Annotated in this window: 35 protein-coding genes and 8 pseudogenes; 30 read left to right on the top strand and 13 right to left on the bottom strand. The window is 58.8% G+C overall.

The genetic code is table 11. The annotated features are described in order from the left end of the window. Positions 1-148: 148 nt before the first annotated feature. Positions 149-647 (bottom strand): annotated as a pseudogene (locus IVA78_RS29240) (transposase); the annotation flags it as partial. Positions 648-1,511: 864 nt separating this feature from the next. On the opposite strand from IVA78_RS29240, the gene IVA78_RS29245 reads away from it, so the two are divergent. From IVA78_RS29245 to IVA78_RS29255, 4 genes are all read left to right on the top strand, one after another. Beyond that, positions 1,512-2,345 (top strand): aminotransferase class IV, encoded by an 834-nt coding sequence (locus tag IVA78_RS29245; RefSeq protein WP_346275325.1) that lies wholly within the window; start codon positions 1,512-1,514, stop codon positions 2,343-2,345. Between the two features lie 714 nt (positions 2,346-3,059). Then, positions 3,060-3,989 carry an MATE family efflux transporter gene (locus IVA78_RS34670; RefSeq protein ID WP_346275323.1) on the top strand — a complete coding sequence of 310 codons (930 nt, stop codon included), beginning with the start codon at positions 3,060-3,062 and terminating at the stop codon, positions 3,987-3,989. Next, positions 3,901-4,440, top strand: a complete 540-nt coding sequence (locus tag IVA78_RS34675) for an MATE family efflux transporter (RefSeq protein WP_346275324.1) — start codon at positions 3,901-3,903, stop codon at positions 4,438-4,440. Before IVA78_RS34670 ends, IVA78_RS34675 begins: the two co-directional genes overlap by 89 nt. 816 nt (positions 4,441-5,256) lie before the next feature. Beyond that, on the top strand, positions 5,257-5,469 hold the full coding sequence (locus IVA78_RS29255; RefSeq protein WP_247469016.1) for a hypothetical protein: 213 nt from the start codon (positions 5,257-5,259) through the stop codon (positions 5,467-5,469). 265 nt (positions 5,470-5,734) lie between these two features. Here the strand turns inward: IVA78_RS29255 and IVA78_RS29260 are convergent, their stop codons facing one another. Together IVA78_RS29260 and IVA78_RS29265 are read right to left on the bottom strand one after the other, a co-directional pair. Next, positions 5,735-7,405, bottom strand: coding sequence for an MFS transporter (locus IVA78_RS29260; RefSeq protein ID WP_247469017.1), 1,671 nt, complete (start codon positions 7,403-7,405; stop codon positions 5,735-5,737). Between the two features lie 471 nt (positions 7,406-7,876). After that, the gene (locus tag IVA78_RS29265; RefSeq protein WP_247469018.1) at positions 7,877-8,353 is read right to left on the bottom strand and encodes an Lrp/AsnC family transcriptional regulator; all 477 of its coding nucleotides are present in this window, start codon (positions 8,351-8,353) and stop codon (positions 7,877-7,879) included. A gap of 149 nt (positions 8,354-8,502) precedes the next feature. On the opposite strand from IVA78_RS29265, the gene IVA78_RS29270 reads away from it, so the two are divergent. The 9 genes and pseudogenes from IVA78_RS29270 (at position 8,503) to IVA78_RS29310 (ending at position 21,089) form a co-directional block, all read left to right on the top strand. Next, positions 8,503-10,017, top strand: coding sequence for an NAD-dependent succinate-semialdehyde dehydrogenase (locus IVA78_RS29270; protein WP_247469019.1), 1,515 nt, complete (start codon positions 8,503-8,505; stop codon positions 10,015-10,017). 10 nt (positions 10,018-10,027) lie between these two features. Then, complete coding sequence (locus IVA78_RS29275) at positions 10,028-11,425, top strand: aminotransferase (RefSeq protein WP_247469020.1); 1,398 nt, start codon at positions 10,028-10,030, stop codon at positions 11,423-11,425. Between the two features lie 439 nt (positions 11,426-11,864). Further along, positions 11,865-12,998, top strand: a complete 1,134-nt coding sequence (locus IVA78_RS29280) for an ABC transporter substrate-binding protein (protein ID WP_247469021.1) — start codon at positions 11,865-11,867, stop codon at positions 12,996-12,998. After that, the gene (locus tag IVA78_RS29285; protein WP_247469022.1) at positions 12,995-14,737 is read left to right on the top strand and encodes an ABC transporter permease subunit; all 1,743 of its coding nucleotides are present in this window, start codon (positions 12,995-12,997) and stop codon (positions 14,735-14,737) included. The genes IVA78_RS29280 and IVA78_RS29285 overlap by 4 nt, the downstream gene beginning before the upstream one ends. A gap of 64 nt (positions 14,738-14,801) precedes the next feature. After that, positions 14,802-15,890, top strand: a complete 1,089-nt coding sequence (locus tag IVA78_RS29290) for an ABC transporter ATP-binding protein (protein ID WP_247469023.1) — start codon at positions 14,802-14,804, stop codon at positions 15,888-15,890. 579 nt (positions 15,891-16,469) lie between these two features. Continuing rightward, a pseudogene (locus IVA78_RS29295) lies at positions 16,470-17,549 on the top strand (IS5 family transposase); the annotation flags it as partial. A gap of 11 nt (positions 17,550-17,560) precedes the next feature. Further along, positions 17,561-17,905 (top strand): hypothetical protein, encoded by a 345-nt coding sequence (locus IVA78_RS29300; RefSeq protein ID WP_247469025.1) that lies wholly within the window; start codon positions 17,561-17,563, stop codon positions 17,903-17,905. Positions 17,906-18,098: 193 nt separating this feature from the next. After that, positions 18,099-18,578, top strand: a complete 480-nt coding sequence (locus IVA78_RS29305; protein ID WP_247469027.1) for a hypothetical protein — start codon at positions 18,099-18,101, stop codon at positions 18,576-18,578. 963 nt (positions 18,579-19,541) lie between these two features. Next, positions 19,542-21,089 carry an acetolactate synthase large subunit gene (locus IVA78_RS29310; RefSeq protein WP_247469029.1) on the top strand — a complete coding sequence of 516 codons (1,548 nt, stop codon included), beginning with the start codon at positions 19,542-19,544 and terminating at the stop codon, positions 21,087-21,089. Between the two features lie 39 nt (positions 21,090-21,128). On the opposite strand, the pseudogene IVA78_RS29315 reads toward IVA78_RS29310, so the two are convergent. Next, positions 21,129-21,509, bottom strand: a pseudogene (locus IVA78_RS29315) (DDE-type integrase/transposase/recombinase); the annotation flags it as partial. A 363-nt stretch (positions 21,510-21,872) separates the two neighbouring features. Between IVA78_RS29315 and IVA78_RS34680 the strand changes: the two are divergent. Beyond that, positions 21,873-22,481 carry a hypothetical protein gene (locus IVA78_RS34680; protein WP_346275327.1) on the top strand — a complete coding sequence of 203 codons (609 nt, stop codon included), beginning with the start codon at positions 21,873-21,875 and terminating at the stop codon, positions 22,479-22,481. Here the strand turns inward: IVA78_RS34680 and IVA78_RS29325 are convergent. From IVA78_RS29325 to IVA78_RS29350, 6 genes and pseudogenes are all read right to left on the bottom strand, one after another. Beyond that, positions 22,450-22,672, bottom strand: a pseudogene (locus IVA78_RS29325) (DUF2235 domain-containing protein); the annotation flags it as partial. The gene IVA78_RS34680 and the pseudogene IVA78_RS29325 overlap by 32 nt on opposite strands. Beyond that, positions 22,669-23,238, bottom strand: coding sequence for a Mov34/MPN/PAD-1 family protein (locus tag IVA78_RS29330; RefSeq protein ID WP_247469031.1), 570 nt, complete (start codon positions 23,236-23,238; stop codon positions 22,669-22,671). The gene IVA78_RS29330 and the pseudogene IVA78_RS29325, both read right to left, overlap by 4 nt. Then, positions 23,235-25,019, bottom strand: coding sequence for a ThiF family adenylyltransferase (locus IVA78_RS29335; RefSeq protein ID WP_247469033.1), 1,785 nt, complete (start codon positions 25,017-25,019; stop codon positions 23,235-23,237). Before IVA78_RS29335 ends, IVA78_RS29330 begins: the two co-directional genes overlap by 4 nt. Beyond that, positions 25,012-26,229: a nucleotidyltransferase gene (locus tag IVA78_RS29340; RefSeq protein WP_247469035.1), complete on the bottom strand. Its 1,218-nt coding sequence runs from the start codon at positions 26,227-26,229 to the stop codon at positions 25,012-25,014. The genes IVA78_RS29335 and IVA78_RS29340 overlap by 8 nt, the downstream gene beginning before the upstream one ends. Then, positions 26,226-27,131: an SAVED domain-containing protein gene (locus IVA78_RS29345; protein ID WP_247469038.1), complete on the bottom strand. Its 906-nt coding sequence runs from the start codon at positions 27,129-27,131 to the stop codon at positions 26,226-26,228. Before IVA78_RS29345 ends, IVA78_RS29340 begins: the two co-directional genes overlap by 4 nt. Positions 27,132-27,862: 731 nt before the next feature. Next, complete coding sequence (locus tag IVA78_RS29350) at positions 27,863-29,293, bottom strand: aldehyde dehydrogenase family protein (protein WP_247469040.1); 1,431 nt, start codon at positions 29,291-29,293, stop codon at positions 27,863-27,865. A 755-nt stretch (positions 29,294-30,048) separates the two neighbouring features. Between IVA78_RS29350 and IVA78_RS29355 the strand changes: the two are divergent. Further along, positions 30,049-31,235: pseudogene (locus IVA78_RS29355) on the top strand (aminotransferase class V-fold PLP-dependent enzyme). A 111-nt stretch (positions 31,236-31,346) separates the two neighbouring features. Here the strand turns inward: IVA78_RS29355 and IVA78_RS29360 are convergent. Further along, positions 31,347-31,568 (bottom strand): annotated as a pseudogene (locus IVA78_RS29360) (IS5/IS1182 family transposase); the annotation flags it as partial. Positions 31,569-32,228: 660 nt separating this feature from the next. After that, entirely contained in the window at positions 32,229-33,362 is a 1,134-nt protein-coding gene (locus tag IVA78_RS29365) for a DUF2817 domain-containing protein (RefSeq protein ID WP_247469042.1), read from the bottom strand. A gap of 585 nt (positions 33,363-33,947) precedes the next feature. Between IVA78_RS29365 and IVA78_RS29370 the strand changes: the two genes are divergently transcribed. The 15 genes and pseudogenes from IVA78_RS29370 to IVA78_RS29440 all read left to right on the top strand — a co-directional run bounded on the left by IVA78_RS29370 (position 33,948) and on the right by IVA78_RS29440 (position 51,769). Then, complete coding sequence (locus tag IVA78_RS29370) at positions 33,948-34,721, top strand: hypothetical protein (protein ID WP_247469044.1); 774 nt, start codon at positions 33,948-33,950, stop codon at positions 34,719-34,721. A gap of 165 nt (positions 34,722-34,886) precedes the next feature. Further along, on the top strand, positions 34,887-35,711 hold the full coding sequence (locus tag IVA78_RS29375; RefSeq protein WP_247469046.1) for an enoyl-CoA hydratase-related protein: 825 nt from the start codon (positions 34,887-34,889) through the stop codon (positions 35,709-35,711). Positions 35,712-36,615: 904 nt separating this feature from the next. Next, positions 36,616-37,632, top strand: coding sequence for an extracellular solute-binding protein (locus tag IVA78_RS29380; protein ID WP_247469047.1), 1,017 nt, complete (start codon positions 36,616-36,618; stop codon positions 37,630-37,632). A 565-nt stretch (positions 37,633-38,197) separates the two neighbouring features. Next, positions 38,198-38,737, top strand: a complete 540-nt coding sequence (locus IVA78_RS29385) for a hypothetical protein (protein WP_247469049.1) — start codon at positions 38,198-38,200, stop codon at positions 38,735-38,737. 753 nt (positions 38,738-39,490) lie between these two features. After that, positions 39,491-40,765, top strand: coding sequence for a pyridoxal-phosphate dependent enzyme (locus IVA78_RS29390; protein WP_249809117.1), 1,275 nt, complete (start codon positions 39,491-39,493; stop codon positions 40,763-40,765). 91 nt (positions 40,766-40,856) lie between these two features. Beyond that, entirely contained in the window at positions 40,857-41,165 is a 309-nt protein-coding gene (locus IVA78_RS29395; protein ID WP_247469053.1) for a hypothetical protein, read from the top strand. Positions 41,166-41,688: 523 nt separating this feature from the next. Then, entirely contained in the window at positions 41,689-42,024 is a 336-nt protein-coding gene (locus IVA78_RS34335) for a M24 family metallopeptidase (RefSeq protein WP_346275326.1), read from the top strand. A 154-nt stretch (positions 42,025-42,178) separates the two neighbouring features. Further along, a pseudogene (locus IVA78_RS29405) lies at positions 42,179-42,348 on the top strand (IS630 family transposase); the annotation flags it as partial. Positions 42,349-43,016: 668 nt separating this feature from the next. After that, positions 43,017-44,216, top strand: a complete 1,200-nt coding sequence (gene pimC, locus IVA78_RS29410; RefSeq protein ID WP_247469054.1) for a pimeloyl-CoA dehydrogenase large subunit — start codon at positions 43,017-43,019, stop codon at positions 44,214-44,216. Positions 44,217-44,306: 90 nt separating this feature from the next. Further along, the gene (locus IVA78_RS29415; protein ID WP_247469056.1) at positions 44,307-45,470 is read left to right on the top strand and encodes an acyl-CoA dehydrogenase family protein; all 1,164 of its coding nucleotides are present in this window, start codon (positions 44,307-44,309) and stop codon (positions 45,468-45,470) included. A 59-nt stretch (positions 45,471-45,529) separates the two neighbouring features. Further along, positions 45,530-47,740, top strand: a complete 2,211-nt coding sequence (locus tag IVA78_RS29420; RefSeq protein ID WP_247469066.1) for an acetate--CoA ligase family protein — start codon at positions 45,530-45,532, stop codon at positions 47,738-47,740. A gap of 218 nt (positions 47,741-47,958) precedes the next feature. Then, positions 47,959-48,206: pseudogene (locus tag IVA78_RS29425) on the top strand (3-alpha,7-alpha,12-alpha-trihydroxy-5-beta-cholest-24-enoyl-CoA hydratase); the annotation flags it as partial. Between the two features lie 507 nt (positions 48,207-48,713). Further along, entirely contained in the window at positions 48,714-49,622 is a 909-nt protein-coding gene (locus tag IVA78_RS29430; protein ID WP_247469058.1) for a CoA ester lyase, read from the top strand. A 90-nt stretch (positions 49,623-49,712) separates the two neighbouring features. Then, positions 49,713-50,882 carry a CoA transferase gene (locus IVA78_RS29435; RefSeq protein ID WP_247469059.1) on the top strand — a complete coding sequence of 390 codons (1,170 nt, stop codon included), beginning with the start codon at positions 49,713-49,715 and terminating at the stop codon, positions 50,880-50,882. Further along, positions 50,879-51,769: an MBL fold metallo-hydrolase gene (locus IVA78_RS29440; RefSeq protein WP_247469061.1), complete on the top strand. Its 891-nt coding sequence runs from the start codon at positions 50,879-50,881 to the stop codon at positions 51,767-51,769. The genes IVA78_RS29435 and IVA78_RS29440 overlap by 4 nt, the downstream gene beginning before the upstream one ends. A 775-nt stretch (positions 51,770-52,544) precedes the next feature. Here the strand turns inward: IVA78_RS29440 and IVA78_RS29445 are convergent. Beyond that, the coding region (locus tag IVA78_RS29445; protein ID WP_247469063.1) for an ATP-binding protein at positions 52,545-52,914 on the bottom strand (370 nt) is incomplete at its 5' end.

Genomic DNA, 52,914 nt, shown 5'->3' on the forward strand with positions numbered 1-52,914 from the left:
CGCCAAGTGCGCCGACCGTCGCCGTCGATCACACAAATTTCCGTCTCCTTTTGCGATACGTCCAAACCAACATAAAGGGTCATCACATGCTCCTCGTTTGCACTGAGGAGAACATTCTGCCTCAGCTTCGCGCGTGCGATTAGGCCATGTGGTTGATCAGATACCCCTCCCGCTTGAGCAGAACATGCAGCCGCCGGTAACCGAAGCGGCGGCGTTCCTGGGCAATCGCCCTCATGCGCTGACGAAGGCTGGCATCGTCAGCCAAGGTCGTCCGATATCTCATGGTCATGCGGCAGCAGCCGATGGCTTTACACGCCCGCCGTTCGCTCATTCCGTGGGCATCCACCAGATGAGCGACAGCTTTCCGTTTCCCAGCGGGCGTCACCACTTCTTTCCCAAGAGGTCCTTCAGCGCCGCATTGTCCAGCATGGCGTCGGCCAGGAGCCGCTTCAGCTTCGTGTTCTCGTCCTCCAGCATTCTCAGCCGCTTGGCCTCGGAGACGTCCATCCCGCCGAACTTGGCCTTCCATTGTAGATGCTGGCGTCGCTGACACCGTGCTTGCGGCACAGATCGGCCACCGAAACCCCGGCCTCGTCCTCCTTCAAGATCCCGATGATCTGCTCTTCCGTAAAACGATTGCGCTTCATGCTCTGGTCCTCATATGGGCCAGAGCGAACTCCAATCTGGATTAAGCCTGTGGGGCAAGGTCACCGGACAATCGAGCCCGACGTTCGGACACCGGATGAGGCTTGCAATTTCTCGGAAGGAAAGACCAAAATGGATTTGATAGAAAATCCGACGAATTTGGCGATCGCGCGTAGGAGCAAGCTGTTTGCTCTGCTTAGTGATGACAGAGCGACCGGCCAGTTCGATCGATCTCCATGACGATAAGACGCGGTTGATCGCAGGCAAAGTCAAGGCACCGATCGAGTGAAAAAGATCTTACCACGCGGGCCATTCCACATATGAGGACAAGATCAGGGCCGATGACGGTTGCACGTGTCATTTGATCTCCGGCGCCATTTCTCCGGTGGGATGTAAAGGCGCGTCAACTACCAAAGCTGGCAATTGATGAAGATCATAGAAGCATGCCAACCGTCGGTCGATGTACTAGTCGGGCTGCTCAAAGCAGCCCGGAGATGAAGTTCGCCATGCAATGTCAACTACGGTCTCTTCTCGCAAACCGGTCCTTACAGACGCACTGCCACCGTCACCTCCTTGAAGCTCCCAGCGCGCGCTCGAGTTTTTCTGATCCGCTCCTCAACTCACAGAGCTCAGACAGATTTGTGGACTTTTTTAATTGTGTGAACGAGGCTCGAGCATAGCGGCTATTCGCATACGGAGTGAACTTAAATGTCGGCGGCAAAATTTGTATATCTCAACGGCCAAATTGTCCGTGGAACGATGCCAAGTTGCATGTATTCGCACCGGTGGCAAAGTATGGTGTAGGTGTCTTTGAGGGAATAGGCCGTTATTAGAACGAAGAGGCACAGCAACTGTACCTCTTTCGCATTGCAGAGCACCTTGACCGTTATGCCTTCTCGCAAAAGGCAATGCGATTCGATCAGGGGCCACCTAGAGGGGAATTGGCCAAAGCACTCGTTGGCCTGTGCAGAGCAAATGCACTTCGCACAGACGTGCATATCCGAATGATGGCGTTTATTGACGGATCTGGCGAGTTGGAGGCGACTGGACCCATAGGAACAGCGATCACTGCGCGACCCCGCCGCACTAGAAGCCAAACCATCGAAGGCGTTTCGGCTCAGATTAGTTCTTGGATGCGCATGCCTGACAACGTTATGCCTGCACGCATGAAGTGCAACGCAAATTATCATAATTCGCGATTGGCTATTATGCAGAGCCAACGCGATGGTTACGATATACCTTTCCTTCTCAATTCAAGGGGAAAGCTAGCCGAGGCCGCCGCGATGTGCGTGTTCATCGCTCGTGATGGCCAGCTGATCACGCCGAGCGGCTCCAACGATATATTGGAGGAGTCGATCACGCGCCAAACCGTTATCGAGCTCGCACGTGAATACCTTGGGCTAGAAACTGTCGAGCGAGATGTCGATCGGACCGAACTGATCCTCGCCGAAGAAGTATTCTATTGTGGCACCGCGGCCGAAATTACCCCGGTGACATCTGTAGACCGAATGGTTATTGGGGGCGGTCGACCTGGGACAATCACACAACGGTTGATCGAAATCTATCAGCAAATCGTTAGGGGCAAGGATAACGCTTACGTAGCGAACTGCTGTCTTTTGATGACATTAGCGCTGATGGTCCCGCCCCACCATTCGCTCAATATTCGCTCCCCCGTTCGCTGTCCTCATCAAGTTATATAACTTTGTCTGAGGCGGAGCGCTAATCATCGCCAATTCACCGCTTAATGGCCCGAAGCGCCAGTGTTCCTCGCGAGCGCAGTCGAGCCGATCGGAGCATCAGCACGCTTTCGCGCTGGAGCTAAACAGGACTACCGATCGTGGATAACGCCGACGTTTCGCTTTGCGGATCTGCAACATGCTGTCGGGGCTGAGACGCGCCCGCATGAGCAAATCGCCGTCAAAGCCAAGCATTCGGTAGTTGGCACGAACCTTGATAAGGAGATTTGGGGCATTGCTCGTTTAAGAGGTTGCAGTGGTGACCCACGAAACTGTCTCTCCAAGTTACGTATGCGTGCCGCATGAGTTTGCCTACCGCACCACAATCCGTCTTCCGCAGGGTTTTGCGCCAGTGGCCGGCGGCCGGTTCGCGGCGACGGCTATCCCGGCAATGCCGATGATCGACCGATCCCGCTTGCGGGCCCGTATATCGCTTCCTTTTTTTTTGCTCAACACGCCCGAAACGGTCGAAGCGGCGGTGAGGCCCTAGTGAAGCCGATGCGGCTGTTCGCATCCGTGGACGAGCTGGCCCCTACGATCAGGAACAACAGCAGATCATATTTGATGGGAGGCTTCACTTCTGGGCAACGTAGCTGCGCAAAGCCGGGCGCGAGTCCGCGAAGTTCCTTTTAGTATAGCAACGAACAGGAGTTGGATCAAAATGGAAAGCATGAATCCGTGGACAAGGAAGTCGAAACAAAGACAGTGTGGCCTTCAAGATATGGAGTGGTAAGGCGGGCGGTTACTCATGAGTTCGTTTTCGAGCTCATCGAAACTGCCAAACTTGCGTTGCCGATGGTGCTGACGCAGCTTGGCCAGGTCGCAATGATGACGGCCGACCTTGCCTTCTTCGGTCGCCTTGGCGCCGACGCGGTCGCCGCGGCAGCGCTGGCCGGCAAGGTCTATTTTGTTGGCTTGACCTTCTGCGTGGGCCTGCTGGCGGCAAGCGCAACCTTTGCTGCGCAGGCGTTTGGTGCGAATAATCTAAGGGTGGTGCGGCGCTCGCTACGCATGGGTCTGTGGATCGCGCTCTCACTATCGCGTCCTATCATGACGTTTCAGCTGTGCAGTGAGCAAATACTGTTGGCTCTTAGCCAGGCGCCGGATGCGACCCTGCTCGCGCAGCAATATCTATCTGGAGTGGCTTGGGGCGTGGCGCTGGTGCTGTGTTTTCTGACCATCCGTAATTTTATGGCTGCGGTCAATCGGCCGGAGCCGGTTTTATGGATCACGCTTGCGGCCATACCCGTGAACGCCTTGTTAGTTTATGTATGGCGAGTTCGGCCTGCCGCGGCTCGAACTGTTCGGCGCGGGTCTTGCGACGACACTGGTGAACTCTGCGATGTTTCTCGCCAGTTTGTGGTTCGCCACAATGCGTCACCCATTCCGGGAGTACCGCGTTCTTGCGCATTTCTGGCGCTTCGACTGGCCGTTGATGCGGCAGTTGGTTACGATCGGAACGCCAATTTCGATGATTTTGCTAATGGAGTACGGAATTTCCTTTGCCGCCGCCCTCCTGATGGGCGTGATCAGCACCAAGGCTCTTGCGGCCCACCAAGTCGCATCTCAGGTCGCGGCAATCCTATTCATGATCCCTTTCGGCATTAGCACGGCGGCGACTGTGCGCGTTGCCCATGCGGTCGGCGGCAACGACCGCCCTGGCATCAAGCGGGCGAGCCTGGCCGCGATGCTGTTTGGTATCGTTATAGTGGCAATCCTTACGGTTGCGGTAACTGCCGGGCGTTTTGAGATCGCCAAGTTCTTCTTGGGCGTGTCGGTCAAGGACGCCGACGCGACGATCGAGCTCGCTGCGCACCTAATTCTAGTCGGCGCAAGCTTGTTTATCACTAACGCAATATACACTGTCGCGTGGGGCAGCCTGCGCGGACTGAAGGATACGCGCATGCCGCTTCTGTTTGCGGGCATCGCATATTGGCTGATTGGATTTTCACTTAGCTATGTACTTGGCTTGGAGATGGACCTCGGTGCCATTGGTATCTGGATCGGCTTGTCAATCGGGGCAGCCGTCCACGCGGCGCTTCTCGTGATGCGATTCTAACTCTTAGCAAGCAGCATGACTCTTCAGAGCCGATAACCGCCCGCAGAACGATGGCGGCACGACTATCAGCCGGCGTCGATCACGATCGCCGAACTCAGAAGTTGCTCGTGGAGCATGGCCTCATGGCCGAGGCCGACGAGTTCAACGTCCGCTCGGCAACTCGAACTCGCCGCCTTCGCGAAAATGAGGATGTCAACTAGTTGCCCCTGTTGGCATAATCGGTGACGCAGCTAAGCGAAGGAGTAGAGGCTATGCTGGCCGACTCCGATTATGCGAACGCCCGCGACCTGCGAGGAGAGAGGATGGCCCTTACGTATACCCTACTTCGCCAAATGATGCGGGTGTCCAAGTGTCTTCTGCGACCCGCAAAGCCCATGGCAGCGCGGCAGCAACGAGAACACCAATGGGCTCGCGCGTGCTTTATGAAAAAATGACCAACAGCGCCGAAGTTTTTGCGCGAACCGTCTTGGGCCAGCAGCAAGGAGTGGAGATACGAGTTTTTGCCCGTCGAGGGGGCGAGAGATCGCTAATTGGGCTGTTCGCGGAACAAGATACCTTAGGGACCCAGAAAGCGGGGCGATAGGGCCCGCGAGAGCTACGGACGAGCAGCCTTGCAGCATCCACTGCGCGCTGCCATGTTCGCAGCAACGACGGATCGTTGGCCTGTGCGAACAGCTGAAGACGGCTTGCCCGGCGACGGAATGGCCGGGCCTGGCTCATAGGCCGCCGGCTTCGCCGCCCCCCGGAGAGGCTGCTGGGCCGCGAGCTTGCGGCGCGCGAACAGCGCAAGCGCGCGACACTGGTGAGGTGGCGGCAATGCCGGTGGTCAAAGACGCCGACAGCGGTGAGCCCAAGGCGCAGACCCTCGAACTACACATCTGGGCGTTCGAGGAGCGTGCCGAGAACGTCGTGCTTCTGGGGCGCAGTACCGTGAAAAACCGGCGGTCAAGGCCGGCCACAAGATTCGCCGCTGGCCGGCAGCTACGCGCTCCGCTGTCCACGGCCAGCCAGCGCGATCCCGCGCGCTAAAAGCCGCGGGAACGACAGTCTGGTCACGAGGTCCCCTGCGGGACGTCTCCTCCGAGACTTGGGTATCATAAGTGTGGGCTCCTATTGTGTGCGGAGTAGGGACGTCAAACAGGACACACGGGTTATTCACCTAGCTCGGCAACGCGGTACTGTTAACGAATCGCAGCCGCGTCATAGATGGCTGTGGGTTCGTGAATGCTGGTGCGATGAAAGGAGGCAGGTCATTCCGACGGAGGGGGCTGCGGCAAGCGGTTGGGTCACGCGGCTATTGGCGACTCTGATGCTGGAGCTCGCTCTCGATGCGGTCGGGCACATCATCCTTCCAGCGCACCGATCCAAACGGGCGTTCCAGCATACGACGGATGCGCACGGGCTCAGGCCCAATATGGAACGCCATGGCCTTATCATCCAACTCGCGCTCCAACTGGGTCCAGCGGTTGCGTTGGCGCAAATAATCGAGCCATGTCGGGCAGTGATAGCGCTCCGTCCATAGCTTGGGATCGGCGATATCACGTGCAATTGACCATCCATAGGCGCCGTTGCGTTGCCGATAGAGCTGCACATCCTGCATGACGTTGTGGAAGGCTCGCGCATTTTCTGGCGCCACGCGATATTCGAGCTCAACCACCAGTGGACCGCTCCGGTACGTAAGCGGGAGCCGCACCTTGGGATCGGCTAGCATCTCGGCGTCCTGCCCGCGCTCGGCGATAACTGGCATGCGCAGCCAACGCCGAAGCAAGGGCAGGAGTAGCATGAGTGCGGCAGAGACGAGCAATGAGTTGTCGACACCGACGGCATCGGTGAGGCTACCCCAGCCCCAACTGCCAACTGCAAGGCCGCCAGAGAACGCAGCCTGCCAAGCCGCAACGGAGCGACCCGCGACCCAGCGCGGGGCTGAGAGCTGCACGCCAATGTTGAAAAGAGTCCAGACGATGGTCCATACGGCGCCGGCCAAAACCAGAGCGGCGGCTGTCAAGACCGAATTGTGGCTTAGCGCGATCGCCACGATCGCGCCGCTCATCGAGAGTGTACAGGCGCTAACCGCAGCCTCGCCACTCATACGCCTGCGCATTTCGTTGATGTTGAGCGCTCCGACGACCGCGCCTAACCCGAAGGCACCTAGCATGACGCCGTATGTCTGAGCGCCCCCGTGCAGCAGGTCGCGAGCGACCAGCGGCATAAGCGCTTGGACCGCGCTGCCGACGACACCGGTTATCATGGTGCGGGCTACTACAACCTTGATCGACGGCGAATTGGCGATGTAACGCACGCCCGAGACAATGGCACGGCTCAGATTCTCGCGCGGCAGCCGCGACGGCTCGGGGACTCGTTTCCAAAGAAACAGCGCCAATATCAAGGGTAAATAGAGGAATGCATTGAGCCCGAAAGCCGCCCCTGCGCCCACAGTCGCAACAACAATTCCTCCCACCGCGGGTCCGAAGCTACGCGCGATGTTGTAGCTCATGCTATTGAGCGCAATCGCAGCCGGCAGCGATGGCGCCGGAACCTGCTCGCTCACCGAGGAGCTCCAGGCCGGCCCCATCAATGCCATGCCGCCGCCGACCACAAAGCAAAGCAACAGCAGCAGATCCGGCGTGGTAAGCCCCGCCCGATCAAATGCAGTTAACGCTGTCGCGCCGCAGAGGGCGATCGAGAGCGCAACTAGCATCACAATTCGGCGATCGTACATGTCGGCAATGGCGCCAGCCGGCACAGCGATCAACATGACGGGCAGTAACAAGGCCGTCTGCACCATCGCGACCTTATCGGCTGAGGACGTCATCTCTGTCATGGCCCAAGCCGCGCCGACGCCTTGGATCAGTATACCGAGATTGGACAGCAGGCTCGCTAGCCAAATCCGCCGGAAGATGGAGTAGCGCAGCGGAGCAGTAATAGCATCGACGCTGGAAGTCCGCAGATCGGAAGGCTTCGTCATTTGGACACACGTATCGTGCGCGGTGACCTGCCCGAGGTCAGAGCTTGTCGCGAAACGCTCAAGCCAAATCGAACGGAAGAGTTTGGCCTGCGCTCGAACCTCTGAAATTCACGTTGCGTGCCCGGTTGGTTTGCGAGTCCGCTTTCTGTATCACGAGCCGTAGGCATAATGTCCAAGTCTACAAATTGTCTGTCGCGCCTTGATCGGAGATCCCTGACAGCGCTTAGTCTTGCTCCCGCAACGCAGCCATATCGAATCGGCCGTTCAATGCTTAACGGCTGGGTGCTCTCCCACTTGTGAAACCGAGTTACTTGGCTGACATACGGGCTGTTTAGCAACCATGCTCCTCGACCTTCGAGTGAGTTAGCATCACTAGATGGTACAAGAGCGCCGGTGCTCGTTTCTCGCGTTCTGTTTGGCTAAGCGATGAAAAAAAGCGCGAACCCTCGGAATATTGGCCAAGATACAAGATCAATCTTGGTCGGGAACCTCCACCGGAATCGCAAAACCCGCCTTTACGCGATCCATGACCACCATCGTCTTGAAGCCCTTGATGTCCGGGTTCTCATAGAAAAAACGCCGCGTGAACTGCTCATAATCTTCCATGGTCCGGGACGTGATATACAGAACGAAGTCCGCATCGCCCGTGACGTAGAATCCGTTGACGACCTCAGCTGACGACTTAATCGCCTTTTTGAACCTGTCGATGATATCTGCGCGCTCGCGCTCGAGGCTTACAAGGACAAGCATCTGAATAGGCCTTCCCACCGCCTTTGCCGAAACAATCGAGACATCCGCCTCGATGATGCCGTCGGAGCGGAGCCTCTTCAATCGTCGTTGGCACGCGGTTGCAGAAAGTCCAGCAAGCTCGCCGATGATCTCAGATGTCAGGCGATTGTTCTTCTGGACGATCTCGAGGATGCGGGCGTCTGTTCGGTCGTATTGCATAAGTCGGGCTCCAAGTGAATTCCGCTGCAAAGAGACAAAGTCCTGCAGGAAACCGTCCAGACGACGGTAAAAAGCGACGCAAATCTGTTTGTAACATTAGTATCCTGATTGGCAGCAGAATTTCAACAAATGACCGCTAGGATTTCGAAATGGCGTTCGAAGCTGCCCGACCCACAAGTCCACCTCTGGTCGGGCTAGCTAAGAGACATCTCGGGAATCTGCGTCGACGTGATTTTGTCGCGGGTGCTGCTCTGATCGATGGGCGTTGGGTCGATGCCGACAAAAGGGACGTCGTCCTCGATCCGGCAACTGGGGACGTGATCGCTGAAGTTGCTCGTTGCAGTGCCGCAGATATGAATCATGCCATCGACGCAGCTGACCGATCGTTTGCTGAATGGCGAGGGCTGCTGCCAGAGAGGCGGGGGGCAATTCTCAGGTCCTGGGCCTCCTTAATGCTCGCGCATTCTGAGGAGCTCGCTGTCCTCGTAACGAGCGAGCAGGGCAAGCCGCTAGCGGAGGCGCGGTCCGAAATCGCATATGGTGCCGGCTTTCTCCAGTGGTTTGCCGCGGAGGGAGAGCGCGCCTATGGCGAGACGATCCCAAGCCACAAGCCTGGAAGTGTACTTCAGGTTAGGATGCAGCCAGTTGGGGTCGCGGCGGCCCTCACGCCGTGGAATTTTCCTGTCGCTATGATTACGCGGAAGGCCGGCGCCGCTTTGGCGGCCGGCTGCCCCGTCGTCGTGAAGCCGGCGCCCGAGACCCCGCTCTGTGCTCTGGCTCTGGCGAGATTGGCTCAAGAGGCTGGAGTTCCGCGAGGCGTGTTTCAAGTGCTCGTGGGCAATCCAGTCGAGCTTTCGGCGCCTCTGTTGCGGGATGCGAGGGTGCGAGCCCTCTCGTTCACGGGGTCGACGGAAGTTGGCCGTCTGCTACTTGAGGGCGCGGCGCGGACCGTGAAGAAGGTGTCTCTCGAGCTCGGAGGGCATGCCCCCTTTATGGTTTTTGACGATGTCGAGCTCGATAAGGCCGTCAAGGGCGCAATGGCTGCCAAGTTTGCCACGTCGGGGCAGGACTGCTTGGCGGCAAATCGGATCTACGTACAAACCGGCATCTATAACGCCTTTGTCGAAAAGTTTGCTGCGGCAATCACTCGGCTGAAGGTTGGTCACGGCTTGGATGCTGCGACTGATATTGGACCGATGACGAAGTCCTCCGTAGCCGATAAGTGCAGGGCCCAAGTCAATGAGGCGGCGGCAAAAGGGGCGCGAGTGACTTCTGCCAGCGGCGACGAATCGCTCGGGCGGAATTTTGTCCTTCCAACGTTGCTGAGCGATGTCACTGACGACATGCTTATTGCGAGCGAGGAGACGTTTGGGCCGGTCGCGGCAGTGCTTCCGTTTAATTCCGAAGAAGAGGTTCTGGCTCGAGCCAATGCCAGCGAGATGGGTCTGGCCGCCTACGTCTACACCGACAGCTTGCGACGAGCGCTCCGAGTTTCTGAGAACATCGAGTACGGCATGGTCGGCATCAACACGGCCTCATTCACTGGGCCTCCAATCCCATTTGGGGGTTGGAAGCAATCCGGACTCGGACGCGAGGGTTCGCGACACGGCATTCAGGAATACATGCAATTGAAATACGTCTGCTTCGGCGACCTGGTGGATTAGGAGAAGTGGTATGAACAATATTAAGACGATCGCTGAAAAAGATCGCGCGACAGTTCTGCATCCTTTCACCCAACTCAAGGATTTCGCGACTGGCAAGATTGGTGATCCCACAATAGTCAGCGGTGGCAAGGGTATCCGCATCGAAGACGCGCAAGGCCGTAGCTACATCGACGGCTTTGCGGGCCTCTATTGTGTCAATATCGGGTACGGCCGGACCGAAGTGGCTGAGGCGATTGCGCGACAAGCTTACAAATTGGCCTACTATCATACATATGCCGCTCACACGACTGAAGAGCTGGCGAACCTGTCTGATCGCCTTGTCAGAATGGCGCCGGGCAAGCCGAGTAAAGTCTTCTACGGGCTATCTGGATCAGACGCCAACGAAACCCAAGCCAAGCTTGTTTGGTACTATAATAATCTACGAGGGCAGCCCAGGAAGAAGAAGATCATCTCGCGCGAGCGCGGTTATCATGGCTGCTCAGTCATTTCTGGTTCGATGACCGGTATGTCATTCTACCATGATCACATGGACCTGCCCTTTCCGGGCATCTTGCACACAGGCACGCCGCATCATTATTGGGGAGCGGAGTCGGGTGAAACCGAAGAATCCTTTTCTCATCGCCGCGCAGCCGAACTCGAAGAGTTGATCCTACGTGAGGGGCCAGAAACCGTTGGTGCTTTTATTGCCGAGCCAGTCTTAGGTACGGGCGGCATTACGCCACCACCTGAGGGCTACTGGCGCGAAATCCAAGCCGTACTGAGGCGCTACGACGTTCTTTTGATCGCGGATGAGGTGATTTGCGGATTCGGCCGAACCGGAGCTGACTTTGGCAGCACGCTCTATGGCATGGAACCAGACTTGGTGACCGTCGCGAAGGGGCTGACATCCGGCTATGTGCCGCTCTCAGCTTCTATCGTTGGAGAGCGGGTCTATGCGGTTATGGAAGAGGCTGCCGATCGAATCGGAGCTTTCTCGCATGGATATACCTATTCTGGCCATCCGATTGCCGCTGCAGCTGCTAATGCAGTCCTCGACATCGTGGAGAAGGAGCGACTAAGCGATCGGGCGAGAACGGTGGGAGCCCATTTCTTAAAGCGGCTGAAGCAGCGGTTTGCCCAACTTGAGATCGTCGGCGAAGTAAGGGGGGTCGGCTTGCTTGGTGCGCTGGAGTTCGTGGCCGATCGCCAGACAAAACGGCGCTTTGATCCGCAGCTCAAGGTGGGCGCCCGCATCTCCAAGGCCGCGCGGGACCGAGGGCTTATTGCACGAGCAATGCCGCACGGAGACATCCTAGGTTTTGCTCCACCTCTTGTTGTATCGGAGTCCGAAATAGACGAGATTATTGAACTCGCCTACCGCGCGACGAAGCAGGTGATGGACGAGCTCGCGCTAGGATCAGCAATCTGAAACATGGGTTCTTGTATTCCGATCGGAGGGGTTGCTCCGATCGCCTGAAGGAACGTCTGTCGCAGCTGGCACGCACGCGCAGGGGCGCCATGGTGGTCGAGCCTAGTAGACGTTCCACGCTGGCCGTTGATCGTCGCGTCGACTGTGCACTGTTGCAGCAATGCTTGGTGTCGCCGGATAGGCGCTCGCAGCCGGCCAGTTCTATCCCTAATATATCTGTTCTAGAGCAGGTGTGACGTGAGGTACGGGCACGTGGTTGCCAAACCGCGATGGTCCCAGAGCTACTGATGAAATCGTGGACAGGAGAACGTGCCACTTGCAGTTTTCCTTCGGGGTAACGCCTTTTTTTGCTGCGTTTGCGCGCAGATGACCCGGTAGACGGTGAAATTGGTAGTAGAAAGCGATTTAGTGCTGCGTCAGTCTAGGGGAGGAGTGTGCCATGTTCAAAAAGGCTCGCATTGGCAGTTTAGATCGTGCCCTGAGCCGGCGCTCAATTCTTGAGTCGGCGGCTGCTTTCCTCAGTGTCCCTTTTATTGCCAAGGCTACGGCAGCCTGGGCGCAGGAAAAGCTTGCCGGCAGCGGGGAGGTGGTCGTCTTCAGCTACGGCGGATCGTATACCCAGGGGGTAAGAAAAAACGTTTATGAACCCTTCACGAAGGCAACAGGCATTGCTGTCGTCGATGTCACCGCTGACATCGCCGAGCCCCAAGTGAGGGCGATGAATCGTGCCGGCCGCGTCGATTGGGATGTCGCCTTGATTGACGGGCAGAACTACCCGACTATGCATGAGGCTGGTTTGTTTCAGCCCGTCGACTACAGTTTGTGGGACGATGAGGCGCTCAAGGGGGCGCCGCAGAGTGCTCGGCTCAGTGACGCAGTCGTTGCATTTCGTTCGACGACGTTGCTTGCTTATGATGAGCGTTCCTTCCCGAAGGGAGGCCCACAAAATTGGACCGATTTCTGGAACGTCAAGGCCTTCCCGGGGCCGCGTGGCCTCAGTGCGGTCGCCAGGCATATGGTCTTGGCACTTGCGGCTGACGGCGTGCCAAACTCGGATCGCTGGCCTCTGACTGACGACAAGGTCGACAGGGCCCTCAGGAAACTCGCGGAGATCAAGCCGAGTATCGCGAAATGGTGGACGGCTGGAGGCGAGCCTGTTCAGGCGCTGATTAATCGAGAGTTCGTAATGACGAGCTGTTACGACGGACGTGCGCTGTCGGCCATTCGTCAGGGAGCGCCCATCCGCATGGTGTGGAGCGGTGGCAATTTGGTCTACGTTTACTGGACAGTGCTCAAGGGCGGTCCTAACAACGGGAACGCTCAGAAATTCGTTGCATACCTGAACCGGGCCCAGAGCGCAGCTGGATTCACGCTCGGCACAAACCTTACAGGTCCGAACGTGAACCAGCTGCTGCACTTGCCGGCCAATATCGTTCCGCTGCTCAGCATCACCGAGGAGAATGCATCCCAAGTGGTGCCTCAGGATGACGCTTGGCTCGCCGCCAAGCGTCCTGATGGCAAGACCAACGTAGATCATCTCCAGGAGCGCTGGCTGGCATGGCGGGCACAATGAGTTCCATCGCAATCGCAGGTCGCGCGGCATCCTCACGTCCTCGGCCCACCCCATGGGCCTGGCTGTTGCTGCCTGGAAGCATCTTCCTTGCGGTCCTCTTCGTTGTGCCGCTCACTGGTCTTCTGTTGCTTTCGTTCGGGATGCCAAATTGGACGCTGGCCAATTTTCTGCGCATTGGCGAGACCCCTGTCTACCTGACCGTGTTGCGCAATACGCTGGAGATCAGCGTTACGGTCACTGCCCTCGCGTTCGTGTTGAGCTACCCTATCGCCTACGCCCTTACGACGGGCGGAGTGGTGCTGCGCACCTTCTTGCTCATCGCCGTCGTGCTTCCATATTTCACCAGTACTCTGGCGAGGACCTTCGCCTGGATCGTCCTTCTCGGGCGCAATGGCGTCCTTAACCAGCTCCTGCTCGAGCTCGGCTGGGCGTCACAACCGGTCCCAATGCTCTACAACCGGTTCGGTGTGATCCTCGGCATGACCCATATTGTCATGCCGATGATGATCTTGCCGATGTTCACGGTCATGTCGAGCATTGACCAGAAGCTCATGCGTGCTGCGAGGGCGAACGGAGCGAGCCCGCTCGCCGCCTTCCTCACTGTCTTTCTGCCGCTCAGCCTGCCGGGCCTTATTGCAGGCGTTCTGCTGGTCTTCATTTATTGTCTCGGCTTCTACATCACGCCTGCACTGATGGGTGGGCTGTCGGACGTCATGATCACCATGGCGATCAGCTCACAGATCCTGGAGCAGCTCAATTGGAATTTTGGCGCTGCGCTTTCCGTGGTCCTTCTGGTCGCTGTCCTCAGTGTACTGTGGATCGGCTCACGCTTCTTCCCGATTGAGCAGCTCCTGGGATTCTCCGACGGCAAGGCTGGCTCTACCCAGGCCCGCCGGCAAATGGGTGCCCAGTTGTTGATGCGCATCGGCTCGGCGGCAAATGCGCTCGACCGCTGGATTCCCTCGGTGGGAGGTCGAGGAGTTCCGATCCTGGCAAGCTGTCTGGCCGTGCTTCTCCTGCTGCCCGTTGTGATCGTGGCGTACTTATCGTTTAGCGCTTCGTCTTACTTCGTTTTTCCACTGCCAGGCTACTCGCTACGCAACTACGAAGCCTTTCTTTTCGATACGCTTTGGGTGCGCGCAACCTTCACCAGCATCCGCATTGCGCTGATGGCGGCTGCCATGGCAACTGCGCTGGGCGGCATGCTTGCCTTCGGCCTGTCGCGTGGTAGGATGCCCGGTCGCGGTGCCATGGTCGCCCTCGTGCTCTCGCCGATTATCATGCCGACAGTCATCGTGGCGGTCGCGACCTATTTCCTGTTGGCGCGGATGGGGCTGCAGGGCACCGAGTTCGGTCTGGCACTTGGTCACGCGGTTCACGCGGTCCCTTACGTGGTGGTGATTGTCGTTGCCAATCTGCGTGACTTTAATCCAAGTTACGAGCGTGCGGCCCGCAGCCTTGGCGCTGGGTCTTGGGCGACCTTCCGCACCATCGTCGCGCCGCTGGTCATGCCGGCACTCATCGTCGCGAGCTTCTTTGCCTTCCTGACCTCTTTCGACGATGTGGTCTACGTGCTCTTCCTCGGTATCGGAAAGATCACGACCTTGCCGATGCGCATGTGGGAAGGAATCCGGCAGGATATCAGTCCCACTATTGCTGCTGTAGCTACACTGCAGATGCTGTTTGCGACGATAGTAATCGTCGTCGCTACGTTGCTGAGGCGACAAAAACAGACCTGACGGCCTGCTTGGCCACGTAGGCCGAGCGACAATCAAGGGACGTATTTTTCCTTAGGGAGCTGAAATGTTGATGAAAGCGACCGTGAGCGGCACTGATGTGAGAACCGGAGGAATTGCGCTGCACAACCTGCAGAAGCGTTACGGTAGCGCGATGGCCGTCGACGATGTCAGTCTCTCCGTCTCGCCCGGCGAGTTCATCTCGCTGCTCGGACCGAGCGGATCAGGAAAGACAACAACTCTAATGATGATCGCTGGTTTCGAGCTTCCCGACAGCGGCCAGGTTCTGCTCGACAATAAGGACATCACGCGCCTGCCACCTCATCGCCGCGAACTCGGGGTGATATTCCAGAACTATGCACTGTTCCCGCACATGACAGTCGCTGAGAATGTTGCGTATCCGCTTCGCATGCGGCGTGTCGCAAGGGTGGATATTGAAGCTCGGGTGCGTCGCATCCTCGAACAAGTACATCTCAGCGCTTTCGCCGCGCGTTACCCCCACCAGATGTCTGGCGGCCAGCAGCAGCGCGTGGCCATAGCGCGCGCACTGGTTTTCGATCCGCCCGTTCTACTCCTTGATGAGCCCTTGGGTGCGCTGGACAAGAAGTTGCGCGAGCATCTGAGGAACGAGATCAAGACCCTGCACAAGGAAGTAGGAAAGACAATGATCTACGTCACGCACGACCAGGACGAGGCGCTCGCCATGTCCGACCGTGTCGCAGTGATGCACGAGGGGCGGATCCGCCAAGTATCGGCACCGAAAGACATCTATCGTAAGCCTGCCGACTTGTTCGTGGCGGGTTTCGTTGGCGAGGTCAATTTCATACCTGTTAAGCTCAAATCCGGCTTTGTGCATGGTCCTGCAGGCGAAACCCTGCCTGCTCCGCCGCATCATAATGCGGACAGGGATGCGACACTGTGCGTGAGGCCCGAGCATTTGCATCTCGACAAGAACCCAGAAAAATCCGGTGGGATTCAGGGGCGCATCACGGGCATGACCTTCGTTGGCGATGCGACTACATTCGAATTCTGTAGCGAATCCGGATTGCAGCTGACGTCGAAGGTGCTGAACGTATCGTCTAAGGCAATGCCCGACGTCGGTGATCGATGCGTCGCCTCGTGGACGGCGGACGATGCAACCATTTTGGCGGAATAGCTTGCGGCATACCTGCACGCCAAAGCGTCCTGGCCGTCGTTGTTATCTGGCTGCATCCTAGTGCCCTATGTTAGCTGTTACCGTCTCTCGGAGGAGGCCTCTGCTCAACCTCCCATCCATTATACGAGCCGCTCGCCATCCGCGATGATGAGCAAGGCCCGCTGGACGTGAGATGCGGCGGCCAAGGGGCAAGCGGCCGCTCGATTGTCGTTCGGCCAGTTGCGGCTGGCGCGCGTGATCGCGTCAGGATGGATTCCTGATTATCCTCTCGAATGGTACAGAGGTTCGCCGTCTTTAGGCGTCGACACACCTAGAGTAGTTCGGCAGGTCGAACCACGGCCCTCACACAGTAGAGAGCTCGCTTCCTCAGCCTTCAATGAGCGGCAGGTATCGTTAACCTCGGGCACCGGCGCCCGAGGCATCATCTACACGACCTCGCCCCTTGGAGGGCCCTGCAACAGGTGGTGATCTTAGGGCGCTCGTTTTCTGCCAAGCTGTCTAGCAGGCTGTTGAAAAAGGCGCTCGCCGCCGACCGGCGACCATGATTCATTGGCCTCCGATGCGATTCGGAGATGGTGCGTGCGCGGCGGCGACAATCGAACAGGCGAGCTGTTTAGCTACGTTGATCTGGAGGCGCGGGTGCGGCGTGATGATCCGCTGCGAGCGATCCGGACAATCGTGAACGAAGCGCTGGCGGTGCTGGAGCGCGAGTTTGCCGCGCTCTATTCGCCGATTGGGGGGCCGTCGATCCCACCGGAGAAGCTGCTGCGGGCGATGCTGTTGCAGGCGTTTTATTCGATCCGGTCTGAGCGGCTTCTGATGGAGCGGTTGGAATATGACCTGTTGTTTCGCTGGTTCGTGGGAATCGGCGTCGGCGACACGGCGTGGGACCATTCGGTGTTCTCGAAGAACCGCGACCGGCTGCTGGAAGGCGACATCGCGGCCAAGTTCATGGCGGCGGTGCTGGCACAGCCCAAGGTGAAGAGGCTTCTGTCGAGCGATCACTTCTCACTCGATGGCACGCTGATTGAGGCCTGGGCCTCGATGAAGAGCGTCAAGCCCAAGGACGGCTCGGGCGAGCCGCCGGCGCAAGGCGGCGGGCGCAATGCCGAAGCGGACTTCCATGGCCAGAAACGCTCGAACGATACCCATGCTTCGACCACCGATCCCGATGCCAGGCTCTATCGCGAGGGTAAAGGCAAGGAGACGAAGCTGTGCTTCATCGGGCATGGGCTGATGGAGAACCGCCACGGCCTGCTGGTCGACGCCTGTTTGACGAAGGCCGATGGTCATGCCGAACGGGTGGCCGCGCTGCACATGATCGAGCCCTATGCCGACCGGCCGACAGCGATCACACTTGGCGCCGACAAAGCCTATGACGCAGAAGACTTCGTCAACGAGCTGCGCTCGATGAATGTGACGCCACATGTTGCGCAGAACGTCAGCGGCCGCAGCTCTGCCATTGACGGGCGAACGACCCGGCACGGCGGCTATGCCGTCAGCCAGCGCATTCGCAAGCGCATCGAGGAGGCATTTGGCTGGATCAAAACGGTCGCCGGGCAAGAGAAGACCAGATTCCGCGGTCGTGAGCGTGTCGGATGGGCCTTTACCTTCGCTGCCGCCGCCTACAATCTGCTGCGGCTGCCCAAGCTGATCGCGGAGACCGGCCGATGGCCAAGGCGCCCGGCTTCGCCAGGGCCTTTGTCGGCCGCTGGCGCATCGTTGAGATGGACAACTGGGACACTGACTTCCTCGATCTTGTCGAAGAGGCGCATCTCAGCTTCAGGGGCAAGTCCGATGGCGAAATCGCCTTTGGGGCCCTGAAGGGCTCCCTGGACGTGCGTTACGGCACCCGCGACGGTTCGGCGTGCGCGGAGTTCTCGTGGGAAGGGCACGACGAAAATGACCCCGCCTGCGGTCGCGGATGGGTTATGATCGGCACTGCCGGCAGGCTCGTCGGCCACTTCTACATCCACAATGGCGACGATTCAGCCTTCGTTTGCGAACGCGGCTGAGTTCTTCAGGAATGCGCGCCGCCTGAGCTGTGAGCTCAAAGAATAGATTTTATGGGCAAGAGAGCTTGCCAAGTCCATGGGTTCCTTGTGGCATGATCCGCCAGCCTTGGGTCATCAGCTACCGACTTTGCCGGGCCTGACGGCCTGCCGCTCCTGACCGATACCAGTAGCGGTTGGGTGGAAAGTGTTGGCCGTGGATGCAGCTGCCGAAATCGCTGAGCTCTGGGTCAGAAAAATGCAAGAGGCTGCCTGTCTGGCACGAATGATCGATAAGGGAATGGTGCCGCCCGAGTATAACCTCACAGACAAGGTGCGGCCCCGTATGCAAGATGCGGCCACGAAGAAAACGAGCGCGTTCGTGCTCGCTTATGATCAGGGCTTTCCCGATGAGGCGGAAAACGCTCGGGACGTCAAGAAGCGCCAGGACCACGCGGGCTATTCTCTTCCACCAGTAAGGCTAAAGATGCAGTTGTCGGCGGGGGTATGGGACTTGGCCGCTCTCCCCTCGACAGGCTCGATGGCGAAATCGGCGACGCCACCAAATCACGCCGCTCAGTATCTAACTCGCAGAATTCCGGCGGTGGGCCTGTATCAGAGTCTAATTGAGCGGGCCGGACGAGACCATCATTTACCGGGACGCGGTTCAGCCGGGAAGGAGCGGCAATCAAAGTGATTCCGAGGGAGCTGTCCACGGCCACGCAACTGTTGAAGTCGTACCAAATAACGCTAACGCCAAAAGCTAATCGCCTCGTTGAGTTGTGCAGGGTCGTGCCCCGTGGACGCTTGGCATCGGCTATCACCGGCCGAATACATATTTACTCAAGTACTAGCTGAATTTGAGGACTCGGTCGGTTTCTGGGGAAAAGCCGAGACAGCTACACCAATGCGGATTGCATCCAGAAGCGCTGGCCCGTGGCGCGGTCGACGGCGAACTGCTGCAGGCTCATCAGCGGTTGAGCCTAGTGGTCGGCCTGCGTGTGTTCGGGAGCAAATTCGCTGCGGCGGCCTTTGCTATTCCGGTCGCTGCAGCGCGATCAGCGAACTCGCCGCGCTGGTTCTGATTATAGCGCCGATCGCGTAGCGGTGGTTGACGAACAGGTTGAGGGGGCAAGCAAGGCGGCGTGCGGCAGCGGATGGCCTTGTGTTGTGGCGCCTGTTGTTGATGTGTCCTGAATGCTGCGGCACATTCAGCCGAAAGGCACTTCGACCTGATTGACACCCGAGCGTCTGCACGGCTGTTGAACGAACTGCAGCAAGTGTTTGCTTCGGTATGCCATTCCTTGCCGCCACACGGAGCCGAGAAGGATGGCGTGCGCGCGTAGGTGATCCTCGTGAGTGCTCGGCTAGAGAGATGGGGCCTGCAAGCTGTTCGTTGGCCGATCGCATTAAACCATCGGATTCGGGGAATTGGTCGCAGAAAATCGGCAATAGAGACCTGTTGTCAGGGAAACGCGACTTCAAGAGCCGGATAGGATCGCAGAGTGATCCGCCGATCGGACTCACTGCATTCAACTTACCCGCTCCATCAACTCCAAGCGACTCGCGCGCTCCGCACAATCATCCCTCTGAAGTCACCGACCTGCGATTTGCAGATCCGAGAAGAGGGTGTGCGACTAATGACAAGGAAACGACGTCAATGAACGGCGCTGAAAGTCTAGTACGTACACTGGTCGCTGGCGGAGTTGACACCTGCTTCGCAAATCCAGGCACGTCCGAGATGCATTTTGTCGCTGCTCTCGACCGCGTCGATGGGATGCGCTGCGTGCTTGTACTCTTCGAGGGAATCGCTACGGGAGCTGCGGACGGCTACGCGCGTATGGCCGAAAAGCCGGCCGCCACCCTGCTACATCTTGGGCCAGGCTTGGCAAACGGCCTCGCCAACCTGCACAACGCCACCAAAGCCTCGTCGCCAATAATTAATATTGTGGGAGATCACGCAACTTACCACCGCAACTATGATGCACCGCTCACGTCTGACATCGAGGGTGCAGCGAAGCCGTTTTCTGGGTGGGTACGAACCTCGCCGAACGCGAAGCGTGTTGCGGCTGATGGTGCGGCGGCCATCGTAGCCGCGCGAACCCCGCCCGGACAGGTGGCGACCCTTATTCTTCCCGCCGATACCGCTTGGAACGAAGGCGGCGACCCCGCTGCTGTGGCCGAAGCAGCAGGAAGGTCGCGGGTTGCACAGCATTCCATCAAAGATGCTGCCAAGGCGCTCCGTTCCGGAAAGCAGTCAATGATGCTGCTAGGGGGGCTCGCGTTGCGACAGCGCGGCCTTGATCTGGCGGGGCGCATATGTACCAAGACTGGTGCGAAAATCATGGCCCAAACATTTGTCGGTCGCATCGAGCGTGGCGCTGGTTGCGTTCCGGTCGATCGCCTTCCGTACCCAGTCGACCAAGCGCGTGCCACACTTGCAGGACTTAAGCACGTCGTTCTGGTGGGCAGCCGGGTCCCGGTTGCGTTTTTTGCTTACCCCGACAAGCCGAGTTTGATGGCTTCTGAGGATACTGACTTCTTTACGCTTGCACGTGCTGAAGAAGATGCGTTGGATGCGCTCGAGAGGCTTGCCGATGAATTGGATGCTCAATCAGTTCCGAGCCTGGCGGCGAAGCTGGAGTTGCCGTCGCTGGCCACAGGGCCAATTACTCGCGCCAGCCTCTCACAATCGCTTGGCGGATTGATCCCGGAAAATGCTATTGTGGTCGATGAATCAATCTCGACTGGCGCCGGCTTTTTCGCTGCCACGTGGACTTCGCAGCCACACACTTGGCTCCAAAACATGGGCGGTTCGATTGGTCTTGGCATGCCGATGGCGACGGGCGCTGCGATTGCCTGCCCGAACCGGCCTGTGCTCAACCTGCAGGCGGATGGCAGCGCCATGTACGCCATTCAGACACTTTGGACACAGGTGCGCGAAGGCCTAAACATTACGACAGTGCTGTTCAACAATAGATCATACGCTTGCCTTAAAGACGAATTGGCAAACGTCGGAGCACAGAACGTTGGTCGCAAGGCTCTGGATATGCTCGATCTCAGCCGGCCTGACATCGACTTCCTTGGATTAGCCAGGAGTTTGGGTGTGCCGGGTGCTCGGGTGACAACGATGGATGAATTCAACGTCGAGGTGGCACGCGGACTTGCGACCCCAGGACCATATCTGATTGAAGTGTTGGTCACTTAACCTAGCCATGGCTTGGCACCTCGATGGCTTGCCGGGCTACGAGAGGATCAGCGTGACGCCGCGCTGCTAGGCCATAAATCAAGATCGCCGGACACGAACTGCCTCCCCTGATTGACGCGGATCGTCGCCGGGTTCCCACTTCCTTGCAGCCCTTTCCAGGATCGCCACGACGTCGCTGCCGCGGAAGGTGAACCGGGGCTGCGAGCGCGTCGGCGAGAAGCGGGAGAAGATATCGACGATTGTGAGCACGCGCAGCGCGCAGCTTATGCCCCATCGCTAACAATCGTAGACAAAATCCATAGCCCAGGTCTCGTTCGACCGCGTCGCTGGCGTGCGATCATCGCGCAGCTTGGCCTCGACCCGGCGCTTGGGCGTGATGCGCAATTGCAGGCCCAGCTGGCTATAGATTCGCCGCGTCTGGTTCTGGCCGTGGCGTAGCGAACGCGTGCAAGGACATCGCGTGGGAAGCCGTCGACACCTCCTCGAGCACGGCGCCGGCCATCCGCGCGAGGAGTTCGAAGCCGAGCGGCTCGAGTTGGCCAGACGCTTCCAGCTCAAATAAGAATCGCGGCCCGGGCCCGATTCCAATGCGGCCGCCTACTTTGTCGGAGTGTTCGACACCGTCGCGCCCCTCGGCGCCAGGAACCAGACGACTGATCATCGAGGCCGGACTAACGGCCGGCGTCGCCGCGGCGGAACTTCATCGTCTCTCTCGTTCCCGCAGCGATTGTCGGTGTCATCACAGCTATCGTCACGGAGGCCGGACTGCTGTGGGGATTCATCATGCCGGCGTGGGCCGTCACCCGCACCGCGATGCTGGCCGCCGTGGTCTGGTTTCTGAAGCGGCGAAAGACCTCCAACCGGAAGACAATCTACGACTTCCCGAACGGGGGCAATCCGCCACGAGCGTGCGACGCCGTTTGGGACGGGAACTACTTCGATAGGCTTCTCAGCAAACACGTCCGCTTCGCGCCGTCCGCCAACGCGATCGACGAAACCCGCAAGGACTTCGACCGCGTCGGCTGGGGCGGGACCGAGCCTGCCGTCCATGCGCCAACACCCGGGCATACCTCGCCCAATTCAGGTGGTTCGGAGGCAACCATTCCGACATTGGCGGGTCCTACCCGGAGCCGGAGTCACGCCTTTCGATGTCGCACTCCACTGCATGTGCGAGCAGGCGGTGAGCGTCCCGGACGGTCTCGCGACCGGCGCAATCTTCGTCGGCAGGTAAAGCTGCCGCACTCGGGCGACTCCGGTGCCGCGCTCAACATCTTTCGCTGCAACGGCGCGCAGCATTGTGAGGTCGCCGGAATGCGCGATACACTCGACGAAGTCGCGGCCAAGCTGCCGAGGTGGGGTTTAGCTTCTGGACGAAGCGGACCGGGGCGGTGAGGGCGGTCGCTCCGACATCTGTGCCGAGTCCGGCGTCGTAGAACACAACCTGCTGCGAAGGATCTATGGTGGGGTCGGCATGGTCGCGGGGGGATGCGGTACATCTTGTAGATGTTGCTGATGCGCTGCTCCGGACGCACGCCGCCGTCCTGGCCGGTGCCGTCGGAAAATACGACGATGTTCTTCGTCATGATCCCTCGCTGCGGTTGGCGTCCGAGTACGCTGCGGGACCGCCTGGTTCGTGTCGTTCGGCGGAGGAGCGCGCAGCGATCGGCGACGTGATGCTGATTGACGCTATCCGGAGCCGATGGACCTGCGACCGATCGCAAACCGAGACGAACAGGCTTGCCGGAAACTGCGCGCGGCCGACGATGACCATGACGAACCCGTTAAGGGCGTGTTGCGAGCGCCGGACGCAATCTGAAATGTTGCGGCTATCGAGACTGGAGGGCGTGGCGAAATCCTCAGGATGCGTATGCCAGCAACCGACGAAATGCAGGTCCAGCCCGAACATTTCCTCGATCTCGCGTTGCTCGGCCTGTTCGTCCGGCCGATAGGAGTAATGGGACCGGCGGTCGCCGCGGCGTGGACCGGTGATGCGGCAGACGGAGATCACGGGAAGGTTTATCTTGGCGAATAGAAGACCGCCGGCTTCCCGCTGCCAGAAGCGCATTTGCTTGTAACGATGGAGATGGGCGAGCACACCGTCGACGAACGTGAGCGTTTGTCCGGAATTGCCGATGTCGAATGAGATCATGCCGCAAGGATCCTAGCGCTGCGGCCCCAACGCCGCTCGACGATCGTGGCGCCATCGAGCGCGTTCGGCGCGACGGCGCGCAGTTCGTCGCTCCACGTACCGTCGGCGGCTTCCACCGCTGCGCGCCTAGCCAGCCAGATCCGATGCGTTCCGGACCGGACCTGGCCGAGAAGGCCGTCGAGCGCGGCCTGCGCGACCATCGAAGTGACGAAACCAAGTTCGACCGGGCCGTAGGGGTCGAATGCCGCTCCGCACGCCGGTTCGTACCGGCGCGGGTCCTGTGCCCATCTCACGGCGACCAGATGGGGACTGCCGTAGGCATCGAGACCTGCGCGAAGGCTGTCGCCCGGTGCGGAGATCGCGATTGCGTGGCCGGCCGCAGCGTACGGCTCCGTCCAGCCGTATACGATTGGGACGCGGCGTCCCTGTGCCGCGTGCCACTCGTCAACGAGGGACTCTGCGGGCCAATCGCCCATGGCGGATACGATCAGGTCGACCCCGGCGAGGGGATCGTCGGCGCGTAATAGCAATTCCTGCACCTCCGAGACATGGTGGACCACCTCGACATGGGGCAGGGCCGCTCGGAGCTGATGCGCGAGCGCCGCCGCCTTCGGATCGTCGATGGATTGCACTCCCAGCGTATGTCTGCCGACGTTCGCGCTTTTCAGAAGCTGCTTGTCGACCAGGATAAACTTTCCGACGCCGGCACGCGCGAGCGCATGAGCGACGGGCGCTCCGATGGATCCGCAGCCGAGCATGGCTACGGTCGCATCGCGTAGTGTGGGAACGCGGGCGTCGCGGTCGCGGCCGTGAATCCAGGCCGGATCGACGCGTTCGACCGAATTGCGGTCGCACGGGGCTCCGCCGAATAGGCGGGCGCGGACCACGTGCTCCGGAACGGCCGAAGGACGGAAGCCTGCGCAAAGCGGGTCGCGCCCGCGGATGACGGCGGGTCGGTTCACAACGGCGGTCGCGAGGGCGGGGCCGGCCTCGGCCAGCGCACCGAAGAATACGAACGTGCGGGGAAGCGTCTCGCGCGCGAGTTCATCGAGCAGATCGGCGCCGCCGGCGCTTTCAGCCAGCGCATAGACATCCTTTGCGGACGACGGGTATTCCGGGGGTATCGGCACCCGATCGAGCCAAACGAACGCGCCGCCGCGGGACTTGATCTTCGAGGCGGCCACCTTTGGGGCGGCATTGCGCAGCCAGGCGCGGAGCTGCTCGTCGTTCTCTGCTATCACGGTCTGGCTCACGCCCTCCCAGACCCGGACCGGACGCGAAGGCGGACCGGGATCGAGTAACGACAGGACGGTGCGATCGCCGCCACGCTCCATGTGGTGCCAGTAGGTCAAAAATTCGGTACGGAAGTCGCCGTCCAGTTCGCCGCGGATCGCGGCTCCGACCATCGTGAATGCCTCGCTGAGCAACGACGCCACGCCATCGTACGGATCGTCCACCGACATCGTGGTCGTATCGGGGAAGAGGCAGAGAACGCCGTCCTTCTCGACGTGAGGCCAAGTCAGAAAGGGCGGCCGGTCGACGAGCGCGACGCGAGCCGGCGTCGACGGAAACCCAGCGGAGACGATCAAGTCGAGACGGCGAAGTCCGCCGGGAAAATCGGCGGCGAAGCGCCACCCCTTCTCGGCGGCACGTCCGCGGTAGACCGCGAGCTCTTTCCGGTCGAGCCTGCGCGGTTGCAGGCCGAGCTCCTCCCATCGCGCCTCGACCGCGGCGACGGCCGCGTCGAAACGTGCGACGAGAGGACGGCCCTTCTCAGGCATTCCGTCGGTCCCCTTCGAGACGGGGCGGGGCGCGGCGGGCCTCGGCTTCGTCGCGGACGAGGCCCGCGGTCAGTACAGCGGGTGCGCCGAGACGGGCCGCCGACCGCCTGCGCACCCGATCGGCGACACCACGACCGACCGACTTGGCGAGGGTCTCGGTGATGAGCTGCTTGTTGGAAAGTTCGGCGGCGTGCGCGAAGTCATGGCGGGCCTGATCGAGCCATTCGAAGAACGCGGCCGCTCGCTCGGGGTGTTTCCGCCACTTGTCCGCGAAGTTTTCGCTCGGATCGCTCGGGTTGGCCACGACGTAGCTGCCGTCGGGCGCCTGACCGATGAACCGATCCATGCCGTTCAGGATAGAGAACAGTGCATCGGAAATCTTCGCCTCGCCGCCGTAGGCGTGGGCTGCGAGCGTGGTGAGGATGATCGAGATCGGGCGTTCGTCGGACCTCGCGGCGAACATGATGTCGCGGTGGCGCTTGAGGATCATGATGGCCGACTGAAGCGGCGTCCGCACGGCATAGAACGGGATCGGCTCGGTGCCGGCGCGCACGCCTTTGCGGATCAGCTCCCGCTTACGTTCCTCGAAGATCACTTCCATCCGGCTGAGGAACCATTTGAGATAGCCGCGCGGATTTGACCTCGGCCAGTCGGCGGAAACGATCCGGTACGCGTGATGGTCGATGTCGGTGATCGCGATCGCGGTGTCGGCGAAGCTCGCGTCGAGCCGATGCGCCAGAAGAAGGGCGCGCTGCTCGGCGGCGTTCAGCAGGCCCGGCGTCACGTCCATGTGGAATTGCGCGCCGTCCGCGTAATCGAGACGCCAGCATCGTCGGTGCTCCTCGGCGGGCTTGTTCATGATCTGCGCGCGGGCGTAAAGCTTCATCTCGTCGCCGAGCATGTTCTTGACGTTCTGCTGGGTCGTCTGCGACTTGTTCAGCTTGCGGAACTCGCAGACGGCGTCTACGTCGTAGTGCTCTTCATCGCTGATGGGCGGGATCACGGTGCCGAGACCGAAGGACCCCTGGACATGTACCTGCGGGTCGAACTGCCGGATGCTCGAAGCTGGACGGTTCAGCCAGTCTCCGAGCGACTTGTAGCTGCGTTCTGCCTGTTCATAGCGGGACTCGGGGATCGCGAGCGAATCCGCGAGATCCTCAAGAGTCTCTTCCGCTTCGGGGGTGACGATGGGGCGCATGTGGACGTTCATGTTGGTCTCCGTGAAGTCAATGGGGCGTGTTCGAGCCGATGGGCGAGGGCGAAGCCGCCCAGCTTCCAGTTCTGGTCGTAGATCGCGAGTGAGGGATGTGCCTTCGGCTGCCACGACCGGCCGGCCTCGACAGCGATCGAGACCGGGACGGCGGGAAACACGTTCACCGTCACGTCCTCGCCGTGGACGAGCTTGATCTCGTCCAGCGTCTTGCGGAATAGCTTGGCGAACGCCGCGACATCCTCGGGACGCCGCACGATGTCGTTGTGCGCGGCGGCGGCCGAAATTGACCAAATCGCGGTGTCCGCACCGAGGATCTTCACGACGCGCTCGTCGGCGACGGGGGCGCTGATCTCGAGCTTGAGCGCGACGGCGTCGCCGGTCGGCTGCGATCGCTGCAGATCGTACCGGACCGGCGGCGACGACGGATCCCACTTCCAGCCCTTCGGGTCGCGCAGAAGCTGCCGGACGTCGGCTGTCGCGATGTCTGAGATCAGGCGGCCCAGTTCGAACAGGAGCGGAATGGGCGCGAGCCCGAAAGCGGCGAGGCGCTTGATCTCCTGGCGCTCCATCCGGCCGCGAACCTTCTCGCCGAAGACCGTCCGAAGATTCTTGACGTGGGTCGGCCAGTAGTCAGGATCGTCATCGTGGAGATCGAGGGTGACGAGATCGAGGTCGATCCAGCCGTCGTCGAGGGGGTAGCGGTCCGGGATCATGGACCACTTGAGCGCACCTTTCTCGACGGGCGACTCGTTGGAGCCGATCTTCGCGGCGTACCGGATGACGTGACTGCCGAGATCTTCGTCGATGCCGGTAACGATCCGAATGCGCGCTTCGTGACGGCGCTTCATCGCGACGAGCACGTTTTCTGGATGCTCATCGACCATCTCGCGGTCGAACACGCGGTGATGCGCGTCGCAGACGAGCATGAGGTTGTCGGGATCGTGCGCCAGCTTGGGAGACCGAACCGGATCTCCGCGCGGGCCCTCGGGCGAGTCCGCCACAATGTGTCCAATGTAGGCTGTGTTCGCGTTCGCGGCGCCGGAGATCGGATCGCCGACGAGAAGCTTGTTGCACCCGGCGTACTGACATCGTCCAGCAGCGCGGGCCCAGACGATATTTTCGACCTTCTTCGGGATGGCCTTGCGCGGCGCTTTATTGCCCTGCGGCCACGGACGCGCGGCACGCGGCGCCTCTTGAACTTCGACGTCCGTCTCTGCAACCACGCTAGTCACCGTATTTCTCAAAGTTGATTCATCATTCGTTCGTTGCGCAATTTTCGCGGCGAAGCCGAAGCCCGCCGCGAAGCCTTTATCTAATGTTCCCGGCGCCCTGGCGCCGGATAAAACGGGCAGCTACCCGCCTAGGTACCCTTTATCAGGGAACACGTTCTCCCCGTGGCTGCAACGCCCACCAGAGCCCCACGACGAACGGTTTCAGTTATACTTCCCCAATCATCACAATTTAAGCAACGGCGCCTGCTATCCACGGTGAAATTGATCACAGGCCGATTCTGCGAAGGAACACTCTACCAAAAAATCACAAGCTCTGACGGGTGAAACTTGAGAGCTTGCAGTCTCTATCGTCGTCGTATCGGAGTAGAGGTCTGCTCCACCGATTTAGGTCCGGCGCTTCAGTGCGCTACGGACCCAGCAACAGACTTGACTTCCAAATAATCCTCGAATCCGAAACGCCCCCATTCACGACCATTGCCAGATTGTTTGTACCCGCCAAATGGTGCGGCCCGGTCAAGGGATGCGCCTTGCAGATATATGTTGCCCGCTCGAAGCATGCGGCCAATCTTGCGAGCTCGCTCCATGGACCCTGAGAACACGTAACCGGCAAGGCCATATGGCGTGTCATTGGCGATTTGGATCGCTTCGTTCTCGTCGTTAGCGCCAATGATCGCAAGCACGGGTCCGAAGATCTCCTCGCGTGCAATGGTCATCTCGTTTTTGACGTCGGCAAAAATGGTGGGCCGGACGTAAAAGCCCTTATCCGTGCCGTTCGGGAGACCTAATCCGCCAGCAATCAGCGTGGCCCCTTCATCTATGCCTTTCTGGATCAAAGCTTGGATCTTCTCCCATTGGCCGCGGTTCACGACCGGGCCCATGTCGATGCCCGCCGCGCGGGGATGGCCAACCCGGTATTTACGGGCCAAGTTTTTCGCGATCTTTGTGACTTCTTCCATTTTAGCGTTCGGCACAATCAGGCGCGACGGCGCGTCGCAGGATTGGCCTGAGTTGAGGAATATCGTCTCAATGCATGCAGAAACGGCCTTTTCGAGATCAGCATCATCAAGAACAATATATGGAGACTTGCCTCCAAGCTCTTGGCTCACACGCTTTACAGTTAGGGCCGCTCGCCTTGCAACATCGATTCCCGCACGGGTCGATCCCGTGAACGACATCATATCGATATCTGGATGCTCGCTCATGGCCGCGCCCACTTCAGGACCTAGACCGTTGATCAAATTGAATACGCCCTTCGGTACGCCAGCCTGGTGAAGGATTTCCGCGAATATCAGCGCGCATGTTGGGGCAAATTCCGATGGCTTGAGAATCATCGTGCAGCCGGCGGCGAGCGCCGGCGCTACTTTGCAGGCAATTTGGCTGATCGGCCAGTTCCACGGCGTGATCATGCCAACCACGCCGATAGGTTCTCGAACAACCACAGTACTGCCAATGCGCTCCTCAAAGGAATAGTTCTTGAGCACCTCCAGAGTACTCGTGAAATGGCCGATGGCGGAATTTGCCTGCATCTGCTCAGCCATGGCCAGTGGTGCGCCTAGCTCATCGGAGATGGCATCGCCGATTTCCTTCGCCCGATCCTTATAAATCTCGATAATGCTTGCGAGCAGGCTTATGCGCTGCTTAGCAGTGGTTTGAGAAAAGCTCGCAAATGCGTGTCTGGCCGCCTTCACGGCCTTGTCGACGTCAGCTTTTGAGCCGAGCGCTAACTCATACAATTCCTCTGCGGTCGCTGGATTGATGGCATATGTTGCTTTCGCGACGGTGGGATCGACCCAAGCGCCGTCTATGTAGAATTGCATTCGATTGACCATCTTATCCTCTGGAGGTTGATGTTGCTTGGACGGAACCGATAGCCGTCTCGGCGGTGTTGTTTTAGGAATGCGTTTTGCTTCCGATAGCGAGGCCTGCAAAGGTGCCCTCGTCTGAAGCGGCTCAGTCAGAGGAACACGCGAATGAAAGCCGTTTGCATTCTCGCTCGTCCTGCTTGTCGTTCGTTCCCTTCCCTGATGAACACACGCGAACTGCTGCTCTATGGGTTTCGATTCCGCGCAGATGCGTCTAGTGCTGCTGGGGACGACACAAGCCGCGCTCTGAGCCGTCGCTGCTCCGGGGCTTTTCCACGTCCTGTGTAAGCTCTGACAAGTTGGCCCTGGCGCCCGTTTATCCTACCGGGGGCGCCGTGTAGCGATGATCCTCATCCATCTCCGGCGCATTTTCTTCGAAAAGAGTGCGACAGCGCAGATTTTCCTCAGTCTCCAGAAGTCTCTTCAGATTTCGAAAGATGCCAAACGCTTTTCGCCACGTCAGGCCCGAGCAAGCGAGAACAGCTACTTCAGTCCATTCTCCGATCCTGTACGTGCTGAAGGGGCATTACGCTTATGAAGTCGATTTCCAGCTGAAGTCGGCGGCCACCCGAGCTCTGAACTGGCCTCAAGGCGCTTACGTTGGAATTTTGCGCAATTTCGTTTTACATCGCTGAATTTGTGCGGCCTCCCGGCTGTCGTTTGCAAGTTTCAATCTCCGTTTCCGCTTACTAAGGAGGTCCTCCAACGAAGGGGCACTTTCTATGACTGTTCGCGCCGGCCGCGAGTTTCTTGCCCTTCCCGGGCCAACGACCGTACCTGACGAGGTCCTGCGCGCCATGCATCGGCCGGCGCTCGATATCTATTCCCAGCCAATGGTCGATTTGACGGAAGGACTGTTGCGCGACTTGTCGAGGTTGTTTGCGACCAAGGGCAAATCCTACATCTATGTCGCAAATGGGCATGGCGCGTGGGAAGCCGTGCTCTCCAACGTGCTCTCGCGCGGCGACAAAGTGCTGGTTCTGGAGAGCGGCAGCTTTGCGGTCGGGTGGGGAAATGCCGCGCGCGCTATGGGCGCCGAGGTGGAGGTGCTCAAAGGAGATTGGACCCGCGCGGTACGCGCCAGCGAGCTTGAGGCGCGCTTGCGCGCCGACAAGGATCACACCATCAAGGCTGTTCTTGTGACACAAGTGGACACCGCTTCTGGTGTCGTGAACGACATCGAGAAGATCGGAAAGGCTGTCCGCGCAGCTGGCCATCCCGCGCAGTACATGGTTGATGCCGTGGCATCGCTCGGCTGCATGCCATTTGAAATGGACAAATGGGACATCGATGTCGCGATGTCTGGGTCGCAGAAGGGCCTCATGACGCCCCGGGGCTAGGTTTCGTTGCGGTCAACGAGCGCGCGAGAGCGGTTCATCAGACGGCGAACTTGCGCACGCCCTATTGGGATTGGACTGAGCGCGACGGCATCGAACACTACCGCCGCTATGCCGGAACGCCACCCGTGCACCTGCTGTTCGCGTTACGCAAGGCCATTGACATGCTGTTCGAGGAGGGATTGGAGAATGTCTACCGTCGACACCACCTGCTCGCGGAATCGGTGCGCCGTGCGGTCGCGGTGTGGAGCAAGGAGCACGTGCTCGGCTTTAACATCAGTGAGGCCTCCGAGCGATCCAACGTGGTAACGACCGTGCTTATAGGCAACGGCTATGATCCGACGAAGCTCCATCACTACTGTACTGACAAATGCGCCGTGGTTCTGGGCATTGGCATCAGCAACCTCCAAGGGCGGGCGTTTCGCATTGCCCACATGGGCCACGTCAACGCACCAATGATTCTGGGTACTCTGGGCGTTGTTGAGGCCGGCTTGAAATCGCTGCAGATCCCTCATGGGAAAGGCGGCACGGAAGCTGCGATCACCTATCTTGCAGAAAGTGTTGGTCTGTAGCCTCCCAACCACTCTCAGCTTCGCGCTTTGCGGCTTGATTGTCCACTCAGAAGTCGTCCGTTATGAAGCCGGATTGTGCTAGCTTGGTCAGTCGATTGAGTATCGTAGCAGTCACAGGGACAGGGCCCAAGAGCTCTATGAGCCAAGCGAGAATAGGGCGGAAGTTGTGGCCCACGGCTGAGAGGCGTACGTTGGCGGCGGTTCCTGGGCCGCCTTTGAAGTGGCCGCGGCCGAGGTGACCTTCGGTCTTCATGTGTCCGATGGCGATCTCAATAGCGGAGCGACCGCAGCTCGCGCTGATGGCACCGAGACGCCGCGCTTCTGACCGGATATGAGCCGCGACGTGGATCTTGCGCGTGCGTGGACCACGCCCGCTCTCAGGGCCAACGCTGAGCCCAGCGGGGCAGCAGCGTAAGTCATGTAGAATACGAACATTGCCACAATCGTTATCGATTTCCGGACAAACGTATTCCATGCCATTGGTCTCGATGCTGCAGGCGTAATCACGCCACGGAAGAAGCGGCCGAGAAATCAGTTTGACGAGTCACTAGGCAATATGCCTGACCGGAATGATCTGGTCCAACCGCGCCCGGCAGGCCACTCCGGCCCGGGGCTTCATCAGCTGCATCGTGCCCTACGACACATAGTAGAATCATGCCCCGTTGCGAAAGGGATCTACAAACGGAATTGCCTATAGTTCGAATCTCTGCAATCTCAAACGGCCCCGGATCGGGGAACGACTGCCGCTCAATCTATTCGCGGACGCCTCCGAAGCTGACGCGATTCAGCGAGAAGTTGCGCTACGATATGCCGGGCGCCGGGGCCGGAACCACGTTCATGAGATGACGCGATCCACTTAGTCGAAAACACCGTATGTGGAGAGCAACGAGTTGGTACCGAGTGCGGCTTCGTTTCGAGGTATTGTCGCTGCCTGCGTGCCAGCTTTCCCACAGCATCCATGCGCAAAGATGCCTTAATTAGCCGCCTTTGCCATCACATTAAGCGCTCCACACCACTTTCCGCTCGCATGCCTTCCATCAATTGGCGATGAACCTGGCGGCTTCGATAAAGCACCATTTCCTTCCAATCGGTTCTCTCGGGGTAGTAGTGCTGCTTCACGCGCTGGCGGATGTCGCGGCCAACGCCGCTTTCGATCTGAGCTTGACCATAAGCATAAAGCCAATGATCACCCCGCAACAACGGTCTGGCCGCATCCGGAGGGTAGGTCCCGAATTCTAGGCAAACGTAGACGTGGCGATCACCGAGGAGCCGCTGCCAGTAATCGTCCTGCGTGCCATTGAGTACCAAGGCCGACGAGGTGCCAAGATCCGGTGACGTGACTGAATGGCCAAATATGTCACGTGCGCGCTGATATCCAGTAACGCCCGATGCCTGCTCGCACTGCAGCTCGCCATAGCCATATGGCCCGAGGCCCGTGTGATAGTCTACTATTAGGACACGGTGACGCGATCCGATACTGTAGTCCGATACGATCCGCTCAAGTGTTTGGCGAGCGAGGGTAGGGCCGAATCCACCGAAGAACATCCCGTTCGGGTGTCGATACTGACCAGTGGTCCGTGCCTTCCGGTAGGCAGTTTCGCCGTATGTTGCCCGGTACGTTTCAATCGCCGCCTCAGCGGCCGCAAACACTGGCCCTTCCAAAGCGCATGGCACCAGGCTTTCCGCAAGTGCGTCGTATCCTTCATTTTGAGGAATGGGAGCCGCGAAATCGATGAAGTTTCTGTTGAGGTCGCAACCTTCTTGCGTAACGCGCCGATCCCATGCGAACCCATATGGATTGATGGCATGAATCAGCAACATTGCTTCATCAGATTTAAGCCTCTCATAGCCCCGCTCAGCCAACCAATCGAGCTGTGCTGCAGATCCACAATATCCTTCGACGCCATGGGTGGCTGATATCAGAATTCCAACTTTCGAAGCTCCCCGATCTCCGAACCATCCAACATCCGTTGAGAGCTCTTCTCCACCAGGTCCAGGGGCCGGCGATGAATAGACGGCTGCTTCGCCCACCACGGCCTGACGAACATAGTCTCGAAATTTTTGGCGAGCTTCGAAGTAGTTCGATGAAAAGTGCTTATTTGCTGATTGGACAATGGCGTCGTTCATCGGCATTCCACTCGTGGTTCGGAACGGGCTGCGCCTCTCTGCGAATGGCGAGCCGCCAGTTGCATCGGTTAGACGCTCCGGATCCGCTTGTCGGATCAGGACCAAAGCTCTACCGGATTCAGTTCGCAGCTTTTCGGCGTTTAGGTCCCGGATCCGGTGAATGAAGGCGTATTCCGGACGACATCTTCCAACGAAAACCGAGGAAACAAGCCGCTTGGCTCAGCCGAAAGGCCTCTGCTTGGAAGGCCGCCAGCTGAGCGCCAGCGCGATTCAGCCAATCCAGGTCTGAAATTTGCACGAAAGGCAGCACATTGCGCAGAATTTCTGTCGTGTTGGGCCGTTTTTCGCAATATGAGCGTCCTTGACAATACAATATGGTTGCTGTGCGAAAGCGCGGACGGCACCTTGCCGTGGCCGAGCAACGTGTCGATTGTCGAGATATGGAAGGCGAGGACGCTGAGTGCAGCCTCTCGCGTCCACAGTGGCCTGGCTCGAGAATTTGGATGCAATTGATCGAACGATTGCATCGCCGGATCTGGTCTGCATGCCTTTCACTGGTTGCAGGACCAAGAAAGGAGAACGCTGATGACTGGGGCACTCTATTTTAAGAGCGATGACATGGTGTTTGCGCAAGTTCAAGGCGACGCCACTGGTTCCGCGAAACTTTGCCAATTGATTGGTCCCGAAGCCAGCAAGACAATCGATGCCGGTGTGGCTATCTACGATGGCTGCTCGATCGACCGCAGGGTGAACTACGACGAGACGGCCATCGTCCTTGGTGGAACATTTCGGATCCTCACCGGAGAAAACTATAGCCGCGTCATTGAAGCAAAGTTCGGGGATGTAATTTGGCTCACTAAAGGGACTCGCTTGAAGTACCAAGGTGACAAGGCGAAGGTATTTTATGCTCGTCATCCAGTTGATTGGGCTAGTAGCAGCCCGGTTATCGAGGTGAGCAAGCCAATGACCGACGTATACCACTTCAGAAGTACGGACATGATCTATTCACAGATGCAAATCTATTCGGGAGGCTTCGCATCCACGTGTAGCCTCGTTACTCCCGAGATTAGCAAGTCGCTCGGCGCTACGATTGCGACCTTTGACGGTAGCTCGGTCAACTGGACGACAGAATATGATCAAATCTCGGTCGGGCTGAGTGGTATTATGCGGATCCGCACGGGCGAGAACTATAGTCGTGCAATAGACGCAAAGTTGGGCGACGTGGTTTGGCTGCCGAAAGGGACGCCGCTGAAGTACGAAGGCGAAAGAGGAATTATGTTCTTTGTCCCGTACCCAGTCGATTGGCGTCTGCGGAGTCAGCCTGTGAGGCCGAAACCGTGGCCTGCATCGGTGCGATGAATCCATACGTGAAAGAGATCCGGGCAGAAATGATGAGATCCTCATGATTTCCGAGCTTTCCGAGTCGAGCCGTTTCCGGCGCATGGGCAAGCTCTGTAAGGTTAAGGGCGGTCCCCTCGTATGTTAATTGCCAAGGCGCGGCAAAGTAACAATTGAGCTATGAGCATGTCACACACATTGACAATCGACACCGGGACGGATGACCTGCTTGCAGCGATCCGTGACCGCGTGGCCGTAATTACGCTTAATCGGCCACAGGCGCGCAACGCAATTTCCAAAGGAATGAAAGCGGCTTGGGTCACGTTGATCAAGCGCTTTGCCGATGACTCAAACGTCGGCGCCCTCCTTATCACCGCCGCAGGGACCGCATTCTGTGCCGGCGGCGATGTAAAAGGCATGGGCGATAGTACGGCAACGGCCGAAGCAACATTCGAGCAGCGCGTGGCTGATCTGCGCGCTGACCAGCGAACGTTGATCGGTGACCTGTTCGCAGTGAGAAAACCAACGGTTGCGGCACTTCCAGGGCCAGCTGCCGGCGCGGGCCTTGCTCTTGCTCTCGCCTGCGACATCCGCATCGCTGCACAGTCCGCCATTCTGACCACCTCATATGCGAAGGTCGCGTTGGCGGGAGATTGCGGTATAGCCTGGCTGCTGACGCGACTGGTCGGCGTGTCTCGCGCGCGCGAACTGATGCTCCTATCGGAACGCATCGATGCGCGGCGAGCGGAAGCGATGGGTCTGCTCAATCGCGTGGTGGCCGACTCGGAGCTGGCTGAATCGGCGCTCGCTTTAGCCGCTTCACTCGCCCACGGACCCACTTTCGCGTTTAGCTGTATGAAGGACAATCTGGATCATGCCGTCGAGTCTGACCTTTTGCAGTCGATGGACTATGAGGCAGAGAACCTGATCAGGACGGAATCGACGTTTGACCACAAAGAAGGCGTGCGGGCGTTTGCGCAGAAGCAGAAGCCAGTGTTTCGTGGACGTTGAAGATTGATTTCAATTCGCTGAGATAGCCTCGCTTAACAGACGAAAAGACTGTCTGCATTTCTCGTAATGGGCCAAGAAATCGATCCCGACATAGCTCATAAAGCCCTCGGCAAGTAGCAGATCCGTCTGTGCCCAACATAGGAGTTCCTTGTCAAACTCAATTGTCGAGCGCACCAGCCAGTGGAGGCAGGCAGGAATCACCGTATGCCGCGCGATATCAGGCAGGTGTATCGATGCGCTTGACGGCCTGCGGCGAGATCGCTGCGGCGGTTTAACACCGCTTGGTTCGTCCGCCCAAATCGTACTTGTTCCCCTTTGGTTGCTTAATTTTACTGTCGTCAAACGACTGCTGCCGCGACAATCCGTGCCGTCGCGCTACCGAGCCGATCGAGTGACCGCCGACCTGCCGGCGGCAAGCCGTCCCGTCGAAACGGCGCGGTAGCGCGGCGTCCCGTCTCCCTCGGGTGACGGCCACTTTGTCGAGCTAAGGCGAGTGCTGTGTGACAGCACTTATGAACAGCAATAAGTGCAGTGCTCAGATTGAGCGGTTCGAAGTTGTTAAGACTGGCCGTGCAGCCGGTGGACCCATGACGACAAGCTCCGGATTGTCTCGGGGAGTCTGCAGACCTCATGAGCCGTCTCGTCGACGGCGCAGCGAGGCATCTCGAGCTCGCTGCTGTCGACTGGGCGGCGATCGTTCGGGACCCATCCTAAAGATAGTGAGCAGCTTCAGCCTGCCCAGCGATGGTGACACCGAGCGGCCTCCGGTGCAAAGACAGTTTTCACCCACGGCGGCGAATTGGCGCATGCAAATTGTGGTCGGCAAGGCTTGCCGTGTGATCGTGGACGCCGGCCTTAATCTTACGCGTTGTCTCGCGAGCCGGACTGCGCGCATGCTCCTATTTTGCAGGATTTCTTCGATCTGGTCCCGTTTTTCGCAGCCTTTCGTCCGTTGCTACATTCTACGACGCCAAGCGCAAACAATTTTGCTCTGCGTCACTCGGGGAAGCGTCATGACCAACCAGAATGCCGGGGACGGTTCATTCTGCGGCCTGAGCCGCCGTTCATTGCTGCAGTCAAGCGCTGCGTTATTGAGCCTGCCTCTGATCGCCCAGATAACGAGCGCCTGGGCGCAGGAAAAGCTCGCCGGGTCTGGGGAAGTAGTCGCTTTCACTTGGGGGGTTCTTATACCGAGGGCGTTCGACGATATGTCTTTGAGCCGTTTAAACAGGCAACGGGCATCAAAGTCGTGGAAGCAGTTGGCGACCTACCTGTGCCTCTGGTTAAAGCGATGTACCATGCCGGTCGGGTCGATTGGGACATCGCATATCTGCCGCGCAAGAACTATCCAGAAATGCACGAAGCTGGAATGTTCGTGCCCATTGATTACAGCCTTTGGGATCAAGAGTCGCTTGATGGCACGCCGCCCGAGGCCCGGCGCAAAGACGCGGTCTATATTGATCACAACTCAGAGGTGCTCGCCTACGAACCCCGTGCGTTCCCTGATGGTGGGCCGCAAACCTGGGTAGATTTTTGGGACGTAAAGAAGTTCCCCGGACCACGTGGCTTGTACGCTTCGAGGGGGCAGAATAACATCCGCTATGCGCTTATCGCCTCCGGATTCGCTAAGAAAGATATGTGGCCGCTCACTGATGATAAGCTCGATATTGCGTTCAAAAAGCTCAACGAAATTAAGCCGCACATCTCAAAATGGTGGAGTGCTGGAGGAGAGCCGGCACAGCTTCTGATCAACCGAGAGTACGCAGTCACGAGTATTTACGACGGTCGTGCCATCGCTGCAATTCGCCAAGAGGCGTCAATCAAATTTAGTTGGAAGGCGCCCACGTGGGGCCCACCTTGGGGGTGGTTCTCAAGGGTGGTCCCAACACAAATAATGCACAAAAGCTGCTTGCCTTTCTGAATCGCGCGCAGATTGCCGCGGGGTTCACGCAAGCCAGTGGCTATCCGGGTCCGAATTCAAACCAGCTCAAACACCTGCCGCCCGACTTGGCGTCACTTCTCAGCATTGATCCGGTGAACGCTTCGAAATTTATCATTGACGATTTCGCCTGGCTCCAAACAAAACGCGCGGACGGCAAGACAAATGAGGATTACATCCAGGACCGTTGGCTCGCGTGGCGGGCAGGATAAGCTTGTGAGCGATTCACCGCCGTTGAGTGTGAGCGTCTCGCCCTCGTACCTTGGGTCCGGATGAATGCCGAGCAAGTCCAAAGTAGCCAAGTCTGTTTTTGACTTCCGCGAGTCTGAAGCGAAGGAGAGTTTGATGACCCAACAGTCATTTGGACTCGGGATTATCGTGCCGTCGAGCAACACAGTTCTAGAACGTGACTACACACGTCTAGGATTGGACGGCGTCAGCTTTCATTTCAGCCGAGTTCTCAACTCTGAAGATACTATCGAGCAGCTTACGGCGATGAAGGAAAGCTCGCGCGAGGCTGCCCGGCTGCTCGGTCACCCCCCGTTGAATGAAAGGCATCGCCCTCGGTTGTACGGGCGGAAGCTTTCTCGAAGGCATGGGCTATGATCAAAGCGTTGTAAAGGTGATGGAAGAGGCGTCTGGCCTGCCTGCTGTCACAACGTCCGGAGGGGTGCTGGCGTCGCTTCGCGCACTTGCTGTGCGGAAGGTCGCAGTCTTTACTCCCTACGATGAATGGCTCTCCAACCGTCTCGTAATGTTTCTTCGGAGCAACGGCTTTGATATCGCGTTCCACGCTTTCGGGTTCGATCTGCGGACAACCCTTCAGGATGACTGTTGGCAGCCCATCAACGATTGGGTAGCAGCCCAAGTACCTGATGATGCTGACGGTGTGTTCATTAGTTGCACAGACTTCGGTTGGCTGCGTGGCATCGCTCCGCTCGAGGAGCGTATCGGTATTCCGGTGGTAACCAGTGATCTGGCTACTCTCTGGCACCTCCTTCAAACCGTCAACGCGGATGCAAGACTGCCGGCGAACCTTTCGCGGCTGACCCAGGTCTCCAAATCTGGCTTGAGGAATGTGGGTTGATCCCAGCAGTCGAGCGGCACGACGCGAGGTTTTGAGGTCCGAGCATTGCATTTCATAGATTCAGCCAGCTCTTCGGCTGGCGGCAGGGCAATAGAGCCTCGAATGGTGTTTGAAGTGGCAACCGGCCAGCTCGCCAGTACGCCTAAGAGACAGGGACGCGCTAAACCAGGTGCCGGTATCCATCGCCACAGAACCGGATATCTGTCTTTAGAAAGATCGAGCCGTCAAGGCGGCATGCTCACATGGCTTGCGTTACCGGAGCTGAAGTCGCTGGCCGAGACCGAAAGTCAGGAGCGATACCGCAGCGTGGTTAGAGACAGCGCTATAGAGTCAGTGCCCGATCGGACCCGTATCTTACTTCGCATCGATGCCAGCTCGTCCCATGCCTTTCACTCCAGGGTTCTGAGTAAGTTGCTTCCTGTGGCGGCCCGGTGCATGCGGGCTAAGCACCCGTTGGATGCGCACCCGCTTTATAGATCTACTGAACACACCGCAGCTAGCCGTCGAAAGAGTCTCGATCGCGCTCAGATGTTCGTAGGCAACGGATCCGTGCTTGTCAACGTCGAGGATATGCTGAGCATGCTGCTTGTTGGGATGCACCGTCATACAACAGCGGTCATTACCGGACAGGCGTTGCTGATGTGGTCTGGTCGACGAAACTGACCTTCGACCGAAGATAACATTGATTTGCTATTCGAAGCGGGGTCCAGAGAATTGCCGCTCGCAAGTCTTGCTCCGCTAATGGAGGGAATGATGACGGTCTCGGCGCTCGAGAACATCGCAGCTCTTGCCTGTATACGCTGTGCGAGGAGGTATCCGGCAGGTTCCGTGATTGACTCACGAGGCTGCCCAGCATGTCGAGCGGTCGCACCGTCAAACTTGCAAGTTGTTTATTGCGAAGGGAGCCTCACTGCACGACGGTGGCCGGGCGGTGCCGGTCAGCGTTGGAGTCGATTTGAAGGCTTCCTACCAGTATCGGCGGCCGAGATAGTAAGTCTAGGCGAAGAGACTACTCCACTCGTGCTCGGGCAGCGCATTGGCGAATCCATTAAGTGTCCTCAGCTGTTCTTCAAACAGGAAAGCCGCAATCCCACCTGGTCGCATAAGGATCGGTTCTCATTCGTTGCGGTTTCCCACGCTCGCAAGATCGGAGCGAGGACCGTCGCGACCGCCTCAACGGGAAATGCCGGTGCGTCACTGGCGGCCTATGCGGCAAAAGCGGGCCTTCCCTGTGTTGTATTGACCTCCCAAGCTGCCAGCGGGCTCATGACCGAGCAGATAAAGCGATACGGCGCGATGGTTGTGCCGCTGCCAGAAGGACGCCAGCGATGGCCGGTGCTCGAAGAGGGGGTTCGCCGGCTCGGCTGGTATGCCACTTCTCCTTTTGCTGCCCCTGTCATTGGCAGTCATCCCGTGGGAATCGAGGGATATAAAACGATCGCCTACGAAATCTACGAACAACTTGGTGACAAAGTGCCCGATTGGATCGTCGTTCCCACAGCCTATGGAGATGTGCTGGCAGGCATTTTCCGAGGTTTCCAAGATCTAGTTGACCTTGGCCTTGCTGCCAACACACCTAAGCTGGTGGCGGCGGAAATCTATGGGTCACTTGCGCACTCGCTTGGTCAAGCAGGTGATGCGGTCGCCGAAGTCGAGCGAGATCACGATACCCGTGCCATTTCCATCTGGTGTGTCCAGAGCTCATTTCAGGCTCTGCAGGCTCTGCGAGCCTCGGGGGGCCAAGCTGTGAGGGTCGGCGATAACGACTTAATCAACCTACAAAATGAGCTTGCTCGCACAGAAGGTATTCTTGGTGAGCTCTCTTCCGTGACAGCCCTGGCAGCTACGCGAGAGCTGCGAGAGCGTGGAGACATTAAGGCTGACGACACTGTGATCTGCCTGCTTACAGCAAGTGGAATGAAGGACCTCGACTTGACCGCCGTTCCGGACCGGAGCGTCCCTCGGCTGGAGGGCAACTTGTCGTCTGCTCTGAGCTATCTGGAAGAAAAGTACGGAGACGTCCCCTGATGTGCAGGGCACTGGCCCATTGCCAAGCTGAAACGAGGACCTACTTTGTTGATGTTCCACGCCGAAAGCAGTTTTTAAGGAAACGATTAAGATGGACTCGATAGAAAATCCGACGAATTTGGCGATCGCGCGCAGGAGCAAGCTGTTTGCTCTGCTTAGTGATGATATTAGTGCCGTTGTCTCCGGCGATCTGCCCACCAAGAATTACCTCAGCGGCTATTACAGTATGAACGATACGTATGCATCGTATCTTTCGGCTGCCGTGGCGACGCGCGACAAGACTGTGCTGGTCGTCAGCGCGGCTGACGCCGGTCCGGCGTTGGAGATCTTGGGCGATCCTGCACTCGTTTCCGCTATGGGCTGTTTTACTTCGAGAGATCTTCCGATGGCCCTTCCGTAGAATACGACGTGCCAGGCTTCAAAACCTTCGAGGATGCGGTTCGGGCCGCCGTCAGGGCTGTCGCGCCAAAAGGACTCAAGCTCGGTGTCGACGGTAGCCGTGGCGCTGGCCTGGCAACGCTGCTCAGCACAGAATGGCCGGTCCTTGATATCAGCGATGCGGTTATTCGTAGTCGGACCACGAAGCTCCCGGAGGAATTGGTTCGGCTTAGAAAAGCCACTCAACTTGTTGAAACCGGCATCGACGCGATCCGGCGGGAGTTCAAGATCGGAATGAGCGAGTGGGAGCTCGCCGGCCTCGTTGCGAGCGAAATGGTTTGCGGCGGTGGCGTCCCCGAGTTCATCAGTTTGACGACAGGTCCGCGCTCCGCGCTTGCGGACGCATATCCGACAGGGCGTAAAATCCAAGCTGGAGACCTCATCCGCCTCGACGCCGGCTGCGTAGTGGATGGGTACAAATCTGACATGGCCCGCTGCTTTGTTGTAGGCGACGCTTCGAGGCTCATCACGACCCGCTACAGGCCATCGCCGAGGGTCTTGAGGCGGAACTCGCCGCAGTGCGCTCCGGAGCAAATGTGCGCGACCTTTACCTGGCGGCCGTCCAGGCAACCCGCAGCGCGGGCATTCCCTCATATCGGCGACACCACTGCGGGCATGGCATTGGTCTTAGTGGATATGAATACCCGCTCATCAGCGAGGCGTCTGAGGCCGTTCTAGAAGATGGTATGTGCCTCTGCGTCGAAACGCCGTTCTATGAGCTGGGATGGGGCGGGATGATGATCGAAGATACGATCCGCGTCACCGAGGAAGGGTTCGATCCGATCACGACGATACCGCGTCAGCTATTTCAACTCGCATAAGCGAAAACCGGATCAGCGGCGCTGTCGCGACACCTGGCCAAATCCGGTGCGGGCAAGGCCGTCCACGGCGTGGATAAACATGCGGTTCAAACGACAGGTGCGGGGGCTCGGGGATTAGCGCTTCACTTTCCGCTTGAGCCTGGCCTCGACGGGCGTTGAGGTGTTCTTCGAAGACTGTCGAAGCGGCGCCTCCATCGCCCGGTCTGGCCCTCTGTCATCGATCTCCAGCACGCCATCAACTGCTATCTCGCAGAATCGACGAGCCAAACTACTCATGTCTGGACCGCTGACCCAGACAAAACTCATCGCTGCCGTCAGACATGACGCTTGTCACCAGAATTGCTCATTGAGACTGATATGCTTGTTCCGGACGCTGCACACCCTTGGGCAACCCTTGGCAAGACCGGGTTTGCGCCCGCGCCCTGGACCATCATGTCTCGGCACAATGCCGCCATGATTCGATCGCGCTGGCGGGCATCTTCGCTGAGATTGACGAAGGAGAACGCCTGATCGTCAGCTACATCAACAAAACCTTGATACCGTTCTTACAAGAAATCCGCCGTGCTCACCCTATAATTCAGGTGTGCAGCTGCAGAAGTGCGCAACGCGGCCGGCGCCTATAAACACATCCACATCGGTGATAGCTCTTCAGGATGAGCCCGACATCAGCGGACTCTTCAGCAGCAAGTGGCGCTTTGCTGCTACTAGATTTTCAGTCCGCGCCAACAGCTGAGGCGCCGATGGGTTGGGATCTCCGCAAACAAGAAAGGCGAGCCTGTAGAACCGGGCCGTCGACAGAACTCTTGGTGTCTCTCATACTCGATCGTGCCGGTCACCGTGACAACTCGGCTCAGAAGCGCAGGGTATATGCGCATTATGCCGACTTTGCGCAGCTTTTTGGCGCACGCCACCCGGATTAAAGACTTTTGGCTTCAAGCCTTAGATATATTGCCAATAGGATCGGCGCTGCGTGGCGCAATTAGGAAGCAACGATGGATCTGAATTTTACAGCTGACGAACTCGCCTTTCGCGACGAGGTTCGGGCATTCTGCCGCTCCGCAATTCCGGCAGACATCCGCGATAAGCTCATTGCGGGCAGACACCCTAGCAAAGATGACAAGGTGCGCTGGACCCGTATTCTGGCGCAAAAGGGATGGGCGGTGCCGCACTGGCCCGTGGAGTACGGCGGCAAGGGTTGGACGCCAGTCCAGCAGTACATCTTCGGAGAGGAGGTTAGTCAGACTCCGGCGCCGGAGCCGGCCGGTAGCGGCATTAACCTGGTTGGTCCGGTCATCTATACCTTCGGCAATGAAGCGCAGAAGAAGTACTTCCTGCCACGCATTGTGAACGTCGATGATTGGTGGTGCGAGGGCTTCTCGGAGCCGGGGGCTGGTTCCGATCTGGCGTCGCTCAAAACGCGGGCCGTGCGCAACGGGGACCACTATGTCGTCAATGGCCAGAAGATCTGGACTTCGTTGGCGCAATACTCCAACTGGATCTTCTGCCTGGTTAGAACTGATCCTGATGCCAAGAAGCAGCGGGGCATCTCGTTCCTCCTGATCGACCTGACGTCGCCTGGCGTTACCGTGCGTCCAATCCAGTTGTTCGACGGCTATCCCGAAGTTTGTGAGGTTTTCTTCGACGATGTGCGGGTTCCTGTCGAGAATCTCGTGGGAGAGGAAAATCGCGGCTGGGATTACGCCAAGTTTGTCCTTGGCAACGGACGCGTCACGATAGCTTGCGTTGGCCTTTCGAAGGAGCGCATCCGGCGTATTAAGGAGCTTGCTTCGCGGACTCGCCTCGGTGGCGAGCGGCTCATCGACAGGGCCGATTTTCGCAAGAAGATTGCCGCGGTCGAGGTTCAGCTCAAGGCGCTTGAGATGACGCAGATTCGCGTCGTGGCCAACCAATCGAAGCTCGAAAAGGGTACGCAGGATCCTGCGAGCTCGATCCTTAAGATCAAGGGTTCGGAGATCCAGCAGGCGACCGCTGAGCTTCTGATGGATGTGATCGGCCCTTACGCGCTGCCCTATCAATCAGAGGAAGAGTTTCAGCGCGGGGAGGCCTCGATCGGTCCCGACTGGGCTGGACCGATCGCGCCTGCTTATTTCAACGGGCGTAAGGTGCCGATCTATAGCGGCTCGGACGAGATCCAGAAGAACATCATCGCAAAGGTTGTCCTTGGACTCTAACGCCTCGGCATAATCACCAGATGCTGCCTGCGCAGTGCTCTAAAGAGTTTTCAGGGGCAAAGGTGCGGCCCCGTTTCAGGAGGGTTTTTAGTGGATCTTGATCTTTCCGAGGAGCAAAGGCTCTTTAAGGATGGCGTCGACCGCCTGATGCGTGAGCATTATAGCTTTGAGGATCGCCGCAAGTACCGATCTGAGAAGACGGGATTCAGTGAGGCGATGTGGGCGCGCTATGCTGAGCTCGGGCTTCTCGGGCTGCCATTTCCGGAGGCTCATGGCGGGCTCGGCGCGGGGGCAGTCGAGACGATGATTGTCATGGAAGCTTTCGGCAAGGCTCTTATCCTCGAGCCATATTTCGCGACCGTAGTACTCGCAGGCGGTATCCTGCGGCATGCAGCAAACGAAACGCAGAAAACGAAGCTCGTTCCCGCTGTTACGGAAGGCCGAATGAAACTGGCCTTCGGTTACACCGAGCCTCAGTCGCGATATGACCTCTTCGATGTTGAAACTCAGGCCAAGAGAGACGGCGAAGGCTGGGTTCTCAATGGGGCCAAGGGTCTTGTCCTGCACGGCGATGTAGCGGACAAGATCATAGTATCAGCGCGAACTGCGGGCACCGCGCGGGAAAAGGGCGGCATTGGGCTTTTCATGGTCGACGCTAAAGCTCCGGGTCTCATGCGTCAGGGCTATCCGACACAGAACGGGCTCCGCGCGGCCGAGATTACATTTCAGAACGTCAACGTTCCGGCAGCTGATGTTATCGGCGACCCAGCAGGTGCTTTCCCAGTCATTTCGCGAGTTGCAGACGAAGCGGTTGCGGCCTTGTGCGCTGAGGCGGTCGGCTGCTTCGCTGAAATGCATACCATCACCGTTGGTTACATGAAGACGCGCAAGCAGTTCGGCACGACGATCGGTTCCTTCCAAGTGCTGCAGCACCGCGCGGTGGATATGTTCGTTGAATTGGAGCAGTCGCGTTCTATGGCGCTGTACGCCACCATGATGGCAGGAGAGAGTGATGTGACTGAGCGTGAGCGGGCGATCTCGGCGGCAAAAGCCCAGATTGGGCAGTCGTCGAAAGCGCTCGGACGGCAGGCTATCCAGCTGCACGGTGGCATCGGTATGACCATGGAATACAGCATCGGCCACTATTTTAAACATGTGACGATGATCGACACCTTATTCGGAGATACCGACCACCAGCTTCAGCGGCTCGCCTCGCTCGGAGGGCTCTTCGGCGAGCAAGCCATCGCGCGATAGGCCGGACCTCGTTAAGAGAGGCTAGCGTTACGCAAACCACAAGAGCCGGCGGGTTGAATATGCAAGTTGATCGTGTGCTACGACAGGACCGCCTTCAGCAGGGAACGGCGGAAAGGATTGGCCAGCTTTTTCGGCCGGAGTCCGTCGCCATTGTAGGAGCCTCCCAGAAGGGAGGCTTCGCAACAGAAATCCTCACGAATATCAAGAAGTGGGGTTTCTCTGGCGAGGTGGTTGCAGTGAACCCGCGTTACACGCAGATCGGAGGCGTGCCGTGCTATCCGAGTTTGACCGCCATACCTCATCAGGTTGGCCTCGCTATGGTCGCCGTTCCAAGCAAGGCCATTCCCGAGGTTCTCGAGGATTGCGAAGCCGCTGGCGTTCGAGCGATTCAGATCATCTCGAGCGGATTTGCCGAGCAAGCTGGGGAGGGGGCAAGTAAGCAACGCTGGCTTATGGAGTGGGCCGAGCGAACCGGCATCCCCGTGGTCGGTCCAAACTGCTTCGGTTTGATGAACGCGGCCAATCAGCTGATGGCAGTCCCACTGGACTTTCACTCGATGAAGGCAGGCGGAATTAGTTCCATCCTGCAAAGTGGCACGCTTGTCTATAGCCTGATCGTGCCATTGCTGGCTCGTGGAATCGGAATCGGCCGCGTAGTCACAGTGGGGAACGAAGCATGCCTCGATGTCGCAGATTTCATCGACTATTTTGCCGACGAGGAGGACACGCGCGTCATCACATCGTACTGCGAGCAGATCAGGCGACCGGTTCAATTCATCAAGGCTTGTGAGCGCGCTGCCGACAAGGGCAAGCCCATTGTGATGATCAAGGTTGGCCGCTCTGAAAAAGCGCGCCAGGCAGCTTTGGCTCACACCGGCTCTCTCGTAGGCTCGGACGTGGCCATCGACGCCGTCCTGAAACGATTGGGTGTCATCCGGGTCGATACGGTCGACGATCTGATCGAGACCGCGGTTGCGCTATCTGCGACGAAGCGGCCCCGCGGCCGCCGCGTCGCCTTCGCATCTTTTTCCGGTACCGCCGCCGGCATTTTGTCTGATGTCGCCGATTCCTACGGCATAGAATTTCCGCCGCTGCCCGCACCGGCGAGAGCTCATCTGGAAACGGTCTTTCCCGAGTTCGGCAATGTCGGCAATCCGCTCGATCTTACCGCACAGGGCGGCTATGACACGCACATCATCGATGAGTCGCTGAACACGCTGGCGACCTGTGGCGCCTATGACATGGTGATCTGGGGTCGCGGCTTCCCTTCCTGCCTGGATATGGGTTCCGCTCTTGGAAAGGCTTTGACGCGGGCTGCTGCGGCGGCCCCAGAGGTTGTCTTCCCGATCCTGAGTCTTGCCGGTGGCCATTTCTACACCTCTCTCGATCCAAAGGATCCGATGATCGAGCCGAAAGCGGAATTCGCGGGCATGCCGTTTCTTCAGGGGCTCGCTCCCGGGCTGAAGGCGCTCTCTGCTCTTATTGGCTATGCTGATTTTCAGCGTAGCCGGAAACCCGGCGATCGTCTTTCCGCCCAGTCGGGCCGGCGCAGCGCTTCCTATTCTGAGGCATTGCGCATCATGCGCGAGGCGAAGGGCGACGTACTGACGGAGCGTGAGGGTAAGCGTTTGCTCGCTCTCTACGGAATTCCCGTCACGCGCGAAGCGCTGGCGACGCGGGCGGATGAGGCGGCGCGCATTGCACGGACTTTTAATTTTCCGTTGGTGATGAAAGTCGAGTCGGCTGAGATCGTGCACAAGACCGACATTGGCGGCGTCATCTTGAATATTCCGTCAGCGGAGAAAGCAGCGGAGGCGTTCGAGCAAATCATGGCTTCGATCCGCTCGCACCGTCCCGAAGCGAAGATCGGCGGAGTGGTCGTGCAGGAGATGGCCAAGTCTGGTCCAGAAATCATGCTGGGTGCGACTTTCGATCCGCAATTCGGGCCCGTCATCGCCTTCGGATTGGGCGGTATCTGGGTTGAGGCACTCAAGGATGTGCAGGTGCTGCTGCCGCCCTTCGATGCGGCCGACGTGCAATCTGCAATTGGGCGGCTACGCGGCGCAAGGGTCCTGCATGGCGCGCGGGGTGGCGCAAAGACAGACTTGGACGGATTGGCCGACTGTATTGTCAAGTTTGGCACGCTCTGCACCGATCTGGCCGACGAGATCGGCGAGATCGACATCAATCCCGTCATCCTTTCTGCCGGCGGCGCTGAGCTAGTCGCCGTTGACTGCCTCATCACCAAAAAGAAGCTCAATGGAGTTTGATGGGGGAGCCGGCGTTAGTTGCAACGCTTGGTTCGACTCGCGAGACGTTCGGCAAAGAGGGATATCACTGCCTGCTCGAGGACAGAGGCGGCGTGGAGTGATCTTTTCAGCTACGAGAGAGATTGACGCCACAACGATCGTTGCTTGGTCCTTCGCAACAAACGTAAGCAGTCGAGCCCTATAATTTCGGCCAAGCCTTGGCGCGAGGAAAGATCACAATGGCAATCGACTATGAGCGGCTGATGGCCATGAAGAAACTCGGCCAAAAATACAGCTATAACGATCGCGACGTGATGCTTTACGCTCTTGGTATCGCAGGGGAGCTGATCCGCTAGACGAGAAAGAGCTCGCTTTCGTGAACGAGGCCACGGTGACGGCGCGGCCACTGAAGGTCGTACCGACGTTTGCCTCAGTCGCAGCCGGCTTCGCAGAGCCCGGTGAGTTCAATCTGAACCCCATCGCGATGGACCCAAACACAGCGCAGCCTATGCTCGTTGGCGACAACGCAAGCGCACTCATCCTCCGGAGTGGCCAGAAGTCTTGTGCGCGACACATTCGGCCGTAAAGGCAAACAGCACGGTAAGATAACTCACGCTACGATCAGGCGGTCTCGGTTCCGCGAACTCGTTTTCAAGAGGCTCACCTCTTCGGGAAGGCGACCTCATCACGCGCTTAGGTCGGCAACGCCGCGGACCCATGTGGCTTCCTATGATAGCTAAAGCGCAATTCAAGAACACGTTCACGTCCACGCCCGAGCAAGAGTGTGGCGCCGAGTGCTTTTCGCGGCTACATCATGGGCCAACCCGAACAAATTCTTCGAAAATGCCGTTCCAACGCTGAAATTGGGCTCCAAGTCCGGCCAATAGCATCAAAATAATCGAGGGTTCGCTATAGAAATAATGGAGCAGCGAAACTGAGACTTTAAGGGAGTCTTATGCCTCAGATCTTTCGAGACGCTAAGTGCTATCGCTCAATGCTGTTCGTGCCCGGACACAAGCTCGACTGGATGTTGAAGGCCCCCAAATATGGCGCCGACGCCCTGATCCTCGACCTGGAGGACGCGGTCGGGCTGGCGGAAAAGCCGGCCGCCCGCGTGGCGGTCGCGCACGCGATCAAGGAGCTGCGGGCAAAGCCCATTGGGCTTTTTGTGAGGCTCAATGGGTGGCGAACCGGACTCATGCTGGATGATCTAAGCGCGGTGGTCATCGACGGTCTCGACGGGGTGATGCTCTCCAAGACTGAGGATCCGGAGGATGTTGCCGCACTCGATCTGGTTCTTGGAGAGCTGGAGCGGTCGCGGGCGCTGCCGGTTGGCGGAATAGAGATTTGCCCGTACGCCGAGACGGCCGTGGCGATGTACAAGCTCTACGCCATCTGCATTGCGTCGCAGCGCGTTAAGCGGGCTGGCGCCGCATGTGGCCCCGGTCCGGGGGGAGACCCAGCCCGCGCTCTTGGTCTGCGACTCGATGAGGAGTCGGACGAGGCGATTTCCTTCGGGGCCTATTCTGTGCTGCAGGTGCGCGCGGCCGGAGTTGTGCACGTTGAAGGCTCCATGGCGGGGCGGTTGGATGACCTCGAGTTGGTCCGGCGACTCGGCGAAAGATCCAAGCGCATGGGCGCGTCTTTTGCCTCCGCGATTCACCCCAGCCACATCCCCATCATCAATGAAATCTACTCGCCCTCGAAAAGCGAAATCGGCGAGGCGCGCGATGTCATCGCGGCTTTTGCTGATGCTGTGGCCCGTGGCGAGGCCGCTATTCGGTATAAGTCGAAGCTGGTTGACTATGCGAACGTCCGGGTTGCGATGGACGTACTCAAGAGGGCGCAGGCGGCCGGAATCGACGTTGGCGACATTCCGGCGGTCGAGATTCCCGCTTATTGAATACTTCTGGTGCACAAGAGCGCGTTGGTGCGCGTTTGCACATCAGAAATACACATTTCACAAATCGCACCCGAACCGGAGATCGAATAAATGACGGAAGCCCTTCAAGGAATAGTCGTACTCGACCTGACGCAGTACCTGGCAGGGCCGTATGGCTGCACTCTTCTTGGCGATGTGGGAGCTGACGTCATCAAGATAGAGCCTCCGAGCGGCGACATGGGTCGTCAATATCCATCGACCTTGCCCAATGAAAACAGAGGTTTCATAGGAGCGAACAGGAACAAGCGCTCGATCGTGCTTAACCTGAAAAACCCTGAGGGATTGGCGGCCTTTTACCGGCTGGTCGACCGGGTCGATGTCGTCGTGCACAACTTCCGTCCCTCGGTGCCTAAAAGGCTTGGCATCGATTACGAGACACTACGCAACCGGCGGCCGGACCTGATTTACTGCTCATTCACGGGTTACGGTGAGAGCGAAGACGGTCCGCTTCGGGATCACCCCGGCTACGACACCATGCTACAGTGTTTCACCGGCCTGGCGGCGATGCAGGGCGGCGACGGGGCGCCGCAAATCCTCAACGGTTCGATCGTCGACTACTATTCATCCTCAATGGTCGCCATCGCGATCTTGTCGGCCATCGTCCATCGGCTGCGGACGGGGGAAGGACAGCATGTGAGGGCCTCCCTCTTGCGGTCCGCCATCGCGTTGCAGGCTGGCCAGTTCATATGGGCCGATGGGGAGCCTCGCAACATCGAGCGCTGGTGGGGGGCGAGTTACTCGGGGATTTATCCCACCAAGGAAGGCTACCTCTACCTGCAGGCCACCACGCCGACCTTTTGGAAGCACCTTTGTGAATTTCTCGGTTTTCCGGAGCTGCTGGGGGACCCGCGGTTCGATACGCTCACGAAGCGCGCCGCTCTGAGGGAAGAGATCAAGCCGCGGATCAGGGAAGGCCTGAAGCGGCACACCGCCCGCGAATGGGAAGACCTGATGCTTGGCAAGGTCCCCTGTATCGCAGTCCGATCGATCGATGAGATGTTCGACCATCCTCAAGTCCTGGCCGAAGGTCTTGTCACCGAGCTCGAACACCCGAATGTGGGGAAGTATCGAACCATGACCAAGGCAGTGGAGATGGGCATCGGAGATAGGCCAACGATCCGCGCCCCGATGCTCGGGGAGCATACAGACGAGGTGCTGGCGCGCTTCGGCTTCCAGGACGACGAGATCGGCGCGCTTCGGGCGAACGGAGCTGCAGCATGAGGACTCAGTTGTTCGGAGACATTCGCGTCGACTCGATCCCGGAGTACGACTCCCTCATCGCTCCAGGTGACCTGCTGGTGGGCGTAACGCCCGAGGACGTCGCCGAACATGAGCACTGGCTTGGTCCCCGTCACGTGGAGGCGGGGACTCGAAATCTGAAGTTGCGCTCGCATGCATATCTGATCCGCACGCGACACCACACGATCCTGTTCGACACCTGCTGCGGCAACGACAAGGAACGTTCGTACTATCCCGCATGGCATCGTTTGCGGACGCCCTTCCTCGAGAACCTCGCGCACGTAGGTGTCCATCCGGAACAGGTCGACTTCGTCATGTGCTCGCATCTGCACGCCGACCACATCGGGTGGCACACGCGGCTGCTGAACGGCGAATGGGTCCCCACCTTCCCCAACGCTCGCTACCTGATCAGCAAAGGTGAATTCGAATGGTGGCGCGACGCCATCCAGACAGGCGCTGTAAAAGCGTACCGGAAGCTGGCATGGGACGACAGCGTCCTGCCCGTGGTAGACCACGGTTTGGCGACCTTCGTGGAAGACGACCATGCCCTCGAGAACGAGATGCCGGACGAGGTGCGATACATGCCTCTCCATGGCCACACCAAGCACCATTGCGGCCTTTACCTCTGCTCGCAATCTCAGGATGCGATCTTCACGGGCGACGCCGTCCACCACCCGATCCAGCTCGCGCGGCCCGATTGGCTCAACGCCGGCTACGACGCCGCGACGGCAACCCAGGTGATACGGAACCTGATTGCCCGCCTGATCGACACGACGACGAAGCTGATGACTGCGCATTTCGCCGACCCCACCGCAGGGTGCATCGTAAGCGATGCCGGCGAGGTCCGGTTCCGATTTGACGAAGAGTGAACAGGAGGTCAGCGGCGACGCTTCGTCCGCAAACCTTCGTCCTTAGTGCGCGGCCTACCGCGGATATTCGGCCGAGGTTTCCCGCAATTGTGCCGCAAGACTCTCGGGCGCTAACGAAAAGCCCGGAACTGCGATGCACGCGATTTTAGCTTAGTCTGGAGAACTATGACATGAAAAGGCTAGGACTGAGAGGGAAGATCGAGGAGATCATCTACGTCCGACTCGAGGCCGGTGAGGACTTTGTCCATGCCCTTTTGTCAGGCTAGTGCGGATCTCCAGAGAGCCAAGGAGGGACAACTTGGGGCGACTTCCTTGAGATTCCGGGGCCGCTTCAGGTTAGCATGACGGGCATCCCTGGGACCGGTTGGAACCCAGACAATCTGCCGCCGTGGGAGGAGCTTCACGGTGGCTACGCTGATACAGGTTTCGGCCCTGGAGGTTGGGAGGGTCACGATAACCCCTATTTCAAGATTAATATCACGGCGATGAATGTCGACGAGACGGTCTGGTGCGCATTCCAGGGATGGTGATCAGGTGTTCCAGGCGATGGTGATCACGGATTCCAGTGATCGTGATCAGGTGCGGAGGCGAACACGGCTGACGGGTTTATGTGTGCTGGAAATGGTCTCCTCGTCAAGGCTGGCGGGTTGGTCCGAAGATCGTTCCTGCGGTCCATGGGAGGGCCCCGTGCGCGGCGCGGAGTGCCCCCATGAGCGACGTAGCGACGCGCGCGGGAGGGGCCTGTGGGCCGGCGGGGCGATCGTGCGCGAGGTGCTCACGGTTTTTTCTTTTCGCCAGCCCGACGCCGTAGACTATCGCCTTTGAGCTCGATGCGGTGGGCATTGTGAATGATGCGGTCCAATATCGCATCGCCGAGGGTGGGATCGACAATGACGTCATGCCATTGCGACACGGGGACCTGACTTGTGATCAACAAGGATCCCTTGTCATAGCGATCATCGACGATCTCAAGCAGATCACGGCGCTGGTCGGCGGTGAGCGGTTCAGGTCCCCAGTCGTCGAGGATGAGGAGATTGACGCGCTCAAGCGCGGCGATCTGGCGCGCCAGACGGCCTTCGCCGCGCGCCTGGGCGAGATCGGCGAATAGGCGGGATGTTCGCTTGTAGAGGACGGAGAAGCCGTCG

This window comes from Bradyrhizobium sp. 137, assembly GCF_023074095.1.
Lineage (GTDB): Bacteria > Pseudomonadota > Alphaproteobacteria > Rhizobiales > Xanthobacteraceae > Bradyrhizobium.

Bases quoted from the DNA above. Each gene is read 5' to 3' on its own strand.
- IVA78_RS34675 (WP_346275324.1), top strand. From the start codon at position 3,901: ATGGGCGTGATCAGCACCAAGGCTCTTGCGGCCCACCAAGTCGCATCT.
- IVA78_RS29255 (WP_247469016.1), top strand. From the start codon at position 5,257: ATGCCGGTGGTCAAAGACGCCGACAGCGGTGAGCCCAAGGCGCAGACC.
- IVA78_RS29260 (WP_247469017.1), bottom strand. From the start codon at position 7,405: ATGACGAAGCCTTCCGATCTGCGGACTTCCAGCGTCGATGCTATTACT.
- IVA78_RS29265 (WP_247469018.1), bottom strand. From the start codon at position 8,353: ATGCAATACGACCGAACAGACGCCCGCATCCTCGAGATCGTCCAGAAG.
- IVA78_RS29270 (WP_247469019.1), top strand. From the start codon at position 8,503: ATGGCGTTCGAAGCTGCCCGACCCACAAGTCCACCTCTGGTCGGGCTA.
- IVA78_RS29275 (WP_247469020.1), top strand. From the start codon at position 10,028: ATGAACAATATTAAGACGATCGCTGAAAAAGATCGCGCGACAGTTCTG.
- IVA78_RS29280 (WP_247469021.1), top strand. From the start codon at position 11,865: ATGTTCAAAAAGGCTCGCATTGGCAGTTTAGATCGTGCCCTGAGCCGG.
- IVA78_RS29285 (WP_247469022.1), top strand. From the start codon at position 12,995: ATGAGTTCCATCGCAATCGCAGGTCGCGCGGCATCCTCACGTCCTCGG.
- IVA78_RS29290 (WP_247469023.1), top strand. From the start codon at position 14,802: ATGTTGATGAAAGCGACCGTGAGCGGCACTGATGTGAGAACCGGAGGA.
- IVA78_RS29300 (WP_247469025.1), top strand. From the start codon at position 17,561: ATGGCCAAGGCGCCCGGCTTCGCCAGGGCCTTTGTCGGCCGCTGGCGC.
- IVA78_RS29310 (WP_247469029.1), top strand. From the start codon at position 19,542: ATGAACGGCGCTGAAAGTCTAGTACGTACACTGGTCGCTGGCGGAGTT.
- IVA78_RS34680 (WP_346275327.1), top strand. From the start codon at position 21,873: ATGCCGGCGTGGGCCGTCACCCGCACCGCGATGCTGGCCGCCGTGGTC.
- IVA78_RS29330 (WP_247469031.1), bottom strand. From the start codon at position 23,238: ATGATCTCATTCGACATCGGCAATTCCGGACAAACGCTCACGTTCGTC.
- IVA78_RS29335 (WP_247469033.1), bottom strand. From the start codon at position 25,019: ATGCCTGAGAAGGGCCGTCCTCTCGTCGCACGTTTCGACGCGGCCGTC.
- IVA78_RS29340 (WP_247469035.1), bottom strand. From the start codon at position 26,229: ATGAACGTCCACATGCGCCCCATCGTCACCCCCGAAGCGGAAGAGACT.
- IVA78_RS29350 (WP_247469040.1), bottom strand. From the start codon at position 29,293: ATGGTCAATCGAATGCAATTCTACATAGACGGCGCTTGGGTCGATCCC.
- IVA78_RS29365 (WP_247469042.1), bottom strand. From the start codon at position 33,362: ATGAACGACGCCATTGTCCAATCAGCAAATAAGCACTTTTCATCGAAC.
- IVA78_RS29370 (WP_247469044.1), top strand. From the start codon at position 33,948: ATGACTGGGGCACTCTATTTTAAGAGCGATGACATGGTGTTTGCGCAA.
- IVA78_RS29375 (WP_247469046.1), top strand. From the start codon at position 34,887: ATGTCACACACATTGACAATCGACACCGGGACGGATGACCTGCTTGCA.
- IVA78_RS29385 (WP_247469049.1), top strand. From the start codon at position 38,198: ATGAAAGGCATCGCCCTCGGTTGTACGGGCGGAAGCTTTCTCGAAGGC.
- IVA78_RS29390 (WP_249809117.1), top strand. From the start codon at position 39,491: ATGACGGTCTCGGCGCTCGAGAACATCGCAGCTCTTGCCTGTATACGC.
- IVA78_RS29395 (WP_247469053.1), top strand. From the start codon at position 40,857: ATGGACTCGATAGAAAATCCGACGAATTTGGCGATCGCGCGCAGGAGC.
- pimC (WP_247469054.1), top strand. From the start codon at position 43,017: ATGGATCTGAATTTTACAGCTGACGAACTCGCCTTTCGCGACGAGGTT.
- IVA78_RS29420 (WP_247469066.1), top strand. From the start codon at position 45,530: ATGCAAGTTGATCGTGTGCTACGACAGGACCGCCTTCAGCAGGGAACG.
- IVA78_RS29430 (WP_247469058.1), top strand. From the start codon at position 48,714: ATGCTGTTCGTGCCCGGACACAAGCTCGACTGGATGTTGAAGGCCCCC.
- IVA78_RS29435 (WP_247469059.1), top strand. From the start codon at position 49,713: ATGACGGAAGCCCTTCAAGGAATAGTCGTACTCGACCTGACGCAGTAC.
- IVA78_RS29440 (WP_247469061.1), top strand. From the start codon at position 50,879: ATGAGGACTCAGTTGTTCGGAGACATTCGCGTCGACTCGATCCCGGAG.